The following is a 55,149-nucleotide window of genomic DNA, read 5'->3' as shown; positions in this document are numbered from 1 at the left end:
TCGCGGAGCGGCCTGCCTCGCCGATCCGGTCCACCGCGAACACCCGTGCCTCGCTGGCGAGTTCGCCGACGTTGGCCCACCAGCTCGCCGCCGTGGAGCCGCCGCCGTGGAGCAGGACCAGCGGCGGCCCCTCGGTCGGTCCGGCGGCGTTCACCCGGGTGGTGCCGTACGGCGTCCCGACGTCGATGGTGTCGACGGGCACGGGCCAGCGGTCGAGCAGGGTGTCGTACGCGGACAGGAAGGCGGAACGGTCGAACGCCATGGCAGCAGCCTCCGCGGGCAGGGTTGTCTCGCCGAACGAGTGTCTCGCTCGGCGAGATACTATGCACCTGTCCGTCCGCCCGCGAAGGCACCCCCTCGAAAGGACGCCCCGCATGACCGAGCAATTCCCGGACCGCCCCGGCCTCCGGACGGTCCATCAACTCCGCGCCCTCACCGTCGACCTGGACCTCCTCGCCGCCGCCTTCGCCCAGCGCAACAATCTTCACCCCACCGACCTGCGCGCCCTGATCGCCCTCCTCGACGCCGCCCGCACCGGCGCCCCCGCCACCCCCGGCCTGCTCGGCCGCGAACTGCGCCTGAACTCCGCGGGCACCACCGCCGTCCTGGACCGCCTCGAACGCCACGGCCATCTCCGCCGCACCCGCGACCCGCACGACCGCCGCCGCGTCCTGCTGGAGGTCACCGAGCAGGCCGTCACCCTCGGCGAGACCTTCTTCGGCCCGCTCATCGCCGACACCGTCGCCCTGGTCGACGGCCTCTCCCCCGCCGAACTCGCCGCCGTGGAAGGCTTCCTGACCTCCATGCGCACGCTGGTCGCCCGCCACACCGACTGACGGCCGGCGGCGGCGTGGGCACCCGCGGGCGCCCGCCGCTGCGCCGCCGTCAGTGGCCGGGCAGCGCGCCGGTGTTGAGGCCGAGCTTCGGCGTGGCGTTGCGGGCCAGGGTCAGCGCCTGCTCGGGCCACCAGCCGCCGGCCGGCGGGTCGACGATGCCGGACTCGGGGTCGAGGGGGCCGGCCGTGCCGCGGGTGCAGCTGCCGTCGGACTCGCCCGGGACTTTCACCCACAGGTACGCGTCGAGCAGGGGAACGCCGGTGGCGGCGGTCGGACGGGCGCCCAGGCCGCGGCCGGGCGGGTTGCACCAGACCTGCGGGTCGCCGGTGTACTTGCCGGCCGGCGGGGTCCACGGGCCCTGGCCGTTGCGGCTGCTGTCGATCACGAAGTGCGTGAGCGTGGCGTCCGCCGGGACGTGCGCCGCGTACCAGGCGTCCGCGTCGGCGGCCGGCCAGTACTGGTTGGCGCAGCTGTCGGCGCTCGCCCCGGGCGTGTGCTCCAGGTACCAGACGCACTTCGACACCTGGGTGCCGTACCGGATCAGCGACGCGTCGGTCATGTAGTTCGACACGTTCAGGAAGAAGCCCTGGGCGCGGCCCACCCCGCCGTCGATCAGCAGCCTGGCCTGGGTGCCGACGTTCTGCCAGCCGCTGTGGCCGCCGTCCAGGTAGACCAGCGTGCCGCGCTGCTGCGCCAACCGATCCACGGCCGCCCCGATCTCCGCCAGCCGGTCCTGCTGCTGGGCGGCCGTGCCGCCGCAGAACGCGGGCGACAGCGCGAGCCCGTCCGGCTCCAGCACCACCACGGTCGTGCGGTCCCCGATGCCGCGCGCGAGGGCGTCGATCCACGCCGCGTACTCGGCGCTGTTCGCCGCCCCGCCCGCCGAGTACTGCGAACAGTCCCGCCCCGGCACGTTGTACGCCACCGCGACCGGCACCTGCCGCGCCCGGGCGGCCTTCCCCTGCAGCTCCGCCATCGCGTCGGTGGTCTGCTGCGCCGTCGCCGTCCCGTTGAACCACTGCGCGACCGGCCACGACCCGAGCTCCGCCATCGCCTTCGCGCCCGCCAGGTCGTGCGCCAGCAGATCCGTCCACGCCTGCTGGACGGCCTTGCTCCCCGGGTCCACGTAGAACCGCGACTCGGCCCCCAGCACCCGCGAGCCCGACCCCGCCGCCCCGGCCTGCCCACCCCCGATCCCCAGCCCCGACGCCACCATCACACCAACCGCCAACACGGCCCGCACACAACGGGTTGAACGACGCACGGCAGCCCTCTCCCCACACAATCCGACACCCGACGAAGGCCGCCATGCACCCACCCCACCCAACCCCCCCGTCAACCCCCGGCCCCCCAAACCCCCCACCGTCGCACTCCACCCCCGAAACTTTCAGCCCTGCCCCGCCCCATTCACCTCGTACGCCCTACCTGCCGCCCCCGCGGGCGAAGCGGGCCGGGGTGGTGCCCAGGATGCGGCGGAAGTGGCGGGTGAGGTGGGGCTGGTCGTGGAAGCCGAGGGTGGTGGCGACGGTGGTCGGGGGGTGGCCGTCGAGGAGGAGGTGGCGGGCGCGGTCGATGCGGCGGGCGGTGAGGTACTGGTGCGGGGGCAGGCCGAACGCCGTGGTGAACGCGCGGACCAGGTGCGCGGGGTGGGCGTGCAGTCGCCGAGCCGCCTCGTCGAGCGTGGTGCGTTCGGTGAGCCGGGCGTCCAGCAGGTCGCGCAGCTGGTGGGCGAGCCCCTGGTCGACGGGCTCGGCGGGCAGCGCCGTTCGTGGGCGGAGCAGCTCCCGCAGCCGCGCACTGATCAGCGCCAGCCGGCTCTCCGCCTCCCACTCCTCCCCCGGCGTGCCGAGCGCCGTGTGCAGTTGCCCGACCCGGAGTCTCAGCAGCGGGTCCGCGAGGTCCGGCCCGTCCACCGCCGGTCCGATCAACTCCGCGCCCAGTTGCCCGAGTTCGAGGTAGAGAACGCGCTTGCGGAAGCCCCCTTCGCCGGCCGGCGATCCGTTGTGCGGAACGTGCGGCGGCAGCAGGCTGACGGTGTCGTGCGGGGTGCCCCGGCGGTGGCGGTCGAGGTCGTAGCGGACGGCGCCGTCGTCGACGATCAGCAGCGTCCAGGAGTCGTGGACGTGCATGGGGTAGCGGTGTTCGGTGAGGTGCGCGTGCAGCACTTCGACGACACCGGCGACGCGCGGCCGCCAGGCGGTGATCTGCTGCCTGGCCGGTGCCGTTGTCATGCAAAGAACGTACAAGACCGGGCCGCGCCCCGTCCGGCACGCTCACTCCATGGACATCCTGACCGCCCCAGCCCCAGCTCCCGCCCCTGCTACCGCCCCCGCGCCGGCCCCCGCGCCGCGCTTCGACACCAAGATCGCCGTCCTGCTGCGCGAGGATCTCGAACCCTGGCAGCGCCTGAACGTGACGGCCTTCCTGGTGAGCGGACTGGGCACCGCCGTACCGGAGTTGATCGGTGAGCCGTACGCGGACGCGGACGGAACGGCGTACCTGCCGATGTTCCGTCAGCCGGTGCTGGTGTTCGAGGGCGGCGGGGAACTGCTGTCGTCCGCCCATGCGCGGGCGCTGTCCCGTTCGTTGCCGGTGGCGGTGTTCACCGCCGACCTGTTCGGCACCGGCAACGACCGCGACAACCGGGCGGCGGTACGCGCCGTGCCGACCGCCGCACTCGACCTGGTGGGGCTGGCCCTGCACGGCCCGCGCAACGCCGTCGACAAGGTGCTCAAGGGCGCGCGCATGCACCCGTGAAGACCGGCCGCCCCGCCGAACAGCGGCGTCAGGCCCGGAGCGAGGCGAGTGTGACGACCGTGATGTCCGACGGTGCGCCGACCCGGACCGGCGGGCCCCAGGCACCGGCGCCGCGAGTGACGTAGAGCTGGGTGTCGCCGTACCGCTCCAGGCCGGCGACGGTCGGGTTGGCGAGTTCGGCGAGGTAGTTGCCGGGCCAGAGCTGTCCGCCGTGGGTGTGGCCGGAGAGTTGGAGGTCGACGCCGTGCCGGACGCTGTCGTGGACGGTCACCGGCTGGTGGGCCATCAGGACGGCGGTCCGGCCGCGGTCGCGGTCGCCCAACGCCCGTGCGTAGTCGGGGCCTTGGCCCTGCGAGGTGCCGGCGATGTCGTTGACGCCGGCGAGGTCGAACCAGGGCAGCTCGACGCGGGCGTTCTCCAGCGGGTGGACGCCGAGTTCGCGGACGAAGTCGACCCAGGGCGCGGCGCCCGAGAAGTATTCGTGGTTGCCGGTGACGAAGTACGCCCCGTCCTTGGCCCGCAGGTCCGCCAACGGGCGGGCGGCGGGGCCGAGTTCGGGGACGGTGCCGTCGACCAGGTCGCCGACCACGGCGATCAGGTCGGGCTGGGTGGCGTTGATGGTGTCGACGATGCGGCGGGTGTGCGCCCGGCCGAGTATCGGCCCGAGGTGGATGTCGCTGACCACGGCGATCCGGTAGCCGTGCGCGGCGCGCGGCAGTTTCGCCAGCGGCACCGTCACCTGCTTCACCTGCGGCCCGCGCAGCACCCCGTAGGCGCCGTTGCCGACCACGCCGACGGCGACCCCGGCGGCCGCCCCCGCCACCACCCGCGACACGAACAGCCGCCGCGACGGCGCCACGGCGACCGTCTCCGGCGGCTCCTGCTCCGCCGGGGCGTCCTCGGCCAACGCATCCTCAGCCGGGGCGCCCTCAACCGGGACGTCCTCCGCCGAAGCCACCACGGCGTCCGGAGCCGCCACCGTCTCGCGCCGTCGCGGCAGGCGCAGCAGCAGCGGGCGCAGCAGCTCGCCGACCAGCAGCGCGAGCAGCAGGTAGAGGAGGACGGGCAGCCAGAGGTAGCCGGGCCAGGCGAACCAGCGTTCCACGGCGAGGGGGAAGGCCCGGCCGCCGAGCAGGGCGAGCAGGGAGAGGACGGGCAGCAGGACGACGAGCACGGTGCCCGCCCGCCGGTACCGGCCGCCGGGCGCGGAGACGTCGCGGACCAACCTGCGCCACACGTACCAGTGCGCCACCCCGAGCAGCCCGAGCGCCGCCGCTGCCACCCCCACCACCGCGATCACCATGCGGCCAGTATCGGGGCGCGGTGATCGCGGGCTGTGACCGGGGTGCCGTTCCGTGCGACCGGGTGTGGTCGTCCGGGTGCGGGGTGTGCCGGTGCGCGTTCGGTTCCTGTGAGTCCTCCCACACCGCGGCGGGCTTCTACGATCCTCGATAGTCGATGTGGCGACGCACCCGTCGAACGGTGCTCGCCGGGCCTCGTCCGCTCGCCGGAGGGTACCGCATCGCCGCAGGTCAGCTGCCTTACGGGCATCATCGGCCCGGCGTGCCGGAGCGTCACCGGAACCGGGTCCGTCCGCGCGTCCGCCGCGACCCTCGTTACTACGCCGGGTAGTTTCCGGGGCTTTTGAGCCACTCTCCGTGATCTGCCAAGAATGTCCCCCGTCCGTCGGGCGGTCCGGCCGGTCCTGCCCGGTCACCGCCCCGCTGCCACCTCCGTCCGACTCCCCGCGCCGTGTCGCGTCGGTGCCGTGCGGGTGCGTGCCGGTCGGCGGGCCGCCGTGTCCCACCGGCCGTCCGGCCCGTACAAGAAGAGATCGCTCATGCCGCATCCCAGCACGTCCAGCCTCTCGGGGAGTCTCCGCCGTCACCGCCGCGCCGTGGTGTCGGGTGTGGCGACTCTCGCGGTCGCGGGCACGGCCGCGCTGGCCATCGCCCTGCCGCAGCACTCCGGTCCCGCCGAGGCCTCGGCCGCGTCGGCGAACGGTCAGCAGCTGGCGTCGGACGCCCTCGCGACTCCGGCCGCCGTGGAGGCAGACGCGAGCGCCGGTGCGGGCGCGCAGGCCGAGGAGGAGGCGAAGGCCAAGGCGGACGCGGAGACGAGCGCGAGTGCGAGCGCCGAGGCGAAGGCGTCGGCCGAGGAGAAGGCCCGGACCGAGGCGGCGTCCCGTTCGCAGCAGCGCGCGGCGGCGCCGACCGCCAAGCCGTCCCCGTCCGCATCCCCGTCCGTGTCCGCGTCCGCCGTCGCGAAGGCGCTCGGCGGGACGCCGCAGCAGATCGCGGCGCAGCTCGTGCCGGCCGGTCAGTTGCAGTGTTTCACCAACATCGTGGAGCGCGAGAGCGGCTGGAACGTGCACGCGACCAACCCGTCCTCGGGCGCGTACGGCCTGATGCAGGCGCTGCCGGGTTCGAAGATGGCGTCGGCGGGCGCGGACTGGCGGGACAACCCGGCGACCCAGATCAAGTGGGGCCTGCAGTACATGAACCAGACGTACGGCAGCCCGTGTGCGGCGTGGTCGTTCTGGCAGGCCCACAACTGGTACTGAGCGGGGCGGGCCCACGGCCGTTCGGGCGCCTTCGGCACGGTGTGTGTGCAGCTCCGCCACCATGCGTACATCTGACGAATAGTCAGCAAGTCGCGGCGTTCCGCACCCTATCCGGACATTTCATCGCACGGGCGTGTTCGTTTGGTGAAGATTCGGCGAACTTCCCGTGGCCACTGTCCGGAATAGCCGCTTTAGAGCGGCTTCCGACCTTTGCCTGAGGCTGTCCCCGCCCCTAGCCTCCCGCCCATGGCCCCACCACTGATCACCGTCGTTCTCCCCGCCTACGACGAGCAGGAACAACTGAAGGAGTGTCTCGACTCCCTGCTCGGGCAGTCCTTCCGCGAGTTCGAGATCATCGTGGTCCAGACGCCCTCCCCGCACTGCCCGGAGGAGCGACTGGTGGAGGCGTACGAACTGCGCGACGCCCGGGTACGGGTGCTGCGGTTGGACGCGGAGCCCGGCATCGGGCGGGCCCGGATGGCCGGCGCGACGCACGCGCGCGGCGACTACCTGCTGTTCCTGGACGCCGACCACCTGCTGCCGGCGGACGCGCTGGAGGCGATGGCCGCCCGCCTCGCCGAGACCGGCGAGGTCGATCTGCTGCTGTTCGGCCACAACCGCGAGTACCGGGGCAAGGTGTGGCAGGGCAACGCGGCCGAGCTGCTGGCCACCGTCGGGCCGGAGGTGTTCGGCCCGGACGAGCACCCGGAGCTGTTCGGCGCGCCGCCGCTGATCTGGGACCGGCTGCTGCGCACCGGCACCGCCCCGGTCTTCCCGGACGGCTTCTACGAGGAGGTCCCGGCGGTGCACCGCTCGCTGCTGGCCGCCTCCCGGATCGCGGTGCTGGACCGCGAGTGCGTCACCATCCGCCGCCGCCACACCCTGCACCCGGCGGGCAGCGAAGGGGCCTCCCACTTCGACCTGTTCGACCGCTACGAGGGCAGCTTCGAACTGCTGGACGCCCGGCCCGCCGAGGCCCCGCCCGTCCACCCGGAGCTGCGGACGCACCTGTTCACCCGGATGGTCCGCCACTACCTCTTCGTCTTCGACCTGCCGGGCTGCCTGACCCGCGCCGAGCGCCCGCAGTTCTTCCAGCGGGCCGCCGAGCACTACAAGCGTTTCCTGCCGGAGGGCTACAAGCGGCCCGACGGCCGCGAGGGCATCAAGTTCTCGCTGCTGGCGTCGAATTCGTACGCCACCTTCGAGGTCGCCAAGTTCTCCCGGCTGGCCCGCCGCTGAACTCCCCCGGCCGGCGCTTCCGCGAGCCCCTGACGGGTAAGCACTCACCGAGGGGGCCGGTCCTGTCGGGCCGTCCGCGCCGAGGGCGACGCCATCTCGCGTTCCACCCGGGCATCCTGACGAACCGTCGGGTCGGCCCGGGAGGGTAGAGTCCCTCCCCGCGCCCGGCTCCGGCCGCGCCACCTCCGTGCACTTCCTTTCGTGCACCACCGGACCGGAAGGCGAACTCCCGATGACTCTCCCTGTCTCCCCGGCGGCCGACCCCACTCCGAGTTCCGCCCCGGATTCCCTCGCGGACCCGTTCGCCGCCGACGGCGGCCCCGCGCCGGGGCAGGTCGCCCCGCTCCCGCCCCAGCAGCAGATGGCCGGCTGGGCGGTCCTGCTGCTCGGCCTGATGCTGCTCGCCGAGGCGTTCATCTGCATCGCGGCGCTGATCAGCGTCTGGACGCCGCTCACCACGCTGACCGCCGAACGCGCGCCGGCCGGCGACCCGGAGCTGTGGTCGGTGTTCGGCCTCGGCCCCTGGCACCTGACCTCCAACACCGCGATGCTGATCGCCGTCCTGGCCGCCAGCGGGCTCGGCAGCTTCGTGCACGCCGCGACCTCCTTCGCCACCTACGCGGGCAACCGCCAACTCCTGCCGAGCTGGCTGCCCTGGTACCTGCTGCGCACGGCGATCGGCGGCGCCCTCGCGCTGCTGGTCTACTTCCTGCTGCGCGGCGGCCTGTTCGCCAACGGCACGGACGGCACCGCCACCAATCCGTACGGCTTCGCCGGGATCGCCGGCCTGTGCGGACTGTTCTCCAAGCAGGCGACCGACAAGCTCCGCGAGATCTTCGACACCGTCCTCACCACCCGCGACGGGGCGGGCGACGACGAACGCGACGACAAGATCCAGCCCACGGCCCCGACGTCGCCCACCGGGCCCGAGCCGACCACCGGTTCCGGGCCGACCACAGGTTCCGGCGGCCCCCTCACGAAGCAGCAGCCCGCCGCCTCCGAGCCTGGTGCAGTCGTCGTTCCTCAGCAGCCCGGTCCGGTGGCCGAATCCGCTTGACCTGCGGTCGGTTTGACCGATCGTCCGATCATTGGCGAACCGCCACCTCCCGGCCCTTCCGTCAACCTGCGATCGTCAACTCCCGCCCACAACAACCCGTTCGGGTACAACTGACCGCCTCTCCGTTTCGACGGTTCCGAACCGGCCCATGATCAGCCCCGGACGACGCCCTCCCGGGCGTCCGGGGTTTCAGGAAGGACGGTTCGTATGACCACAGCAGACGGAGAGCCGATCGCCGCGATCACCGAGGCGACTCTCGCCGACATCGCGGCCAACGGCATCTGGCGCGGCGCGAGCCTCGACATCAACCCGGCGGTGCTCGCCGTCGCCCGGGCGCTGCTCGCGGCACTCCAGGGCGCCGCGCCGGCCGGCACGCTCCCGGAGGACCTGGCGGAGCTGGTCGCCCGCGTCCAGCGGCAGGCCGGGATCTCCTTCCCTCGCATTCCCGTGGCGGGCGAGGTCGGCCTCTCCGCGTTCGCGATCAAGCAGCAGGTCTCGGAGCCGCGCCCGGTCGTCATCGTGCCGGCCGGCTGGAACCCGTACGGCTGGCTGCCGTTCATGGCCGGCTACCTGTCGCTGGCGGCGCGCGGCTACCACGTCCTGGCCTACACCCCACGGGGGTTCGGCAAGGCGGGAGTGTTCTACTCCTCCAACGGGTTCATCGACGTCGCCGGGCCGAACGACTGGGCGGACGGCTCGAAGGTCATCACGTATGCGCAGGAGCAGTTCGCGCCGAGCAAGGTCGGCCTGATGGGCCTGTCCTACGGCTCCGGGATCAGCCAACTGGTCGCCGCGCACGACCCGGAGGAGGGCCGGGTCGCCGCCGTGGCCGCGCTCAGCACCTGGGGCAACCTCGCCACCAGCCTCTACGACCACGGCACCCGCCACGTGAAGGCCGTGGAGCTGTTGATCGGGTTCACCGGGGCCGAGAAGGGCAAGGAGTCGGAGCGGTTCGACCCGGAGACGTGGGCCGTCCTCCAGGACTTCCGGGCCGGGCGGAACATGGAGAAGGTGGTGGAGTGGGGCACCGTGCGCTCCCCGGAGGCGTACGTCGGCGCCACCAACGCGCGTGGCATCCCGACCTTCTACTCGAACACCTGGCACGAAAGCCTGTTCGCGGCCGGCGAGGCGATCGAGGCCTTCGAGAAGCTCACCGTCCCGAAGCACCTGAACATGTGGATCGGCGACCACGGCGCCCCCGAGGGCGCCGGCTTCACCGGCGTGCCCGGCGGCGTGGCCTTCCCCGGCCTGCTGACGCCGACGCGGGAGGCGTTCGACTGGCTCGACCACCACCTGCTGGGCGCAGACAACGGCGTGCCCGACTGGCCGGTCGTCAACAGCCAGGTGATGTTCACCTACAAGACCGCCCCGGTCATCGGCGGCGGCCGGCGGATCACCGAGCCCGCCCGGCGCGAACCGCTCGGCTCCTGGGCGGAGGCCACCGTCGACCACGAGACGTGGTACCTGAACGGCAACGGCCACAACGGCGACGGCACGCTGTCCGACAAGCCCTCCAACGGCTGGGCCCGAGACTTCACCGCCGGCCACGAGACCGCCGCCACCGCGATGGACGCCATCATGGACACCGGGCAGAAGGAGTGGTTCGGCAACCCCCGGAAGTACGACACCGCCGGCTTCGAGCGGGACCGCCTGCTGCTCTGGTCCACGGAGCCGCTGGCGGGCGGCCGCCGGATCCGCGGCGCCACAAAGCTTCGGCTCACGGCCCGGGCCGAGGAGGCCGACGCCCTGACGCTGGTCGCCTACCTCTTCGACGTCGCCCCCGACGGCAGCGCCAAGATCATCACCCACGAGCCGTTCACCGCCACCGACCTGCCCCCCGGCACCGACCGCACCCTCAGCTGGACGCTCCAGCCCGCCGCCTACGACCTCCCCGACGGCCACCGTCTCGCCCTGGTCGTCAACAGCCGCGACATGCTCTACGCCTTCACCGGCAAGGCGGACAGCACCACCACCGTCACCTCCCCGGTCGGGGAGGAAGCCCTCCTGGAGCTGCCACTCGGCTGAGCCACACCCCACCGCCGGCCGGCGCGGGGCGGCTCACACCGCCGTCCCGCGCACCCGCGTGTCCCGCATCGGCGCCCGGTCGATCAGCTCGACGTACACGACCTGGTCGCCCACCACGTCCAGCACGACCATCCCCTCCGCAGCCGGCAGTTCCACACGGTGCCCCGCCCCGTACGGCTGCCCCGCCCGGTGCGGGACGGTCCGAAAGCTCTGGCAGAAGTCGTCGTCGCACCCGCACACCTCCGCCACTCGCAACTCCCGCACACCAAGCGCCAGTTGTGCTTCGCCCTCGCCTTCCAGCAGCGCCACGAGTTCGTCCGCGAGCTCGGGAAAGACGTCACGGACCAGGGGATGTTCGTTCTCCATGGCCCCCAACCTAATCGCCGCCGCGACGGCTACCGCCTGCGGACCAGCAGCTGCGCCGCCTGTGACCGGTGGCCGTTCATCGTGGCCACCTCGAACCGGTGCTCGTCCACCGGGTCGAAGGCCGACAGCAGCGTGCGCAACTCGGCGATCTCGTGGTGCCGACACACCGCACCGTCGTCCGTGGCGAACACCCCGTACGGAGTGCCGAACTGCCGCGCATGGGCCGCGTAGCGGTCGCGGTTCCGCTCGTCGTCCTGCAGCAGCACGTCGCTGACGTACAGCAGCCCGCCGGGCGCGAGGACGCGGTGCAGCTCCGCGACCAACGCCGCCTGGGCATCGCCGTCGGGGACGCAGGTCAGCACGGCGAACAGCAGGACCACGTCGATGCTCCCCGACGCGTGCGGCAGGGTCGGCGGGGACTCCAGGACGGCGAGGCGCAGCTCGGGCCGCAGCTGCCGGCCCCGCTCGATCAGCGCGGGCGACGGGTCGACACCGGACACGTCACGGAAGCCGTGCCCGCCCAGCTCGGCCATGACGCGACCGTATCCACAGCCGTAGTCCAGGATCCGCGCGTCCGGGCCGACCTCCGCCAGCCGGTCGGGGTTCACCGGGTGGGTGAACGTCTTCGTTGCGCCGACGCCGTTCCAGTACGCGATCTGATCGCCGAGACCCTTCATGCGAGTGCAGCATACGGCCCGTCACCGACCGGACATGCCCTAAGCCGACCCGCCGTTCGTGGGCCCGCGTCCGGTGCTGGTCGCCCCCGGCTGGGATGATCGGTGGATGGCCTCCGATCTCGCCCGCGCCCTCGCCGATGTCGTCCGTGGTGAGGTCCGTTTCGGTGTCGCCGAGCGGGCCGTGTACGGGCAGGACGCGTCGAACTACCGGCAGGTGCCGCGCGGGGTGGTGAAGCCGGCCGACGTGGACGATGTGCGGGCCGCGGTGGCGGCGTGCCGGGAGTTCGGGGTGCCGGTGGTGGCGCGCGGGTCGGGGACGAGCATCGGCGGGCAGGCGATCGGGCCAGGCGCCGTGGTGCTGGACTTCCGGCGGCACCTCGGCCGGGTGCTGGAGGTGGACCCGGACGCCCGCACCGCGCGGGTCGAACCGGGCACCGTCCTGGACGAACTCCAGCGTGCCGCAAGGAAGTTCGGGCTGCGGTTCGGACCGGACCCGTCCACCCACAGCCGGTGCACGCTGGGCGGCATGATCGGCAACGACGCCTGCGGCTCGCACTCCCTCGCCTGGGGCCGCACCTCCGACAACCTGCACAGCCTGGAGCTGTTGCTCGCCGACGGCGCCGAACTGACCGTCACCGGCCCCCTGCCGCCCGCCGAACGCGCCGCCCTCGCGTCCGGGCACGGCCGGCTGCCGCGCCTGCACCGGGAGTTGCAGGCCCTCGCCGCCGGCAACCTGCCCCTGCTGCGCCGCGCCATGCCGACCCTGCCGCGTCGCGGCTCGGGCTACCCGCTGGACGCGCTGCTCCCGGAGCGCGGCTACGACCTGGTGCGGGCCGTCACCGGCACGGAGGGGACCTGCGCCCTGCTGCTCGGCGCCACCGTCCGCCTGGTGCCCGAACCGCCGTACCGTGCGCTGGTGGTGGCCGGGTACCCGGACGAGACGGCCGCCGCCGACGCCGTGCCCGCGCTCCTGCCGTTCGAACCACTGACCTGCGAGGGAATGGCAGCCGACCTGGTCGCCGCGCTGCTCGCGGCCGGCCCGCGCCCGCCCGTGCTCGACCGCCTCCCGGACGGCGCGTGCTGGCTGTTCCTGGAGACCGGCGGCGACACCGCCGCCGAGGCCGCCGACCGGGCCCGTGGACTCGCCGACGCGGTGCGGAGAGAGCGCATCGCGACCGTCGCGTTGGTCACCGACCCGGCCGAGCAGCGCGCGCTCTGGTCGATCCGGGAGGCCGGCGCGGGCATCGTCACCCGCCTCCCTCCGGCCTCGGACGGCACACCGGGCGGCGCGGCCTGGCCGGGCTGGGAGGACTCGGCCGTCCCGGTCGATCGACTCGGCTCCTATCTGCGGCAGTTGCGGATTCTGCTGAAGCGTCACGGACTGCGCGGCGTGCCGTTCGGCCACTTCGGCGAGGGCTGTGTGCATCTGCGGCTCGACTTCCCGGTGCGGGAACGGCCGCAGGTGATGCGGGAGTTCCTCACCGAGGCGGCGGATCTCGTGGTGGCGCACGGCGGTTCGCTCTCCGGCGAGCACGGCGACGGGCAGGCCCGCGCCGAGCTGCTGCCCCGGATGTTCCCTCCGCAGGTGATCGACCTGTTCGCCCGGTTCAAGCAGATCTGGGACCCGGAGAACCTGCTCAACCCGGGCCTGCTGGTCGACCCTCGCCCGCTGGACGCCGATCTGCGGTTCGCGGGGCGGGAATTGCCGCTCGCCCTGGCCTACCCGCAGGACTCCGGCAGCCTGCTGAACGCGGTGCACCGCTGCGTCGGCGTCGGCAAGTGCGTCGACACCGGCAGCGGTGTGATGTGCCCGAGTTACATGGTGACCGAGGAGGAGCGGCACTCGACCCGCGGCCGCGCCCGGCTGCTCGGCGAGATGCTGCGCGGCGAACTGGTCACCGGCGGTTGGCGCTCCCCGGAGGTCCGGGAGGCGCTCGACCTCTGCCTGGGCTGCAAGGGCTGCGCGAGCGACTGCCCGGTTCAGGTGGACATGGCCACCTACCGGTCCGAATTCCTGTACCACCACTACCGGTTCAGGCCCCGTCCGGCCTCCCACTACTCGCTCGGCCTGCTGCCGCTGTGGCTGCGCCTGGCACATCTCGCGCCGCGCGCCGCGAACGCCGCCCTGCGCGCCCGGTTCAGCGGCGCACTGCTCAAACGCCTCGGCGGCATCGACCCGCGGCGCGCCCTGCCCGCCCTGCCGGAGCGCCGTTTCACCTCCTGGTTCCGCGCTCACCGCGCCGCCCGCCCCGCCGACCCGGCCGCGCCCGCGGTGCTGCTGTGGCCCGACTCGATGTCCGAACTCCTCGACCCCGCACCGGCGATGGCCGCCGTCCAGGTCCTGGAGCAGCTCGGCTTCCGGGTCGAGCTGCCGAGCGGCCCGGTGTGCTGCGGGCTCACGCTGATCGCGAGCGGCCGACTCGGCGCGGCCCGGCGGGTGATCCGGCGCAGCCTGCGTCACCTGCCGCCGGGCCTGCCGGTGGTCGGTCTGGAGCCGTCCTGCACCGCCACCCTCCGCGGCGACTGGCCGAAGCTCCTCGACGGCCCTCTCGAACTCCCTTACCGGGTACGGACCTTGGCCGAGTTCCTGGACGAGCGCGAGGTCGCACTGCCCCGGCTGACCGGCGAGGCGATGACCCAGGTGCACTGCCACCAGCACGCCGTCCTGGGTACCGCCGCCGACCGGCGCCTGACCGAGCGACTCGGCCTGACGAACCGTCAACTCGATGCCGGATGCTGCGGGTTGGCCGGGGCGTTCGGCTTCGAGCGCGGCCACTACGAGGTGTCGGTGGCCGTCGCCGAGCGCGCTCTGCTGCCGGCGGTCCGCGCCGCCGCGCCCGGCACCCTGCTGCTCGCGGACGGCCTCAGCTGCCGCACACAGATCACCCAACTGGAGCCTTCGGCAAGGCCGTTGCACCTCGCCGAAGTGCTCCTGCGGGCGATCGGGCAGGCCGGTCACTCGCCGGGGTAGCGCACCCCGATCCGCTCCCGGACGGCGTCCAGCGTGCGCATCACGGCGAGGGTGCCGTCCAGCGGGACGAGCGCGGACTCGGTGACGCCGACCCGCAGGCAGCGCATCACCTCGGCGGCCTCCAACCCGTAGCCGTGGCCGACGAGGGCGGGACCGTGGAACGTCTCCGGGTCGCGGCCGTCCCGGTGGAGGGTGAACCCGGCGGGGCGGAAGAAGTCCCGGTCGATCTCGATCCGGCCCAAGTCGCCCTGGATCGAGGCACGTTGGCCGCACTGCACATCGAGCGAGCAGGACAGCAGGGCGGTCGCGCCGCTGCGGTACCCGAGCAGCATGCCGGTGTGCGCGTCCACCCCGCGTGCGGTGAGGCGGGCCTGCGCCTGGACGGTCTCCGGTTCGCCGAGCAGCAGGTGCGCGAACGCCACCGGGTACACGCCGAGATCGAGCAGCGCGCCGCCGCCGGCCGCCGGGTCCCACAGTCGGTGGCCCGGGCTTTCGGCGGGCCCGACGAACCCGAACTCGGCCTGTACGGACCGCACTTCACCGATCGCTCCGTCGGCGACCAGCTCGGTGATCCGCCGGACGGACGGGTCGAGGTAGGTCCACATCGCCTCCATCAGGAAGACCTCGCGCTTGCGGGCGAGCGCGACCAGTTCGGCGCTCTGGTCGACGTTCAGCGTGAACGGCTTCTCGCACAGCACCGCCTTCCCCGCCTCCAGCAGCAGCTTCGTCGCGCCGTGGTGCGCCGAGTGCGGCGTGGCCACGTACACCACGTCGACCTCGGGGTCGGCCGCCAGCTCCTGCCAACTCCCGTACGCCCGGGAGATGTTGTGGCGATCGGCGAACGCCCGGGCGGATTCCTCGCGCCGGGACGCCACCGCGAAGGCCTGCGCGCCGGGCACGGCGGCGAGGTCCTCGACGAAGGAGGTGGCAATGCCGCCGGTGGCGAGAATGCCCCAGCGGATCGGACGGTCGGTGATCGGCTGCACGGTGATCCTTCGCGACGGCGCGGCATGCGGGCCGGCCCAGCCTATCCACCGCTCCACCTGCGGCGACAGCCCCGTCGGCCGACCCCCCGCACCGTCCGACTCCCGTGGCCCGCAGGCCGGTTCGCCCCCGCGTCCCCTTCCGCCGGGTTTTACCGGGAGGTAGCCTTCCGCCTCGTCCCGACCGCCTCATCCACCACCCGACGGGGGAAGCCGCCATGACCGAGCGCCACGATCCGATCGCCGAGCACCGACGGACCCGTGCCGCGCTCGCCGAGACCGCCGACCGCCTGGTCCGGCTGCTGCGCGACACCCGCGGGCTCGGCAGCCCCCGCGCACTGCCCGCGTGGTCGGCGCCGGACGTCGGCGCGCACGTCGCGGCGGTGTTCCTGGTGTACTGCTCCAGCGTGTCACCCGAGGAAACCGTCGACTGGGACCGGATACTCCCGGAAGCCGAACTGCCGTTCGGCCCCCGGATGGCCGTCGTCAACGGCCGCGCCGTGACCATGATCAAAGAGCAGATCGGCGGCGACTCGGCCGATTTCATCGCCGAACGGGCCGACCGCTTCCTGCGGGTCACCGCGGACCTCGACCTGGAGGCCCCGGTCGCGACGCCCTGGTACGGCCCCGACCCGGCGCTCACCGTCGCCGCCTCCACCGGCCTGCTGCTCAGCGAGTGCCTGATGCACGGCCTGGACATCGCCCGCGCCACCGGCCGCCCGTGGCGGATCGACCCGGACCACGCCCGGCTGGTGATCGGCCAGGCCCTGACGACCATGATGCCGCTGGCCCTCGACCGCGTGGCCGCCCGCGACGCGGACCTCCTCCTCGACCTCGCCGTCCGCGGCGGCCCGCGCCTCTACCTGACCTTCCGGGACGCCACCCTGACCGTCACCCGCGACGCCCCGCCGCGCACACCCGACTGTCGGGTCTCCACCGACCCCGTCACCTTCCTGATGGTGGCCTTCCACCGCACCCCGCAGTGGCGAGCCATCGCCCTCGGCCGCCTCCGCGCCTCCGGCCGCCGCCCCTGGCTGGCCCCCCGCCTGACCCGCTACGTCCCGGCCCCCTGACCCCCGGCCCTCCGTCCCGCCCCCGCATCGCTCCCCGGCCCTCTCAGCCCTCCCGCCCGACCGCGACCAGCGCCGCGTCGTCCAACAGCCGTCCCCCGACGTACGCCAGCAGGTCGCGGCGGAGGCGGTCGAGGAACTCGCGCGGCGTGGCCGCCAGGCCGAGGTCGGCGGCGCGGGCGGGCAGCGGGTAGAAGACGGCGTCGCGGTTGCGGGCCTCGGTGACGCCGTCGGTGTAGAGCAGCAGCGTGCTGCCGGGCGGGAACGCGAACTCCTCGGTGCGGCGCTCGACCGGCGCGAGGTCGCCCATGCCCAGCGGGGGGCCTGAGCGGTGCACGGGGAGCAGCCGGGCGCCGCCGGGCGTGAGCAGCAGGGGCGGCGGGTGTCCGCAGTCGGCGAGCCGGATGACGGGGTGGTCGTCGGGCAGGTCGAGGACGAGCGCGGTGACGAAGTTCTCGCGGATGTCGTGGCCGGTCTCGGCGAGTTCGGCGAGGTGGCGTTGGTAGGAGGTCTCCACGGCGTCGGCCAGGCGTGCCGGGTCCTCGTGCCGGTGAGCGAGTTCTCGGAAGGCGCCGAGCAGGGCGGCGGCGTCGCCGACGGCGTCCAGGCCCTTGCCGCGGACGTCGCCGATCAGCAGGCGGGTCGCGTGGCCGACGCGCACGGCCGCGTACAGGTCTCCGCCGACGTTGGCTTCGTCGGCGGCGGCGAGGTAGCGGGTGGCGATCCGCAGCGGGCCCGCGCGTTCGGGCAGCGGGCGCATCAGGACGCGCTGGACGGCGTCGGAGACGGTGCGGACCTGGGTGAGTTCGCGTCCGTGGCGTTCGCGGACCCGGCAGTAGGCGACGACGGCGGCGGTGACCAGGGCGAGTGCGCCGACCTGGGCCTGATGGTTGGCGGTGAACAGGCCGCCGTGGTAGACGGCGATGAGGATCTGGCCGGCCAGCGCGAGGATGCCGACCAGCAGGGTCAGGCGGGTGCCGGCGAACGACGCGGTGATCGCGGGCGCGACCACCAGCAGCGGGCCGAGGTGGATGTTCGGGGAGATCGCCAGGTCGGTGGCGGTGATCAGCACGATCAGGCCGAGCGGCAGCAGCACCATCAGGTGTCCGGTGCGCCACTCGCTCCGCAGGTCCGCCAGCCTCCGCCGCACTCCCACCCCACCACCATGCCTCGCACGGGGGTCGCCCACGACCGGTGCACGCTCCGCTCGTACGGTATGGCGCTGCGTCACCGGCGGCCCCTACGATCCCGCCATGACGACCTCACCGAACCCCGCACCCTCCAAGGGCCTGGAGCCCGCCGAGGGCGACGTGATCCTCGCCGAACGTTTCGCGCCGTGGGTGCAGGCACTGGGGCTGTCGGTGGTGGAGGCCGGGTCGCGGCACGCGGTGCTGCGCCTGCCCTGGTCGGACCAGCTGGCCCGGGACGGCGGCGGGCTGTCGGGGCAGGCGATGATGGCGGCGGCCGACACGGCGACGGTCGTCGCGATCTCCTCGGCGCTGGGGGGCTTCGCGCCGATGACCACCGTCCAGCAGTCGATCACCTTCCAGCGCGCGGCCCGCGACACCGATCTGCTGGTCACGGCGCGGCTGACCAAGCTGGGCCGCCGGATCGCGTTCGCGGAGATCACCCTCGCCACGCCGGACGCCCCGGACGACCCGGTCGCGCACGCCACCACCGTCTACGCCTTCCCGGGCTGAACGTCACCGGCTGAACGTCACCGGCTGAACGTCACCACGTAGACGTCACCGAGTGATCAAGTACGTGCACACCCCTGTCCCCGGCGCCGTACCCGGCAGTAGCCTCTCCGGGTCCGTCTGATCGCGATCATTCGCCCTGGAGGCCCCATGCGCCCAATCCCCCGCCGCCGCACGCTCGTTGCGGCCGCGCTCGCCGCTCTGACGCTCACCGGCGCGGCGGCCGTTCCCGCGTCGGCGGCGCCGGGCGGGCAGCACGCCACCGCGTACTACCTGGCGATCGGCGACTCGCTGGCGGCCGGCTACCAGTCCACGCCGACCGGCGGCCACGTCGTGGGCCGCGGCTACGCCCAGGACCTGGCGCGGACGCTGGGCGAGCGGGCGGCGGACGACCGCCGGCCGTTCCAGTTCACCGACCTGGGCTGCCCGGGCGAGACCACCGGCACCATGGCGAACGGCGGCTGCCCGTACCCGCACTCCTTCGGCGGCTCCCAACTGGACGCCGCGGTTGCCTACTTGAAGGCGCACTGGAAGGACGAGGTGCTGGTGACGATCGACATCGGCGCCAACGACGTGCAGCGCTGCGCGGCCGGCGGCTCGCTGGACCTGCCGTGCGCGCTGAACGGCATCGAGCAGGTCCGCACCGGCCTGGACCGTATCCTCGGCGAGCTCCAGCAGGCGGCCGGACCGCACACCCGGATCGTCGGCATGAACCTGTACGACCCGTTCCTGGCGGCCTGGATGACGGGCGAGCAGGGCAAGGCGATGGCGACCGCGTCGGTGCCGCTGGCGAACGCGCTCAACTCGGTGATCGAGACGGTGGACGCCGCGCACCGCGTCCCGACGGTCGACGTGGCGGGGGCGTTCGACACCAACGCGTTCGCGCCGCTGGTGCCCCTGGGCGGCCAGCAGGTGCCGCTGAACGTGGCCCGGGTCATGCAGTGGACCAACATGGCGCGCGGCGACATCCACGCCAACGACGCCGGCTACCAGGTGATCGCGGACGCGTTCCTCGCCAAGCTGCCCAAGCAGTACATGCACTGACGGACCGTCAGAGAGACCCCGCCGCACCGGTACCCCGGTGCGGCGGGAGGCGCACGGTCAGCGCGCGGTGACGGCGGTGACGAACTCCGCCAGGCGTTCCTGCGACAGGTGGCGGGCGATGTCGGCCTCGCTGATCATGCCGACCAGCTTGTGATCGGGGTGGTTGATCACCGGCAGCCGGCGCACCCGGTGGTCCTCCATCAGGCCCAGTGCCAGGTCCGCGTCCTCGTTCTCCTCGATCACCATCGGGCGCCCGAGGGCGAGTTCGAGGCACTGGACGGTGCTGGGGTCGCGCCCTTCGGCGACACACCTGAGCACGATGTCACGGTCGGTGACGATGCCCAGCAGCTTCTGGTTCTCGCCGCAGATCGGCAGCGCGCCGACGTCGCGTTCGCGCATGATCCGGGCGGCGTCGGCGAGGGTCTGCTCACCGGTGACGCACTCCGCTCCCGGGTGCATGATCTCTTTCGCGGTGGTCATGGCCGGACCTCCCGAGCTGGTTGGGTCCACTGGTTGTGTCCATCGGCCGTCTTCCATGCTGGCCCTGCCACCGCCCCGCCCGCCACCCCTGGCCGCACCGCACTCGCCCGCACGCCCGCACTCGCCCGCTCACGCCGCGTGCCGCACGTGCGACTGCGGCGGCTGTGGCTTCGACCTCGGCTGCGGTTTGGGCTGCGGCTTCGGCTGCGGCTTCGGCTTGGGATGCGGTTTGGGCGGCTCGACGGGCACCGGACGCTTCGGAAGCGCCGTCTCGTCGACGCCCACCGCGACCTGCGGAAGCTCCAACTGATCGATGCCCGGCACCGGTTCGCCCTGCTCGCGTTCCTCGACCTCGGCCTCGGCGAGCTGCGCCGCGACCTCGGTGGCCTCGACGGCCTGCGCGGAGTTGCGCTCGGTGGAGCTCTCCAGGAAGCGCAGCAGCTCGACCGGGAACGGCAGCACCAGGGTGGAGTTCTTCTCCGCGGCGACCTCCACCACGGTCTGCAGCAGCCGCAGTTGGAGCGCGGCCGGGGTCGCGGACATCACCTTCGCGGCCTCCGACAGCCGCGCGGACGCCTGGTACTCGCCGTCTGCGGTGATGATCCGGGCCCGCCGCTCCCGGTCAGCCTCGGCCTGCCGGGCCATCGAGCGCTTCATCGACTCGGGCAGCGCCACGTCCTTGATCTCGACCCGGTCGATCTGGATGCCCCAGCCCAGCGCGGGGCTGTCGAGCATGAGCTCCAGGCCCTGGTTGATCGGCTCGCGGTTGGCCAGCAGGTCGTCCAGTTCGCTCTTGCCGATGATCGACCGCAGGGAGGTCTGCGCGACCTGCGACATCGCGAACGAGTAGTCCTGCACGTTGATGATCGCCTTCACCGGGTCGACCACCTTGAAGTACACCACCGCGTCGACCCGCACGGTCACGTTGTCCCGGGTGATGCCTTCCTGCGCGGGGACCGGCATCGTGATGATCTGCACGTTCACCTTTCGCAGCCGGTCGGCGACCGGCAGGATCCGCACCAGGCCCGGCGCCCGCACCTCGTCCAGCACCCGGCCGAACCGGAACACCACCCCGAGTTGGTACTGCTGGACCATCCGCACACTCAGCCCGGCGAGCACCGCCACCAGCACCAGCAGCACAATCACCACGTCGACCACGATCATCGCCGTCACCTCGACCCCTACGGCACGCAGACTCGTACTTCCACGCTACTCCGCGTCCTCCGGCTTCTCCCGACCCGGACGGAAAACGCTTTCCCGTCGCTGCGCGCCCCTAGGATCGGGGCCATGGAACTGCCCTCCGCCCAGGTCGAACGCGTCCACGGACTGGCCGAACTGGACGAGCTGGTCGTCGACTGCCGGGCCTGCCCGAGGCTGGTCGAGTGGCGGGAGGAGGCGGCCCGGGTGAAGCGCCGGGCCTTCCAGGACCAGGACTACTGGGCCCGCCCGATCACCGGCTTCGGGCCCGCCGACGCCCGCCTGGTGCTCGTCGGCCTCGCCCCCGCCGCGCACGGCGGCAACCGCACGGGCCGGATCTTCACCGGCGACCCGTCCGGCGACCTGCTGTACGCGTCCCTGCACCGACTCGGCCTCGCCTCCCAACCGCACTCCACCTGGCGGGGCGACGGCCTGGAGCTGTTCGGCGTGCGCATCACCGACCCGGTCCGCTGCGCCCCGCCCGAGAACAAGCCGACCACCACCGAACGCGACACCTGCCGCCCCTGGATCGTCCGCGAGTTCGAGTACCTTCGCCCCACCGTCCGTACCGTCGTCGCCCTCGGCGGCTTCGCCTGGCAGGCCGTCCTCCCCGCCCTCGCCGCCGCCGGCTGGCAGGTCCCCCGCCCCCGCCCCGCCTTCGGCCACGGCGCCCACGCCCTCCTCCCCGCCACCGACGCCGGCCCGCCCCTGCACCTCTACGGCTGCTTCCACGTCAGCCCCCGCAACACCTACACCGGCCGCCTCACCCCCACCATGCTCGACACCCTCCTCCACACCGCCGCCACCACGGCAGGCCTCGACCCCGCTGCCCCACCACCGGCCTGACGTCCCGCCCCTGATCAACTCCCTTGATCGGCGAAGTCCGGTGGCAAACAATGCGAGGAACGTTGCGAGGGACGTGACGGGCGGGACGAGGAGGCACAGTGCAGCTGGGTACGGTGGCGCTGACGGGTGCGGCGGGGAACATCGGCACCGTCGTCCGCAGGGCGCTTCGGGACGAGGCCGAGCGCGTGGTCCTGCTCGACCGGGTGCCGTTGCGGCCGGAGGCCGACAACGAGGAGGCGCACACCGTCGACCTGCGGGACGCAGCGGCCGTCGAGTCCGCGCTCGCCGGCGCCGATCAGGTGCTCCACCTGGGCGGAATTCCCGACGAGGCGCCGCTCCGGGATCTGCTCGACGTCAACGTGCTCGGCACCCACCACGTCCTGGAGGCCGCACGGCGCACCGGCATCCGCCGGGTGGTGCTGGCCGGCAGCAACCGGGTGACGGGCTTCCACCCCGCCGGGCGTCTCACCGGGCCGCAGGATCCCGTCCGGCCGGACGGCCTGTACGGCGTGAGCAAGGCGGCGATCGAGGCTCTCGGGCAGCTCTACGCCGACAAGTTCGGCCTGTCCGTCATCTGCCTGCGCATCGGCAGCTTCGAGCCCGCGCCCACCGAGCACCGCCACCTGTCGACGTGGCTCAGCCCGCGCGACTGCGTCGGCTTCGTCCGGGCCGCGCTGACCGCCCCGGAGTCCGTCCGCTTCGCCACCGCGTACGCCGTCTCCGCCAACACCCGCCGCTTCTGGGAACTCCCGGACCCGGCCGTCCTCGCCTACGCACCCGTCGACGACGCCGAGTCCCACGCCGCCACCGTCCCCGACGCCGACCGCCCCACCGACCCCACCGCCCCCCAGGCCGGCCCGTACGCCGCACCCGAGTTCACCCTCCGCCACCTCAACCCCTGACGCCCCGCCACCGCCCCCGCCCCCAACTCGCCTTTCACCGAATCCGCTTCGGCCCCCGCGCCGCCCGCCTCCACACCCCCGACAACAACTCCCTCGCAAACTCCCCCTCCCCCACCTGCCGCCCGAACAACGCCCCGTACCCGAACCCCCCGTCCGACAGCCCCCGCACCGCCTCCCGGGCGACGATCGCGTCCTGGTGGCGGCCGAGGACGTCCTGCAGCGCCTTCATCCGGCGGGTGTAGCTGCGGGCCGGGCGGCCGGCGGTCTCGCCGGCGTAGCGGGCGCGCTTCGCGGCCTTGCGGGCGGCGTGCAGGGCGCGGTCGCGGGCGGGGCCGTCGGGCGTGTGCTCGGCGGCGGCGAGGCGTCGGGCGGTGCGGTGGTGTTCGTGGCGCAGGATGCGGGTGAGTTCCGGCCCGCCGGGCCTGGTCGCACGGGCGTTGAGCGGGGGGTCGGCGGCGAGCGCGGTGAGGGCGTCGAGCAGGTCGTGGAAGCGCCGGCTGTCGAGCGTGCCGAGGACGGTCGTGCGGGCCTCGCGGGCCTCGCGGGTGCTCCAGGTGGCGAGTTCGGCGAGGACGCGTTCGCGGTCGCCGCCGTCGGGGAGTTCGCGGGCCTGGGCGAGCAGGCGTTCGCCGAGCACTTCGGCGTCGCGGGCGCGGCCGAGGTTCCGGCCGAGCAGGCGCAGTTCGTCCTCGAGTGCGGTGTGGTCGCCGGCGAGGTGGCGGCGGTGGGTGCGCAGGGCGCTGCGCAGGCGGCGGGCGGCGATGCGCATCTGGTGGACGGCGTCGGGGCGGTCGGCGCGGACGTCGGGTTCGAGGGCGACGAGTTTCGCGGTCTGGTCGCGCAGGCGTGCGGTGAGGACGTCCCCCGCGCTGCCGTCGATCCGGTGTGCCACGTTCGCCAACCCCGTCCTTCCGTGCTGCCCAGGGTAGGCCGGTGGCCGGGCGTTCCGCCGGGCGCCGCGCCGCCCGGCGTGGCGCAGCGCCCGACCGAGCCCCCCACCGTGGCGTCAGGATCGCGGAGCGGCCAGTGCGTCGAGGTGGCGGCGGAGGACGGCGCAGAGCTCGTCCGGGCCGACCAGGAGGGGGTGTTGGACCGCCTGGAGGGCGAGGCCGTCGAGCAGGGCGGAGAGCCGGCGGGTCTCCAGGTCGAGGTCCAGCCCGGGGACGAGGGCGCCGACGCGGTCGGTCTCGGTGAGGACCCGGCGGACGAGGTCGTCGAGGCCGGCCTGCATGGTGGCGAGCCGACCGCGCAGTTCGGGGCGGGTGCGGGCGGCACTGACGAAGGACAGCCAGACGCCGGCCTCCTCACGGCGCGCGGCGTCCAACGGGAGCGTCTCGGCGAGGAGTTGGACGGTCCGCTCGCGCCGGTCGCCGGTCGCGGCGGGGTCGAGCAGGGCGGCCGCGCGGGTGCTGATCCGGGCTTCGATGCGGCGCGCCAGCTCCCCCATCGCGAAGATCATCAGCTCGGAGCTGCCGTCGAAGTAGTGCCGCACCGAGCCGATCGCCAGCCCGGCCTCGTCGGCGACGTTGCGCAGCGAGGCGTGTTCGAGTCCTTCTCTGGCGGCGACGCGCAGGACGGCGTCCGCGACGGCCTGCCGGCGCTCCGCCGGGTCCACGATCTTCGGCATGTTGCCGTTATAGCACGGGCGCGCTAAATTTCTTTTTGGCACAGTCGAGCTAAAAAAGATCCATGGGGGAACAGCACGATGCACGGATGGATGATCGCGGCCCTGATCGCGGTGGTGGTCGTCGTGGTGGTGGTCCGGCGGCTGCGCGGCGAACCGCTCAACGCACGGGACCTGTTCGGGGCGCCGGTGGTGCTCACCGCGCTCGGCGGGTGGGCGCTCTGGCAGCGCCACAACCTGCGGGACGACCTCGGCCCGGGCGACTGGGCGTGGATCGTCGCGGGTCTCGCGCTCGGCCTCGCGACGGGCGCCCTGCGCGGCGCGACCGTCCGAGTCGAGGCGCGCGAGGGCGTGCTGTGGCAGCGCTACACCGCACGGACGTTCCTGGTCGCCGCACTCTCGCTGGGGCTGATGGCCGGGTTCTCGTTCCTCGCCGAACACTCCGGGCTGCCGTCCGACGCCCGCCCGATCCAACTGTCCATCGGCATCGGCTTCCTGGGTGAGGCCCTGGTGGTCGGCTGGCGCGGACTCACCTCGGGCACCCCGTTCGCCCCGGAGGGCCGCGGCCTGACCGCCCTGCTCGGCTCCGACCGCCCGCGCCGCTAGCCGTCGCCACAGCCAGCCAGCCAGCCGGCCGGCCGGCCGGCGCCAGTCGTCGCCGCCGTCGACCGTCCCGTCAACCCCGCACACCGCGAGTCACCCCGCGAACTGCCGTCCACCGGCCCATCGTTCCCGGCCCCGCCCGGCCCGGGACGCCCGGGCCCGGCGGCCGGATCGGCGGCCCGGCGGCCCGGGCCGGGCGTCGCGGTCCGCCGCCGATCCGGCCGCTGCCTACCGTGGAGGGATGCCGCCCTCGTCGCAGCCCCCGACCTACTCCGCCGCCGTCGCGCCGGGCGCCCTGCCGCTGATCGGGCACGGGCACCGGCTGCTGCGCGGGCCGGCGGAGTACCTGGCCTCGCTGCACCTGCACGGCGACCTGGTGGCGGTGCGGCTGGGGCCGACGACCGCCCAGGTGCCGTGCCACCCGGACCTGTTGAGCCAGGTGCTGGCCGACCACCGGCTGTTCGACAAGGGCGGGGTGTTCTACGACCGGGCCCGGGACGTCGCGGGCAACGGCCTGGTCACCTGCCCGTACCGCGACCATCTCCACCAGCGCCGCCTGGTCCAATCCGCGTTCCGCCGCCCGCAGTTGGAGCGCTACTCACTCGCCGTTCAGGCCGAGATCGCGTCCGCCACCGCCGACTGGCGGCCGGGCCGGGTGATCGACGCCTTCCCCGTCTTCCACGGGACCGCGCTGCGCACTCTGGGCCGGGCGCTGTACTCGACGGCGATCGACGCCGAGCAGGCGCGCGGCATCGAGCACGCCTTCGACACCGTGCTGAACGGCCTGTTCCGGCAGATGTTCCTGCCCTCGCCGGTCCGCCGCCTGCCCCTGCCGGGCAACCTGCGCTACCGCCGCGAACTGGCGTATCTGCACGACGCCACCCGACAGTTGATCGCCGCGCACCGATCTGCGGCCGGAGCCGGCGGCACCGGAGCCGCCGGCTCCGAACCCGACCTGCTGGCCGCGCTGCTCGCCGCCCGCGACGACGACGGCGCACGGCTCACCGACGCCGAGGTGCACGACCAGGTGATCACCCTGCTCGCGGCGGGCACCGAGACCGTCGCGGCCACCCTCACCTGGTCGCTGTGGCGGCTGTCCCAGCACCCGGCGGCCGCCGAGCAGGTGCGGACCGAGCTGTCCCGGGCGCTGCCGGACGGGCGCACCCCGGGCTGGGCGGACCTGCCGCAACTGGGCACCGTCGACCGGGTGGTGACGGAGACACTGCGCCTGCACCCGCCCGGCTGGCTGTTCACCCGGGTCACCACCGCGCCCACCGTGCTGGCGGGCCGTGCCCTCCCGGCCGGCAGCACGGTGGTGATGTCCCCGGCGGCGGTCTCCCGCCATCCGGCCGCGTACCTGGCGCCGGCCCAGTTCGACCCGGACCGCTGGCGACCGGAGCGCCTCACTCCGGCCGCCCGCCAGACGTTCCTGGCCTTCGGCACGGGCGCCCGCAAGTGCGTGGGCGACCTGTTCGCCCGCGCCGAGTGCGTCCTGACGCTGGCCACCCTGCTCTCCCGCCACCGCCTCGTCCCCGAACCGGACGCCGACCTGCGCCCGGTACCGCTGGCCACCGTGCTGCGCCCGCGCCGCCTGCGCCTGCGGGTCGCCCCGCACTGACGGAGCAGCAGACGGCGCAGCAGACGGCGCAGCAGACGGGGCGGCAGGACGGCGGAACCAGGAACTCCCGTGCGGAACCGACGATCCACCGACGGCCGGCAGCCGCCCGTCAGCCCGCGGAGCGCCGGATTCTTGCCGTGCCCGCCGCCAGGTCGATCCCGGTACGCGGCGGCGCGCCGTCGTGCTCGTCGTCGCGCAGCACCAGCTCGATCCGGCGCTGCTCCAGCTGCACCCGCTTGCCCGCGTACAGCAGCGCGTGCAGCTCCTCCCCGGCCTGCGCCCCGACCCCGCGTTCCGCCCCCACCGGGCCGGTCCACCGCGCCGCCGCCCGCCGCGCCGCCGAGGCCGCGAACCCCGCCAGCACCAACGCCGCCGGGAACACCAGACTGCCCATCACCGCCACCAGAGCCACCATGTCGGGTTCAACTCCCCACCGTGCCAACGCGGTTCCCCGGCAACGGACCCGCTCACTCCAGGACTTCCAGCGTGTTGTCGGCGTCGTTGACGAAGTAGACCGCGTCGTGGTCGAGGTCCAGGGCGAGGCCGAACAGCGCGCCCGCGCCGGGCGGGTTGCCCTCGGCGTTGATCTGTTTGGTGGCGACCTGCCGCCCGCCGGGGGTGGTCTCGACGATGTTGCCGTCCTGGCCGTTGACGGTCAGCAGGTCACCGCCGGGCGTGACGGCCATGCCGAGCGGGCCGTTGAGGCTGCCGCCGGAGGTGACGACCCGGCCTGTCCCGGCGCTGTGGTCGCGGGTGAGCGCGTGCGGGATGGCGGTGATCCGACTCAGCACGGTGTCGGCGACGTACAGCGTGCCGTCGCGTCCGAGCCCGACGCCGGTCGGGCCGACCACCAGCGCGGCCGGGTCGGTCCGTTCGGGGAAGTTCGAGCCGATCTCGGTGGTGGCGATCCGTCGCGGCGGCCGGTCGCCCTCGTCGCACAGGGTGATCCGCAGGACGGTGCCCCGGTCGACCTCCGCGCCGCCCGCCGCGACGGTGCCGTTGAGCACGTTGGTGACGAACAGTTCGCTGCGCCCGCCGAAGCTGACGGCGGTCATGTCCCACGGGCCGTTGATACCGTCCCCGGCGATGGTCTCGCGGACGGTGCCGTGCCGGTCGAGCACCAGCAGGCAGCCGGCTTCGGCGGTGGCGGGGGTCCCGTCGGCGGTGGGCAGGCTGCCGACCACCACCCAGCCGCCGGGCAGCACCGTCAGCGCCGTGGTGAGGCCGACGCCGCCGGGGCAGGGCCCGGGCAGGTGGGCCGGGTCGATGGTGGCGAAGGTCGTGGCGGTGCCGTCCGGGGCGATCTGCACCAGGGTGGTGCCGGTGCCCTGCAGGTTCGCCTGGTTGTTGAAGTTGCTGACCAGGACGTTGCCGCGGCGCAGGTCCCCGATGCTCCGCTCGATCGTGAACGTGCCGTACGGGTTCACGTCGCCGTTGCCCGGCACGGTGGACGCGACGGGGGCGACGGTGTGCAGCCGGTCCAGGAACGCGCGCGGTCCGGCAGCCTGTCCCGGGGGTGCGGCGGCGGTCAGGCCGACGGTCAGCGCGGCGGTCGCCAGCGCGCTCGAACATGCCCGTAGTCTCATGCACTGCCTCCTGAAGAGCGGGCCCGCCCGGCGGCCACGACCCGTGAAGAACCCCCGGCAGACATGCTGCGCACACGTCCGCGCGGGCCGCCTGCCGACTCCGCCGATTGCGCGCGCCGCTCAGGACGGGCGGCCGGCCCGCTCCAGCGTGCGGTGGGCGAACCACAGCTCGTGGACGGCGGTCGGCGGGCGCAGCAGGGCGCAGGCGAGCAGCGTCTCGATCCGGGTGAGGCGCTTGCGGACGGCCGCCGGTGAGAGTCCCAACTCCCGTGCGGTGGGGGCGATTCGTGCGTCGTTGCCGAGCCAGCTCGCGAGGGTTCGGGCGAGCGCGGGCGGGGTGTCGGGGGTGTGCAGGGGGTGGAGTCGGCGGCGCGCCCACTCGACCACCGGGGGCCGGCCCATCAGCTCGTCAACTCCCGGACACCCTCTACTACTTGACGATCCGTCAGGAATGACCGACAGGGCGATGGCGAGGGTGGCCCGGTCGGCGAGGCTGCGGGGGTCGAGGCCGAGGTGGTGGTGGAGGTGGGCGAGGCGGGCGGCCAGGGTGTTGCGGTGGATGCCGAGGTGGGCGGCGGCGTCGGCGGGGTGCTGAAGCCAGGCGGCGGCGGTGGCGAGCAGGGCGGGGCCGTCGGGGTCCTGGGGGCGGGCGGCGCGGTAGGCGTGCAGGGGTGCGAGGGTGGCGGCGGCCCATTGCGTTCCGGCCGGTCCGAGGGCGGCGGCGAGGTCGCCGGGTGGGGCGTGGGTGGCGCGGCGTTCGGGGTGTCGGCGGGCGGCGGTGAGGGCGTGCAGGGCCTGGCGGTGGGCGGTGACGGTGTCGTCGAGCGGCACGGGCAGGCTGATGCCGACGTGGCAGGTGTCGGCCACGGCGGGGTGGTGCAGCCAGGGCGGGAGCGGCCGGGTGTCGGCGGCGGGTGCGAGGACGAGGGTGCGGGTGGTTCCGGGGTCGCGGCCGGTCCAGGAGGCGCCGGTGGCGGCTGCCCAGTCGGTGGCTTCGCGGCGGGCGTCGGCGGGCCCTTCGAGGGCGTACATCCGTACGGTGTCGGGCAGTTCGCGGCGCAGGGTGCGGGCGAGCCGCCGGGCGACGGCGGTCTGGCCGTCCAGCAGCAGGTGCAGGACGGCTTCGCGGGTGCCGGTGTCGGCGAGTCGGGCGCGGTGGGCCTGGCGGCGGCCGTGTTCGGCCTCCCAGGTGAGGCCGAGGACGGAGGCGGCGTCGGCGAGCAGCACGGGCAGTTCGGGCGGGGCGGGCCGGGGGGCGACGGCGGCGAGGACGGGCGGGCGGGTGCCGGGCCGACCGGGCAGGGTGACGACCAGGCAGATCAGGGCGTCCTGGCCGACAGCGGCGGATCCGGCGGACCGGGTGAGGGCTTCGCGGACGGCGGCGCGGGCGAGGGCGCGTTCGGCGGCGGTGACGGGGGTGGGCGGCGGGCAGGCGTCGGTGCCGGAGGGGTGGAGCAGCAGGACGCCGGCGCGGGTGCGGGCGGCGAGTCGGCGCAGGACGGCGGCGGTGCCGCCGCGTCGGCCGGCGGCCTGGAGGTCGAGGACGTCGTCGGCGCGGCGCAGGCGTTGGAGGGTTCGGCCTCCGGGTGGGGGCGTCTCGCGCATGTCGCTTCCCCCCGGGTGACATCCGTGATCGATTCGTGCCCAGGCTATCCGCGCCGTGAACGGAAGATCAACACGCTCGGTGTGCAGTTCGACACCGCCCGGCCCGGCTCACTGGGCAGCTCGACACCGGGCCTGCCCCGGCGTTCGCCTAGGTTGGCCCGGCATCGCACCCCGCAGCAACAACATGGAGGATCCATGACCCGCAGGACCGGCCTCGGCCGTCTGCTCACCGCCGCCGGCGCCGTCACCGCGCTGACCGTGTCGCTGTCGCTGACCTCGACCGGCTCGGCCTCGGCGGCCAGCGACTTCCTGGGGAACCTGAAGAGCAACGCCACCAACAAGTGCCTGGGCAACGACGGCGGCAACAACGCCAACGGCACCCTGGCGATCGAGTGGGACTGCAACAGCAACAACGACCAGCTGTGGACGTTCGAGAACACGGGCGGTGGCGCCTACGAGATCGTGAACAACTGGGGCATGTGCCTGGAGGCGCCGGGCTGGACCACCGCGGCGGGCGCCCAGTTGGGCCAGTGGGGGTGCCACGGCGGCGCGAACCAGACCTGGTACATCGACAACTACATGACGGCCGACGCCTGGAAGATGCGGTTCCGGAACAAGAACTCCAACCTGTGCGTCAGCGTGCAGGGCGGCAGCTCCGCGAACCGCACCGCGATCATCCAGTGGTACTGCAACGACGCGAACGACCAGCGCTGGCACGCCTGACCGCGACGGCGGTGAGCCAGCCGAGGGCGGCGGTGAAGATCCACGGCTGCTCCAGCGGCGAGAGGCTGTAGGCGACCAGTACCGCGGTCGGCGGCAGCGCGTGGCGGCCCACCGGGCCGGTCGGCAGCGCGGCGGCGAACAGCGCGGCGCCGGCCAGACCCGTCCACCAGTCGTGCACGACGGCCTCGAAGATCGCGAAGGCGGCGGTGAACAGCGCCAGCGCCGCCCACGCCAACCGGCTTGCTGCGCCCGGTCCGGTGTCCTTCCGGTCCGTCAACTCCCCCATGGCCACTGCCCTCTCCTCTCGCCGACCCCCCTGAAGCTAAGGCTATTAGCGTTAGCCGTCAACCTCCGGAACCCTGTCGCGCATATTCGTTGTACACCGTAGAAGGATTCCTCTACGGTGTACAACGCATGCCCGACCGTGTCCGCTCTGGGGGTCCCCTTGTCACAGCCATCTCTTCCCGCACCCACCCCGCACCCACGCCGCTGGGTGATCCTGGCGGTGGTGTGCCTGGCCACCCTGGTGGTCCTGCTCGACAACACCGTGCTGAACGTCGCGATCCCGTCGCTGACCGAGGAGTTGGGCGCGGGCACGGCCGACATCCAGTGGATGATCAACGCCTATTCGCTGGTGCAGTCCGGCCTGCTGCTGACGGCCGGCAGCCTCGCCGACCGGTACGGCCGCAAGCGCGCCCTGCTGGCCGGGCTCGCGCTGTTCGGCATCGGCTCCGCCACGGCCGCCTTCGCCCAGTCCACCGGCCAACTGATCGCCGCCCGGGCCGGCATGGGCATCGGCGGCGCGCTGCTGATGACCACCACGCTCGCCGTGGTGATGCAGGTCTTCCAGGGCGAGGAGGTGCCCAAGGCGATCGGCATCTGGGGTGCCGTCAGCTCGCTCGGGTTCGCGGGCGGCCCGCTGCTCGGCGGCGTGCTGCTGGCGCACTTCTGGTGGGGCTCGATCTTCCTGATCAACCTTCCGGTGGCGCTGATCGGCCTGTTCGCGGTGGCCCGCCTGCTGCCGGAGAGCCGCGACCCGGCCGGCCGCCGGCCCGACATCCCGGGCGCGGCGCTGTCCACCGTCGGCATGGTCGGCGTGGTGTTCGCGATCATCTCCGGCCCGGTGCACGGCTGGGGCTCGGGCCGGGTGCTGCTGTCCGCGGCGATCGGCGTGGCGGCGCTGTCCGCCTTCGTGGCCTGGGAGCTGCGCACCCCGACGCCGATGCTCGACATGGCCTTCTTCCGCAACCGCCGGTTCAACGGCGCGGCGGCCGGCGGCGTCCTGGTCGCCTTCGGCATGGCGGGCTCGCTGTTCCTGCTCACCCAGTACCTGCAACTGGTGCTCGGCTACAGCCCGTTGGAGGCCGGCCTGCGGATGACCCCGCTGGCGCTGATGATCGTGCTGCTCAACCTGACGGGTGTCGGCGCCCGGCTGCTGCCGAAGCTCGGCTTCCCGGGGGCGGTCTCGCTCGGCATGGCGCTGCTGTCCGGCGGCCTCGCGCTGATCGCCGTGACGGGCTCGGCGCACGGGTACACCGGCCTGCTCGCGGGCCTGCTGCTGATGGGCGCCGGCATCGCGGTGGCCCAACCGGCGATGGCCACGGCCCTGATGGGCGCGATCCCGCCGGAGCGGGCCGGCGCGGGCGCGGGCGTGCAGGGCACCGCCACCGAGTTCGGCGGCGGCCTCGGCGTGGCCGTGCTGGGCGCGGTGCTCGGCTCGCGCTTCGCGGCGGGCCTGCCCGGCCAGGTGCCCGACTCGGCCGCCAAGTCGCTGCCGGACGCGCTGGCCGCCGCACCCGACGACGGCGTCCGCGAGGTGGTGCGGACGGCGTTCTCCGACGGGCTGACCTCCAGCCAGCTGATCGGCGCCGCCGCGATCCTGCTCGGCGGCCTGGTCTCGGCAGCACTGCTGCGCCGCTCCGATCCGCCGGCCGCTCCCGCTCCGGTGCCGGAGCCCTCACCTGCGGCTTAGCGGCACCGAGCACCCCGGGCCCGCGCACCTCGCGCGGGCCCGAACGCGTACCGTGGTCCCACTGCCCAGCCCCCGGCCCCCGTTACGCGAAGGAGCAGCGTGGCCGTCAAGCGCGCCTCACAGGTCAAGAAGAGCGTCTGGCTCACCCCGCAGCCCACCCGGGGCCGCCGCGGCACCCGCGCGGCGAGCCCCGCGGCCGGCGGCGCGGGCGGCGGCGCGGGCGGGCTGGACCGCGAGGTGATCGTCGCGGCGGCGGTGCGGCTGCTGGACGAGCAGGGCGAGGCGAAGTTCTCGATGCGCGCGCTGGCGGCCCGGCTCGACGTCACGCCGATGTCGCTGTACTGGTACGTCGCCGACAAGGAGGACCTGCTGGAGCTGGCGCTGGACGTGGTGTCGGGCGAGATGGAGCTGCCGCGACCCGAGGACGGCCTCGGCTGGCAGGACGGCCTGCGGGCGCTGGCGGTCACCTGGCGGGCGGCGATGCTGGCGCACCCGTGGGCGGTGCGGCTCTTCAACGACTACCTGAACATCGGCCCGAACTCGGTGCGGTACTCCGCCCGCGCGGTGGAGATGGCGCGCAGCTCGCCGTTGTCGGAGGCCGACGCGATGGCCGCCCTCTCGGCGATCTTCCAGTACGCGTACGGCTTCACCGCCAACGAGGTCAACTGGCAGGACAAGGCGGACGCGGCGGGCACCACCGAGGAGGGCCTGATCGAGGAGATCACCGAGGCGGTCCTGCAGGTCCCGTCGATCGCCGAGTCCGGCGCGCTGACGGAACGCCCGAAGGGGCCCGAGGCCGTACTGCGCGAACAGCACTTCCACCGCGCCCTGGACTGGATGCTGACCGGCATGACGGCCTCCGCCTCCCGGACCGGAGCCTCCCGGACCGGGTCCTCCCGCGCCGGGTCCTCCCGCGCCGGGTCCTCCCAGGCCCCGGCCTGACCGACCGCGAACCGCAACCCCGGAGTGCCGAACGGGACACGTGCACGAGAAGGACGGCGAAGGACAGCGACAGAAGGACGGCTCAGGCGGCGGACGGCTCGATCTCCCCCGCGAAGACGATGACCTGGTCGATGAGGCTCCGCCGCAGATGGACGACGTCCGTTCCCGCCAGGCGGGGGCCTCCGTCCGGCGTGGTGAAGACCCACCGGTACCGGGCCCACTCGTCGGGCATGTCCACCGCCGAGCAGCGCGCCATCGTGCCGGTCCCCGCCGGGTGGTGCCGGATGTCCAGCACGAACCGCTCGACCGCCGCGATTCCTTCGCTGCGGCCCAACGGCCCCCAGAAGACCACGTCCGAGGTCAGCGCCTGGGAGAGCAGGGCGGTCACATAGCTGTCGTCCGAGGCGTTGAACGCGGAGATGAACGTGTCGATCGCGGTGCGTGCCGTCTCTTCCTGCATGCCCCAGTAGTACCAGCCGTTGAGCGTGAGCAGTACCGGCCGTTGCCCGTGCGCCCGTCCCGGTCGCAGGCTTAGGTGAACTCCTGCTGGCAGCGCTCCAACCAGTCCAGTTCCGCCTTGAGTTGCAGCACGGCGCCCTCGATCAGCAGCCGGGAGACGTCGTGTTCGCGGGACTGGTCGGCGCTGGCGTCGAGTCCGCGCAGGGCGGCCAGGCAGTGCGAGCGCTGCACGTCGATCAGCGTGCGCCGGTCGGCGAGCCGGGTCTGCGGGGCGAGCACGAGCTTCAGGAAGAACTCCTCGCGGACCTTGGCGCCCTCGGACGGCCGGGCGAACCAGTCGGCGAGCTCGCGCCGCCCGGCGTCGGTGAGCACGAACACCCGCTTGGCGGGGCGGCCGTCCTGGGCGACGTCCTGGCCTTCGATCAGGCCGGACTTCTCCAGTCGGCCGAGCGTGATGTACACCTGCCCGTCGTTGGTGCGCGGGTAGGCCGGGCCGAAGGTGGTCTCCAGGGACCGGCGGAGCTGGTAGCCGTGCGCGGGGCCCATGGCGAGCAGTGCGAGCAGGGGTAGCCGCACGCGGGTGCCTCCTTGAACTTCGGGGGTGCGCCGGGCGGTCGGGCCCTGGTCGGCCGTGCGCCGGGGCGGCGCTCCTGGGCGCTGCCCTACCCCGATGCGCGCCCGGTTATTCGTCCGGAACCGCACCCGGATCCGCCCGAGAGGTGACACCCTGAGGCACGGGAAGTGACAACCGTCCCGGCAGTCTCCTGGACATGCACTCGGCCTCATACCTAACATGCAGGTATCCCAGAGGAACTGACGGCCAGTCAGCCGGTTCCCGCGCCTGCCAGCGCGACCTCCCTCGCGCGCTTCCGTGAAGGTGACGCATGATCACGTCCGTCGTCCCCGGCGACCCGCCGCGCCCCGCCCAGGTCCCCGGCCCGTCCGCCGCCGCTCCGACGGAGCACGAGCTCCCCGCCGAGCAGCAGGCGCCGGTCGCGCCGGACGCCCTGTGGTGGCGCGACGCGGTGATCTACCAGGTGTACGTGCGCAGCTTCCAGGACTCCAACGGCGACGGCATCGGCGACCTGCCGGGCGTGCGGGCCCGCCTGCCGTACCTCAAGCGCCTCGGCGTGGACGGCGTCTGGCTGAACCCGTTCTACCCGTCGCCGCAGCACGACCACGGCTACGACGTCGCGGACTACAAGGGCGTCGACCCGATGTTCGGCACCCTGGAGGACTTCGACCTGCTGGTCGAGGACTGCCGCAAGCTGGGCCTGCGCCTGGTGCTGGACACCGTGCCCAACCACTGCTCCACCGAACACCCGTGGTTCCAGGACGCGTTGCTCGCCGCCCCCGGCAGCCCCGAGCGGGCGCGCTTCCACTTCGCGGACGGCCGCGGCACCGACGGCGAACTGCCGCCCAACAACTGGCGGGCGATGTTCGGCGGCCCCGCGTGGAGCCGGATCACCGAACCGGACGGCACCGCCGGCCAGTGGTACCTGCACATGTTCACCCCCGAGCAGCCCGACCTGAACTGGCGCAACCCCGAGGTCCCGGCCGAGTTCGAGAAGGTCCTGCGGTTCTGGCTGGACCGCGGCGTGGACGGCTTCCGCATCGACGTCGCCGCCGGCCTCTTCAAGCACCCCGAACTCCCCGACTCCCCCGACCCGGAGGCCGACGAGCGCACCCGGGACTCGGTCAACCCGCTGGCCTGGAACCAGCCCGAGGTGCACGACATCTGGCGGACCTGGCGGGCGATCTGCGAGGAGTACACCCGACTCGACGGCCGGCAGCGGCTGCTGGTCGGCGAGGCGTCCGTGCCGACCCCGGCCGAACAGGCCAAGTACGTCCGCGCGGACGAGCTGCACCAGGCGTTCTTCTTCCACCTGCTGCACGCGCCGTGGGACAGCGAGCACTTCCACCAGGTGATCGACGCGGCGGTGCGCGACATCACCGCCACCGGTTCCACCGTCACCTGGGTGCTCAACAACCACGACCAGGTCCGCACCACCACCCGCTTCGGCAGCCCCGAACGGGCCCGCGCCGCCGCCCTGTTGATGCTGGCGCTGCCCGGCGCGGCCTACCTGTACCAGGGCGAGGAACTGGGCCTGCCGGAGGTCGACGACCTGCCGGACGACGTCATCACCGACCCGATCTTCTTCCGCACCGGCAGCCGCAAGGGCATCCGCGACGGCTGCCGCGTCCCGCTCCCGTGGTCCGGCACCGAGGCCCCGTTCGGCTTCAGCCCCGACGGCTCCGCGCCCAGCTGGCTGCCGCAGCCCCCGTCGTTCGCCCTGCACACCGCGGAGCGCGCCCTCACCGACCACGCCTCCCCGTACCACCTGTACCGGGAGGCCCTCCACCTGCGCCGCCTGCTCCCGCAGCTCGGCGAGGGCACGCTCCGCTGGCTGGAGACCCCGCCCAACGTCCTCGCCTTCACCCGCGGCGACGGCCTGCTGGTCGCCACCAACTTCGGCACCACCCCCGCCCTCGCCCCCGTCACCGGCGCCCCCCTCCTCTCCTCCGCCCCCTGCCCGCCCGACACCCTCCCCCCGGCCACCACCGCCTGGTGGATCCAGCCCCGGACGTGACGCTCCCCGCCGGGCACCCTGCCCCGAACGCACACGAGGGGGAGGACACTTGGCGGGCCACGACATCGACAGCACCGAACCGTCACCGGATCCGCACGAGCTCTTGAGTTTGGCTCCCGGAGGCCGCCGGGCGGCCGAAATCACCTGATCGGGTGTTCACATGCTGGACACGATGTCGATGAATCCAGGTCAGCACTGGGACAATGGTGTGGACCATAGGTCCCACCCCGCCGCACGGCGCGCATCAGGCGTGCCGGCGGCGATCCTCAACGGCGAGGAGGACCAAGGGCTGCCCCCGGGACGGGGGCGCCCTCGTGCACCATCCGATTCACGGAAGGTTGTGCCTTGATGCCGGCCACCCCCAACTCTGCCGCGTCCGTCGACGCCGGCTCCCGCCTGATCGAGCCGCTGTACCAGGAAGTCCTGCGGCGCAACCAGGGCGAGAACGAGTTCCACCAGGCGGTCCGCGAGGTCCTCGAAACGCTCGGCCCGGTCCTGCTGCAGCGTCCCGAGCTCGTCGACGCCCGGATCATCGAGCGGGTCTGCGAGCCCGAGCGGCAGCTGATCTTCCGCGTGCCGTGGTCCGACGACAAGGGCGACATCCACGTCAACCGCGGCTTCCGGGTGGAGTTCTCCAGCGCCCTTGGCCCGTACAAGGGCGGACTGCGTTTCCACCCGTCCGTCAACCTCGGGATCGTCAAGTTCCTCGGCTTCGAGCAGATCTTCAAGAACGCCCTGACCGGCATGCCGATCGGCGGCGGCAAGGGCGGCTCCGACTTCGACCCCAAGGGCCGTTCGGACGCCGAGATCATGCGTTTCTGTCAGTCGTTCATGACCGAACTGCACCGCCACCTCGGCGAGTACACCGACGTCCCGGCCGGTGACATCGGTGTCGGCGGCCGCGAGATCGGCTACCTGTTCGGCCAGTACAAGCGCATCACCAACCGCTACGAGTCCGGCGTCCTCACCGGCAAGGGCCTGGGCTGGGGCGGCGCGCAGGCCCGCACCGAGGCCACCGGCTACGGCTGCGTGATGTTCACCGAGGAGATGCTGCGCACCCGCGGCGAGAGCCTGGACGGGCAGCGCGTGGTGGTCTCCGGCTCCGGCAACGTGGCGATCTACGCCATCGAGAAGGCCCAGCAGCTGGGCGCGACGGTGCTGACCTGCTCCGACTCGACCGGCTACGTGGTCGACGAGAAGGGCATCGACCTGGCCCTGCTCAAGGAGATCAAGGAGTCCCGTCGCGGCCGGGTCTCCGACTACGCCGACGCGCGCGGCCCGCACGTCAAGTACGTGGCGGGCACCGGCGTCTGGAACGTCCCGTGCGACGTGGCGCTGCCCTGCGCCACCCAGAACGAGCTGCACGAGGCGGACGCGCTGGCGCTGGTCCGCGGCGGCGTGAAGGCCGTCGCCGAGGGCGCCAACATGCCGACCACCCCGGAGGCGGTGCGGGTGTTCCAGGAGGCCGGCGTGGCGTTCGCGCCCGGCAAGGCCGCCAACGCGGGCGGTGTCGCCACCTCCGCGCTGGAGATGCAGCAGAACGCCTCGCGCGACTCGTGGACCTTCGAGCACACCGAGGCCCGTCTCGGCGAGATCATGAAGCACATCCACAACTCCTGCTTCACCACCGCGGAGAAGTACGGCAGCCCCGGCAACTACGTGGTCGGCGCGAACATCGCCGGCTTCGAGCTGGTCGCCGACGCGATGCTCGCCCAGGGCCTGATCTGACGCAGCGCCACCTGTGATGGCCCGGACCGCGGCGGCGGTCCGGGCCCTTCTCATCGGCGCAGCGGCCTTCTCATCGGGGCTGCGGCCTTCTCATCGGGGCTGCGGCCTTCTCATCGGCGCAGCAGCCTGCGCAGCGCCCGCCGGAACACCACCCGGCCGCACCACGCGGTCGGCCGGTCGAACAGCGCGGGCAGCACCCCGATCCGCAGCTCCTCGCGCCACCGGACGGCGCTGCCGCCCCGGTACGGCCGCACCTCGATCTCGGCCCAGCCCGTCACCGCCGGCCCGCGTTTGACCAGCCGGCACCGCCCGACCCCGTCGGGGCCCTGCGGGGGCTCCCACCGTTCGACGTCCATCACGTCCGCGAACGCGAACCGGCCGATCCCGGTGCGCGCGACGACCGTGCGGGCGTCGCCGGTGACGACGGTGCACGGCACCGCCTCGCCGTGCCGGGGCCAGTCGGTGACGCGCCGCCAGGTCTCGCGGGGCGACAGCCCCACTGCTTCCACGATGCGGAACTCGGTCATTCCATGATCCTATCCGCGACCCCCGGCACGGAAGTACGTTGTGCCTCCGTGCCCCAGCGCCACGCAAAGTCCTCGATCACCACCTGTTACGGCATCGGCGACCCGGCCGCCACGGGCCTCACGGGCAGGCACCGGCAGTCGCAGGAGCCGCACCGAGGACGGCGTCTGCGACGCCCTCGCCCGGACCGCCGTCGGCGCCGTCCTGCTCGCCGTCGCCGGGTCGCTGCTGTACATGTTCGTCTGACCACCCCCGTCCCAACTCCACTGCGGTGGGAGTACGTTGTGGGCCGCACGGTCCTCGTACGACCGGGGGGGCGGGATCGACGTGGCGCGACGGAGACGACAGGTACAGGCCCGGCGGGCCGCCGCACGGCGCGAGCGGGAGGCCGTGCGGAAGAAGCGGCCGCGGATGTGGCGGGGCCGGGACCCGTTCGACCGCGACAACCTGCCCCTCGGCGCCTTCCTCAGCCTGCTCGGTCTGAGCTTCGGCGCCCTGATGCTCGTGCTCGGTGCGGGCAACCTGTGGGACCGGTCCGACGCCGCCGGCCTGCCGCAGCTGCGGATGACCGTCGCCTCCTGCCGGGCCGTCCCGACCCTGCTCAAGCACGACCACGGGCCGGACTTCACCTGCGAGGGCCGGGTTGCCGACGGCCCGTCCGGCGGCGCCGCCGAGCAGTGGCACCTCGACACTCCGCACGTCCTGCGGAGCGGCCAGGTGGTGAACGTCCGCTGCACGCACAACGGCTCCTGCCGGACCGGCCTCGACGACTGGGGCCTGTCCGGGGTGCTCCAACTCACCTTCGGCCTGCTGCTGTTCGCCGCCGGCGGCCACACCGGCAGCCGGGTGCTCGTCAACCGCTACGTGCCCTGGCACGACGACTTCTACCGGCGCCGGGCCACGGTGGTCACCACCCTCGTGGTCTTCTTCGCGATCGTCGCGGGCGGCACCATCGTGGCCGTCCTGCTGTAACGGTCCGCCCGGGGGCCGGGACAGGCGCTCGCGGCGGGTCGGCCGCCGGGATCGCGGCCGCGCGTCCGACACTGGCCGGATGAACGCCCCTTCGTCCCCGCCCGGTCGCCGGGCCGTCCTGCTGGGCGGGCTCGGCTGCGCCCTGACGGCCTGTTCCGCGTCCCGCCCGACCGCCCGGAACGACTCCTCGCCGTCCCCGTCGCCGGCCGGCTCGGCGTTCCCGGCCCCCGCCGCCTGGCAGCCGGGGCCGGGCGAGCTCCAACCGGACGTCAAACTCCGGGCGGTGCAGGTGGTGGAGGCGATCGGGACCTGGCCGCCGGGCGGGCAGGGCGCGGCGGCGGCCGGGCAGCGGGTGGCGGCGCTCGGGCTGCCGGCCGGGCTGACCCAGCAGGGCGGGTCGCTGCTGGCCGAGGGCCCGCAGGCGGCGGTGGAGGTGGTCTACGCCCAGTACGGCGGGCTGCTCAGCGACTCGGCGAGCGTCCTGGTGGTGTGCCGCCAGTGGCTGGCCGGGCCGGACGGTGTTCCGCAGTCGGCAGGCACCACGGTCGACGTCCGGCTGTCGCAGGCCTCGCCCCGCTGGGACGTCACCGCCCTGCACCCCGCCGACCCCGGCCGGGCGGCCGCCACCCTCCCCGACCCGGCGACCCGGGTCCTCGCCCAGCCGCGGATCGTGCTGCCGCCGGCCGCCGCCGCGGACATCCGCAGCGGGCAGGTCCACGACTCGGCGCTGAACGCGATGCTGACGCTGGCCGGACCGTACAGCTTCCAGGTCAGCGTGGTGCGCTCCGGCCATCCGCTCATGGTGTTCGGCACCGACCGGCCGAGCGACCACCCGCTGGGGAAGGCCTTCGACACCTGGCAGATCGACGGCCACCCCGTGGTGGACCCGGCCACCCCCACCGACCTGGTCGACTCCTTCATGCGCGCCGCCGCGGCCGCCGGTTCGTACAACGTGGGCGGGCCGCGCCAGCTGTCCGGCGGGGCGACGGCGAACCAGTTCTTCAGCGACCCGACGCACCACGACCACGTGCACGCCGGGTTCACTTCCTGAGCCCCTTCCGTACTTTGACGGATCGTCATCCCCCTGCTCGCGAATTGGCTTGCGCGCCGCCCGTGAGCTGCGAGAACGTATCCGCCGCCGGGCGATGTCCGGGTGTCTGCGTGTCTGCGTGTCTGCGTGGGGGTGGGGATCGTGTCGGTGGCGGTGCGCGGGGGTGGCCGGGTCGCGGTGGCGGCGGCGCTGGCTCTGGTGCTGACGGGGTGCTCGTGGGCGTCCTCGACCAGCACGCCCGGGCCGTCCCGTTCGCCCTCCGCGTCCGCGTCCTGGCCGGGCGACCCCACGCAGGAACTGGCCGGGCTCCGCGCGGCGATCGCCGCGCCGGCGCAGCCGTTCTCGGCCGTTCTGCGCACTGAGGTCGAGGACGGCGCGACCACCGCGCGCAGCACCGGCACGGTCAACGTCTCGGACGTGCAGACCAGTTCGACGGTCCGGACGTCCGACACCGGGCAGACCTACCTGACGGTGACCCGGGACACCGCCTACACCCGGACCGGCGGCGGTACGTGGCGGACGTCGCCGCGCCCGGCGGAGCCGGTGCTCGCCGACCACCGCCCGGCCGCCGAGGCGCTGCTGCGGAGCGACCCGGGGTCGTTCCGGGGCCCGGCCAGGATCGGGGGCCTGCACGGCGGCACCGGCTTCCACCTGGTCGGGCGGCTCCCGGTGGCGCAGGTCTCCGGGTTCCTCGACGCCACCGCCCGCGAGCGGCTGGCACAGCACCGGGTGCCGGACTGCGCGACCGATCTGCTGCTCGACGCCGGCGGCCGGCTGTCCCGGCTGACGCTGACCTGCGAGGCCGACGGCTACCGCCTGCGCTCCGAGACCGGCCTCGGCGAGTACGGCCCGGCCGCCGACGCCCTGCCGCCCACCGACCTCTGACGACGCGCCGGCCCCGGCAGCCTCTTGGGCAGCCGGGGCCGTCACGGGGTCCGGTACCTCGTCAGCAGGTGACGCTGCCCTTGCGCAGGGCGTGGTTGCCGGTGTTGCTGTCGTCCGACCAGTACACGGGCTTGCTGCCGTTCACGCACTCGTCGGCGCCGGCGAGCGTGAAGCCTTCGTTGTTGATGTTCGGCATGCCGGAGGGGCGGTTGTAGACGGCGGTGACGGCGAACGCGCCGCTCGCGCCGACCTGGAAGGTGCGGTGCTGGCCGGAACAGGTGTCGTCGCAGACCACCCAGAGGCGGTTGGCCTGCGGCTCCCACTGGAGTTCCATCACGCCGGCCATGCCGCTGCTGACGGTCGCGACCTTGGTGAACCCGCCGGCCTCCAGCAGCACGTAGCCGTAGACGGTGCCGGAGCCCTCGACGCCGACGAAGAACACGCCGCCGGTGTGCGCGGCGTAGCGGCTCGGGTCGTAGGCGGCGCCGGTGGCGGCGTCCTTGAAGCCCGCGCCGGTCAGGTAGCTGTCGGGCACCCAGGTGACGCCCTCCAGGCCGAGGTTGGAGCCGGTGGCGGGCAGGTCGGGAGTGAGGTTCCACTCCCGGGTGGCGGTCAGCGTGGTACCGGTGCCGGACACGTCGTAGCGCAGCACGGACAGCCGACTGGTGGACGAGGCGTCGGCGTTGCGCTCGCTGGAGACGTACACGCCGCCGGCCGAACCGGCGCCGGTCACGGTGACGCCCTCGTCGTCGGGGGTGCCGGAGCCGCCGGGGAAGCGCAGCGCCTTGCCGGAGCCCCAGCCGTTGGCGGTGTCGGGCGTCCAGCCGCCGGAGCCGTTCGGGACCAGCCGCCACAGCTTGCCGGAGTTCTGCGCGCCCCACATCACGCCGCCCTCCTGGTAGAGGCCGGACAGGTCGGCGCCGAACACGTTGGAGCCGTCGGCGGTGGCGACCGTCGAACCGCCGGGCCAGGCCACCGGCGTCGTGGAACCGCCGCCGCTGGAGCCGCAGTTGTTGGCGGCGCCGAGCGTCAGAGTGGCGGCCTGGGTCCAGCCGCCGGTGCCGTCGGCGCAGCGCGACCAGGACGGGTTGGAGTGCGAGGTCCAGCTGAACGAGTCGACCGGGGTGGTGCCGTCGGCGAGGTACAGGCGGGCGCTGTCGGCGGAGCCGAGGCCGAAGCTGCCGTGCACGTCGAACGCCTTGAAGCCGCCGGGGGCGAGGCTGGTGCCGGAGACGATCTTGTACTTGTTGCTGTCGTTGTCGTCCCTGAGGATCCACCCGGACAGGTCGATCGTCGCGGTGCCCTTGTTGTACAGCTCGATCGAGTCGTTGACCGACCCGGTCGTCACCACCTCGTTGATCCGGATGTCATCGGCCGGCGCGGCGGCGGCGAGCGGGGCGGCGGCAGCGGGCGGGGCGGCGGCAGCGGGCGGGGCGGTCAGCGCTCCCACGCCGACGGCCGGCAGAGCGACGGCGGCCAGCAGCAGGGAGAGGCGACGACGCCACCTGGGGGCGCGCGGTTCGATCACGGTTTCCGTCCCTCGGTTCGGTGTGAACACGGCGCCGACCAACCTCCCGACCCCGCCCGAACGACGCCCCACCGCCACCTGTTCCCGCCGTGAACGCCCGGCGAACCCCCGCCCACCGCCCCCGAAAGCGGGAACGGCCGCGCCCGAGGTGACGTTCTCCCGCCGGGAGGCAGTGACATGAAGACCCGTCGAAAGGACGACCCCGACCTACCGGGCCCGCCCGGGGAACCGTGGAACGAGGTCGCACCCGGCCTGTGGATGGGCGGCCACTACTGGCACGACCCGGCCGGAGAGCTCCGATTCGTGTGCGTCGGCGCCGAATTCGACCTGGTGGTCAGCCTGTACACAGCCCCCGGCCACGGGCCCGCACCGGGCGTCGAGCACCTGGTCGCCGAGGTGCCGGACGGGCCGTTGGACGCCGAGCAGTTGGCCGCCGTCCAGGCCGCCGCCGAGTACACGGCGACGGCGGTGGCAGCCGGACGCCGAGTGCTGGTGCGCTGCCACTCCGGCTACAACCGGTCCGGGCTGGTGGTGGCGCAGGCGCAGATCGGACTGGGCACGGACACCGCCGAGGCGATCCGCCGGGTACGGGCGCGGCGCTCGCCCTGGGCACTCAACAACGAACTCTTCGTCGCCTACCTGGAGACCGGCCTCGACACGGCGCGACTGCTCAGCTCGCTGACGGCGCCCTTTGGCTGACGGGGCGTCGATCGACGGGCCGGCCGTGCGGGCCGACGGCGGTTCGGGCGACGGTAGTTCGGGCGGTGGCGCTTCGGGCGACAGTGCTTCGGGCGGTGGCGCTTCAGGCGGTGGGCTGACGGTGGTTCGGGCGGCTTGGGGCAGGGTTAGCGGTGGCTTATGACCTCCTTATCCGCCGACGGCATCACGCCCCTGCGGCGGACGGTGGAGGTAGCCGGGCGGGTGGGCGGACGTAGCCGTGTGGGTACGACGGCGGTAGGCCGCGGGGCTGGTGGGAGGCCGATTCCGCTGGTGCATTTCGCCGAGCGGGTGCCCAGGGGGTTCTGACGCAACGCCAGGTCGGGGCCTCGCCAAGGGCGTTGCGGGTGGCTGAATGCCGCCAGCGGAGCACCGATCGAAAGTGGCAGACACTTGTCAATTGGTATAGGCCAATCGTAGCCTTCGGTCCGTTCGCGGTGTGCCGGGTCCACACCGCGCCGCCCCGGGTAGCTCCCTGGGTGCCGGGCGGGCGCATGTCCGCCTTTTCCCCCACCATCGACCCGGCACCTTTCCGAGGAGAACCATGTCCTGGTCCCGTCGTCTGCTCACTGCGTCCGCGGTGGGCGCGGGCGCCCTGGTCGCCACCACCTTCGCCGCCGGCACCGCCGGAGCCCACGGCGCCATGTTCGGCCCCGCCAGCCGCGTCGCCGCCTGCTACGCGGAGGGCCCCGAGACCCCCAAGTCCCAGGTCTGCAAGGACCTCGTCGCCGACAGCGGCACCCAGCCGCTGTACGACTGGAACGAGGTCAACATCGCCAGCGCCAACGGCCAGGCCCAGCAGATCATCCCCGACGGCCACCTGTGCTCCGCCAACCGCGACAAGTACCGCGCCCTGGACTGGGCGCGCACCGACTGGCCCGCCACCTCGGTGACGGCCGGCGCGAAGACCTTCAACTTCCGCGTCACCGCGCCCCACCAGGGCGTCATGAAGCTGTACATCACCAACAGCAGCTACAACCCCACCCAGCCGCTGAAGTGGTCCAACCTGGACCTGGCGAACCCGATCGCCACCTTCGCCAGCCCGCGCACCTCGGACAACGGCTACTACAACGTCAACGTCAACCTGCCGCAGCGCACCGGGCGCCAGCTCGTCTACATGGTGTGGCAGCGCACCGACAGCCCCGAGGCGTTCTTCGGCTGCTCCGACGTCGACTTCGGTTCGGGCACCGCGGCCGCCGCCGGCGCCTTCGCCGCGCAGGCCCCGAACGCGCCCACCGAGGCGCAGATCGCCGCGGGCACCGGGCACTCCTCCGTCTCCCACTACGGCCACGGCGGCGACGCCCTGACCGCCCAGGAGGCCGCCGCCGGCACCGCCACGACCGGAACCACCCTGCCGGTGGACAACTCCACCAGCAACCTGCTGCTCGGCATGGCCGGCACCGGCCTGCTGGCCGCCACCGCCTCGGGCGTGCTCCTGGCCCGCCGGATGCGCAACACCGCCGTCACCGCCTGACGGCCCATGAACGCCTGACCCGTGAGGGTCGGGCGGGTGGCGCGGCCCCATCCCCCACAGTTCGGGGGCCGCGCCCTCCGTCGTCACCCACCTCCTCCTACGTGACACCCACCGGCCCGCAGGCCCCGCCGCGGACCGCCACGCACCGCCGCAGAGCGGCCCGCGATCCGCCGCGGCCTGTCGCGGGCCCGTAGCCGCTCGCGCCGCAGCAACCCGTGCGCACCCGATCGCGCCCGCCCCTGCCGCCGCCGCTGCCGCCGCTCCTGCCTGCGCGGTCCTCCCGCGCCTTGATGAACCGTCAACTCTCTGCAAAACCGCAGGCTTCCACCTTGACGGCCCCAATTGGTCTGGACCATCTTGAGTGCGCCCCCAGCACCAGCGCACCGCCCCACTCCCCCCACACCGTCGAGGAGAACCCGCCCATGAGGCGCGTCACCCTGTCTCTCGCCGCCACCGCGGCCCTGCTCGTCGCGCCGCTGGCCGCCACCACGGCAGGCACGGCCAACGCCGCCGGAGTCTCCGGACTGGTCGCCGACTACGCCGTGACCCAGAGCTGGTCGAACGGTTTCCAGGCCACCTACACCGTCACCAACCACACCAACGCGACGGTCAACAACTGGTCGCTCGCCTTCGACCTGCCGACCGGCGAGACCGTCTCCAGTCTGTGGAACGGCACCCTCACCTCCACCACCACCTCCTCCGGCACCCACTACACGGTGACCTCGCCGACCTGGGCCGCGCCGCTCGCCCCCGGGGCCGGCGCCCCCGCCATCGGCTTCGGCGTCACCACCGGCGCCACCCAGACCGCGCCCGCCAACTGCACCATCAACAACCAGCCGTGTGCCGGCGCGCCCGCCGACAGCGCCGCGCCGTCCGTCCCTGCCAACCTGCACAGCACCGGCAGCGGACCGGGCAGCGTCACCCTCGGCTGGAACGCCTCCACCGACAACGTCGGCGTGGCCGGCTACCACCTGCGCGAGGGCAGCGCCGTCGTCGCCACCGTCACCGGCACCAGCGCGACCGTCCGCGGCCTGCTCCAGGGCAGCGGCCACACCTTCACCGTCAGTGCCTTCGACGCCGCCGGCAACGAGTCCGCCGCCTCCGCCGCCGTGACCGCCACCGCCGGCACCGGCACCACGCCCGGCACCGCAGCCCCCTACGTGGACCTCGGCGCCTACCCGACGCCCAACCTGCCCGCGCTCGCCGCCGCCAGCGGGATCAAGGAGTTCTCGCTGGCCTTCATCATCAACGGAAGCCAGCCGTGCACCGCCAGCTGGTTCGGCGCGTACGACCCCGCCACCGGCTGGGACAAGGACGACATGGACGCCGTCCGGGCCGCCGGCGGCGACGTCCGCCCGTCGTTCGGCGGTGCCAACGGCACCGAACTGGCGCAGTCCTGCACCACCGTGGCCTCGCTCGCCGCCCAGTACCAGAAGGTGGTGGACGTCTACGCGCTGGACCGGGTCGACTTCGACATCGAGGGCACCGCCGTCACCGACCACGCCTCCGTGGACCGCCGCTCCGCCGCCCTCGCCCAGGTGCAGGCCGCGCAGCGCGCCAAGGGCCGTGACCTGAAGGTCAGCCTGACCCTTCCGGTGCTGCCCAGCGGCCTCACCGCCGACGGCGTCTACATCCTGCAGTCCGCCAAGAACGCCGGCCTGGTCGTCGACCTGGTGAACGTCATGGCGATGGACTTCGGCGACTGGGCCGCCCCGAGCCCGGCCGGCAAGATGGGCGCCTACGCGATCCAGTCGGCCCAGTCCACCCAGGCGCAGATCCGCTCCGTGTGGACCAACCTGACGGATGCTCAGGCGTACGCCATGGTCGGTGTCACCCCGATGCTCGGCCAGAACGACACCAGCTCCGAGGTGTTCGGTATCTCCGACGCCCAGCAGCTGATCGCCTTCGCCCAGCAGAACCACCTCGGCGAGCTGGCCTTCTGGGAGATGACCCGGGACGCCAACGCCTGCACCGGCTCGCTGCCCAAGTGCACCAACATTCCGCAGACCCCCTACCAGTTCTCGAAGCTCTTCGCCGCCTACAACGGCTGAGTGCCGATGACCGACGGGTGACGGCCGACGGCCGTCGGCCGTCACCCGCGACCGACCCGACCGGTCGGCCGCCCGGCAGCTGATGCCCGGTGCGGCCGGCCGGCCGGTCGGTCGTCGACCGTGCGTGCGTCACACCGGCTGGCGCTCCCCGTCCTTGCGCGGACCGGGCACGGCCGCGCTCTCCTCGTCGTTCCCCTCGCCGCTCCCCTCGGGCGCGCCCTCGCCGTCCTCGGGGCGGGCGTGCTTGGGGAGCAGGAATATCGCGGCGAAGACCGCGACCAGCATGCCGACCTCGGTCCAGAGGGTGATCTGCTCGGCGCTGGCGAAGTCGGCGGTCTTCAGCCGTTCGAAGAACACCGTGCCGAGGATGGCGCTGCCGAGCGCGCCGCCCAGCTGCTGAACGGCCGTCAGCGTGCCCGAGGCCGAACCGGTCTCGTGCGCATCCACCGAGGCCAGCACCATGCCGAAGAACGGTGCCATCACCAGGCCCATGCCCAGACCGGCGACCGCCAGCGCGGGCACCGTCTGCCACGGGGTGACGGCCGCGCCCTGGCTGTGCAGCGTGTACATCAGGCCGAGCACACCGGCCACCATCACCAGCAGACCCGCGTGCATCACCTTGCGCCCGAAGCGCTGCAGTGCCTGCGAGGCGACGAACGCGATCACCATGCCGACCGAGGCGGGCACCCCGGCCAGGCCGGACTTCAGCGCAGTGAAGTGCAGGCCCAGCTGGGTGTAGAGGCTGAACGTCAGCCAGAAGCCCGTCATGGCGGTGAAGAAGATCAGGCCCAGCACCATGCCGCCGCTGAAGCCGCGCTTGGCGAACAGGCTCGGTTCGACCAGCGGGTCAGCCCCGGCGGCCTTGCGTCGCGCCTCGTACCAGCCGAACACGCCGAACACCGCCACGCCGACCGCCAGCAGCGCGAACGCCCACAGCGGCCAGTCGTTCTCACGGCCCTGAACCAGCGGGTAGATGACGGTGGCCGCGCCGACGGCCGCCAGCAGCGCGCCGACCAGGTCGAGCCGGACCGTCCGGCCGTCCGCCCGGGCCGGGAGGAAGATCCGTCCGCCTATGAAGGCGAACAGGCCCAGCGGGATGTTGATCAGGAAGATCATCCGCCAGCCGGTGCCGGCGAAGTCCGCGTCGATCAGCCAGCCGGCCAGGATCGGGCCGCCGACCGTGGACAGGCCCATCACCGGACCGAACATGCCGAAGGCCGCGCCCTGCTCCTTCGGCGAGAAGATCTCCTTCATGATGCCAAGGCCCTGCGGGAGCATCACCGCGCCGAGCAGGCCCTGGGCGACCCGGGCGGCGATCAGCTGCCAGGGCTCCTGGGCCAGGCCGCAGGCGAGCGAGCCGAGGGTGAACCCGGCCGCGCCGATCATGAACATCCGGCGGCGGCCGAAGATGTCGCCGAGCCGGCCGCCGGTGATCAGGCCGATGGCCATCGCCAGCGTGTAGGCCGCGCCGAGCCACTGGATCGTGGACTCGCCGCCGCCGATGTCCTGCCGGATCGAGGGCCCGGCGATGTTCGTCACCAGCGAGTCGAGCAGGTCCATCACCTCGGCGGCGAGGATGACGAACAGGGCGACCCAGCGCCAACGGTAGGGTCCGGCCGCGCCCGCGGAGGGCGGTGCCGAAGGGGAGAGTCCGACCGCGTCGGTCATTTGCATACTCCTGCTGAATGCCAGGGCGCGGTGGACGGGGGCCGCGCAGTGAACGGTGTTTCTTCGAACGAACACTGTTCTACGAGTCGAGCACCGTTCCCGTCAAACGGTTTTACCCTGACTTCTCCCCGAGTCCGTCCCTGACCCTTCCCCGAGGGGCTCCCCGGACCGCGCACGGCCGGCCCCACCTGCCTCGACGGGCCGCACGCGCCTCCTGCGGCCCGCCCCGGAAACGGACGCTTCGCCCACTGCTCGAACAGCGTTCGTCCGGAGTACGATGATCGACAGTGGAACGTTCAGCGAAAGCAGGTGGCCCGATGCCCGCGCAGATGCCCGCGATCCCGTGGCACAAGCCACGCAAGGCCGACCCGCGCCAGCCGCTCAGCCGCTCGCTGATCGTCGAGACGGCGATCCGGGTGCTGGACGCCGAGGGCCTGTCCGGGGTGACGATGCGGCGGGTCGCGCACGAGCTCGGTACCGGCCCCGCCTCGCTGTACGCGCACGTCTCCAACAAGGAGGAGCTGTTCGACCTGATGCTGGAGCAGGTGGTGGCGGAGATCCGGCTGCCGCTCCGGCCGGAGCCCGCGCGCTGGAAGGAGCAGATCACCGAGATCTGCTTCGAGGCGCAGCGGGTGCTGACGGCCCATCGGGACGTGTCGCTGGTGTCGCTGGGCAGTATCCCGGTGGGCGAGAGCCAGTTGCGGATCACCGAGTTCCTGCTCGACCTGCTGCTCCAGGTGGGCATGCCGCCGCAGGTGGCGGCCTGGGCGTTGGACGGGCTGGGCCAGTTGATCGACACCGATGCGTACGAGGCCTCGGTCTACCACGAAAAGATGGCCCGGGGCACCGACATCGGCGCCTACTTCGACCAGTTGCGCGGCTACCTGCACGATCTGCCGACCGACCGCTTCCCGACCCTGCAGCGCATGGCGGACACCATGGTGACGGGCGACGGCGACCAGCGGTACGCGTTCAAGATCGAGGTGTTCCTGCGCGGCCTGGAGTCCTTCCTCCCGGCGGACGCGCCCGCCCCCGCGACGCCTCCGGGCCGCCGCCCTGCCCCGACGTCCGGCGAACAGGCCTGGCACGGCGGCGGGGCCTCCGAGGCGCACGGCTGACGGGCCGTCGGAGCCGTCCGGGCGCCGCGCTCCGGGCACCGGGAACGGGCACCCGGGACCGGCCGCCGGGCGCCGGGCTTCACAGTGCGTCGTGGTGCGTCGTGGTGGGTCGGCAAGGGTTGACGGCACTCCGGCGCAGGTCTATACCAATGGGCAGTCACGTCAACCTCGGCTTGGTACCCGACCGTTGACCCGGCCGCGCGCCCCCACTTCGCGCCCCGGGCCCGCCGTCCTCGCCGCCTCCTGGAGAGGTTCTCGATGGAACGCGCACTTCCCCCACACCCCCCTGCCGTCGACGCCCCGACGCGCCACCGCCGGCCGCGCCGCGCCCTCGCCGTCGCGCTGTCCGTGTTCGGCCTGCTGGCCGGCACGGTGGCCGCCGTCACCGCGTCCGGACCGGCGAACGCCGCGACCACCGCCGGGATCGGCTCCAACTGGTACGCCTCCGCGCCGTACCTGATGCCGGAGGACAACAGCCCGCCGGACGCCGCCGCGGTGATGGACGCCACCGGCCAGAAGGCCTTCCAGCTGGCGTTCATCCTGGCCCAGGGCAGCAGTTGCAGCCCGGCCTGGGGCGGAACCTCCTCGATCGACTCCGACACCACCATGCCGGCGGTGATCCAGACCGTCCGCGCCAAGGGCGGCGACGTGTCGGTGTCGGTGGGCGGTTACGGCGGCACCAAGCTCGGCCAGACCTGCGGCACTCCCGAGGCGACCGCCGCCGCCTACCAGAAGGTGGTCACCAAGTACGGCCTCAAGGCGATCGACTTCGACCTGGAGGAGCCGGAGTACGAGAACACCGCCGCGATCCACAACGAGATCGGCGCGGCGCGGATCCTCCAGCAGAACAACCCGGGCATCTACATCTCCATCACCACCGCGGGCACCAACGCCGGCACCGGCTGGTTCGGCACCCAGATGCTCCTTGAGGCGAAGTCGCAGGGATTCACCCCCGACAATTACTCGATCATGCCGTTCGACGGCGGCTTCGCCGGGGCCGCGGCGCAGACCGACGCGCTGGTGAAGTTCAACCAGATCCTGCAGAGCACCTTCGGCTGGAACGAAGCCACCGCGTACGCCCACGAGGGCGTGTCGATGATGAACGGCCGCACCGACGCCGCCGAGTACTTCCGGCAGGCCGACTTCCAGACCGTCCTCGACTTCGCGACCGCGCACAAGCTCGCCCGCTACACCTACTGGTCGGTCAACCGGGACCGGCAGTGCCCCGGCACGGTGGACCCCGGCCTGTCCGGGTCGTGCTCCAGCGTGGCGCAGAACGACTGGGACTTCACCAAGTTCACGGTGCGGTTCGCCGGCGCGACCCCGCCCACCACCCCGTCCTCGCCCTCGCCGACCGGCAGCTCCAGCCCGTCGACCGGCGGCACCTGCAACCCGGCCTGGCAGGCGACCACCACCTACGTGGCCGGCGACAAGGCCAGCTACAGCGGCCACAATTACCACGCCAAGTGGTGGACCCTGAACGAGAATCCGTCCGCCAGCGGCCAGTGGGGCGTGTGGGCGGACGACGGCCCGTGCGCGTGAGCGCCAGCACTCCTGCGCGTCCCCGGTGACGCCGAACGGGCCGCCCGCTCCCGGAACTTCCGGGGGCGGACGGCCCGTTGACGTCCTTCGACCGACTGCCGGCGCGGCAGTGTGTCAGACGGTGGCGCGGTTGCGGTACTCCTCCGCGATGGCACGGGTGGAGGGCAGGTCGGTCAGCGGCTCGCCGACCACCCGGGAGGCCAGCTCGGTCGCCACCTTGATGACGTCCTCGCGCAGTTCGGCCTCGGCCAGCACCTTGTCGGCCGCCAGCTGCACGTGCGCCTCGGCCACCAGCTGCTCACGCTGCTGGAGACCCTCGGCGCGCAGGGCGGCGATCAGGGCCGCGCCCTCCTCGGCGGCGGTCTGCCGGATCGCGGCGGCCTCGTGCCGGGCTGCGCTCAGCTCGGCCTGGAATTCGTCGCGTATCCGTTCCGCCTCGGCCCGGGCGGCCTCGGCGCGGACCAGACCGCCGTCGGTCTTGTCGTGGCGTTCGGCAAGAGTCCGTTCGATGCGCGGCAGTACAACCTTGCCGAGCACCGCGAACAGCAGGAAGAAGACAATCAGGCCGAGGATCAGCTCGGGCACATTCGGTTCGAGAGGTCCCATACTCAGTATGCTATCCGGTCATCTGACGGTACGTCCGCCGGGGTCCCTCCATCCCCCTTGCCCCGCACGGCACTTCGGCCTCGCTCAGGAGCCCGTGACCCCGTCGACGTGCTCGCGCAGCAGGTCCGCGTGGCCGTTGCGTCGGGTGTACTCGGCGATGACGTGCAGGAACGTCACCCGCAGCGACTGCTCCTCGCCGTACGCGACCAGCGTGGCGTCCAGCGCGGCACCGGCCACCGCGAGGTCGGCAAGGCGCTGTTCCTCCAGCAGCTGCCGGTACTCCTACTCGGCGCGCGCCGGGTCCAGCAGGTCGAAGTCGGCGTCCTTGCGGCCCTCGACGAAGTGCAGCGGAGGGACGTCCTCGCCGCCTCGGACGATGCGGGTTCGGACGATGCGGGTTCGGACGGACCGGTCGCGTCGGGTTGGTACCATCGCGGTGAGCCGTGACTGGCGCGCTGGGATGGAACTCACCATCGGGGAGCGGCTCCGCACGGAACCCGCGGGTTCCGTTGTGCTGTAGCCGAGCGCCTGGGCCGTCCGAATCGTCGCCGTTCCGTACGAGGAGACCGCCTTGGCCGAGTCCCTGCTTCCGCACACCTTCGGCAGCCCTGCCGCCGACACCGCCTTCCGCAGCGCCCTGGACGTGGTGCGCGCCGTCGAACCGCGGGTCGCCGCGGCGATCGGCGCGGAGATCGAGGACCAGCGCGCCTCGCTGAAGCTGATCGCCAGTGAGAACTACGCCTCGCCCGCCGTGCTGCTGGCGATGGGCAACTGGCTGAGCGACAAGTACGCGGAGGGCACCCCCGGCCGCCGTTTCTACGCGGGCTGCCGGAACGTCGACACGGTGGAGCTGCTGGCCGCCGAGCACGCCCGGGAGCTGTTCGGCGCCGAGCACGCGTACGTGCAGCCGCACTCCGGGATCGACGCCAACCTGACGGCGTTCTGGGCGGTGCTCTCGCAGCGGGTGGAGAGCCCGGCGCTGCAACGGGCGGGCGTGCGCAACGTCAACGACCTGAGCGAGCAGGACTGGGCGGAGCTCCGCCACGAGCTGGGCAACCAGCGGATGCTCGGCATGTCGCTGGACACCGGCGGGCACCTGACGCACGGCTTCCGCCCGAACATCTCCGGCAAGATGTTCGACCAGCGCAGCTACGGGACGGACCCCGTGACCGGGCTGGTCGACTACGACGAGGTCCGGCGGATCGCCCTCGACTTCAAGCCGCTGATCCTGGTCGCCGGGTACTCGGCGTACCCGCGGCTGGTGAACTTCCGCAAGATGCGGGAGATCGCGGACGAGGTCGGCGCGACCCTGATGGTCGACATGGCGCACTTCGCCGGGCTGGTCGCGGGCAAGGTGCTGACCGGCGACTTCGACCCGGTCGCGCACGCGCAGATCGTCACCACCACCACGCACAAGTCCCTGCGCGGCCCGCGCGGCGGCATGGCGCTGTGCACCTCCGAGCTGGCCGAGCACGTCGACCGGGGCTGCCCGCTGGTGCTCGGCGGCCCGCTGTCGCACGTGATGGCCGCGAAGGCCGTCGCGTTCGCGGAGGCCCGCCGTCCCGAGTTCCGGGTGTACGCCCAGCAGGTGGTGGACAACGCGCATGCGCTGGCCGAGGGCCTGTTGAAGCGCGGTGCCCGACTGGTGACCGGCGGCACCGACAATCACCTGGTGCTGGCGGACGTCTCCTCCTACGGTCTGACCGGCCGGCAGGCCGAGGCAGCGCTGCTGGACTCGGGGATCGTCACCAATCGCAACTCCGTGCCGCAGGACCGGAACGGCGCCTGGTACACCTCGGGCGTCCGACTCGGCACCCCCGCCCTCACCACCCGCGGCCTGGGCACGGCGGAGCTGGACGAGGTCGCCGACCTGATCCACACCGTGCTGTCCTCGACCTCCGCCGCCGGCACGTCCAAGGCGCAGTACGTGCTCGACACGGCCGTCCGCGACGCGGTCGCCAAGCGCGCCGTCGACCTGCTCGCCGAGTACCCGCTCTACCCCGGCATCACCCTCGCCTGACCGCCCCTCGCCGGGCGGCCCGGGCCGCGGCCTCCCCTGCCGCGCCCCGGGCTGCCCGGCCCGCCCGGCCGTCGGCGAGCCCGGGCTGCCTAGGATGGCCGGCATGATCGCAGACGAATCGACGGCGACGGACGGGGACGGCCCCACCGTCCCCGGGGTGCGCAACTTCCGGGACGCAGGCGGGCTCGGGGCCCTCCCCCGCGGAGTGCTGTACCGCTCCGGCGCCCTGGACGGACTGACGCCCGACGGCGCGCAGAAGCTGTGGAACCTCGGCGTGCGCACCGTCATCGACCTGCGCAGCGCTCCGGAGACCGCCGCCCGCCCGGACGCACTCGGCGACAGCGGCATCCGGCACCTGCACGTCCCGGTCTTCCCCGAGCAGCGCTGGCCCGAGGAGCAGGCCGAGCTGTACCCGCTGATGGCCGAACACGCCGGACGCCCCGCCGTCGCGGCGGTCCGCGCCCTGCTCACCGCCGAACGCCGGGCTGTCCTCATCCACTGCGCGTCCGGCAAGGACCGCACCGGCCTGGTGGTCGCCCTGGTGCAGTCGCTGCTGGGAGCCGCCGAGCCGGAGATCCTCGCCGACTTCCTCCACTCCAACACCGCACTGGGCCTCACCAGGCCCGGCCCCGACGTCCCCGGCCACGCCACCCGCCCGGTCACGGCCGTCCTCCTGCGACGCGCCCTGGTCTCCGTCCGCTCCCACCACGGCACCCTGGACGACCACCTGCGTGCCCACGGTGCCCGGGCCTCCGAACTCGCCTCCCTGCGCGCCGAGTTCCACTCCCCGGACCGCCGGTAGCGGCCGGGCGGCGCTGCGGTGCCGACCTG

Annotated in this window: 53 protein-coding genes and 1 riboswitch (1 of these 54 cut by a window edge); of the genes, 29 read left to right on the top strand and 24 right to left on the bottom strand. The window is 73.2% G+C overall.

Going from position 1 to position 55,149, the window contains the following annotated elements; all coding sequences use genetic code 11:
• Positions 1-262, bottom strand: partial view of an alpha/beta fold hydrolase gene (locus tag ACFV4P_RS23175; protein ID WP_380473906.1) — the start only. Its footprint begins 587 nt before the window's first position; the window shows 262 of its 849 coding nt (coding positions 1-262); its start codon is at positions 260-262; the stop codon falls past the left edge of the window.
• Between the two features lie 112 nt (positions 263-374).
• Between ACFV4P_RS23175 and ACFV4P_RS23170 the strand changes: the two genes are divergently transcribed.
• On the top strand, positions 375-836 hold the full coding sequence (locus ACFV4P_RS23170; RefSeq protein ID WP_380473903.1) for a MarR family winged helix-turn-helix transcriptional regulator: 462 nt from the start codon (positions 375-377) through the stop codon (positions 834-836).
• 49 nt (positions 837-885) lie between these two features.
• Here ACFV4P_RS23170 and ACFV4P_RS23165 read toward each other — a convergent pair whose 3' ends face one another.
• Together ACFV4P_RS23165 and ACFV4P_RS23160 are read right to left on the bottom strand one after the other, a co-directional pair.
• Positions 886-2,052, bottom strand: coding sequence for a glycoside hydrolase family 6 protein (locus ACFV4P_RS23165; RefSeq protein ID WP_380474082.1), 1,167 nt, complete (start codon positions 2,050-2,052; stop codon positions 886-888).
• Positions 2,053-2,257: 205 nt separating this feature from the next.
• Positions 2,258-3,067 carry an AraC family transcriptional regulator gene (locus ACFV4P_RS23160; RefSeq protein ID WP_380473900.1) on the bottom strand — a complete coding sequence of 270 codons (810 nt, stop codon included), beginning with the start codon at positions 3,065-3,067 and terminating at the stop codon, positions 2,258-2,260.
• 49 nt (positions 3,068-3,116) lie between these two features.
• On the opposite strand from ACFV4P_RS23160, the gene ACFV4P_RS23155 reads away from it, so the two are divergent.
• Positions 3,117-3,593 carry a DUF2000 family protein gene (locus ACFV4P_RS23155; protein WP_380473897.1) on the top strand — a complete coding sequence of 159 codons (477 nt, stop codon included), beginning with the start codon at positions 3,117-3,119 and terminating at the stop codon, positions 3,591-3,593.
• A 28-nt stretch (positions 3,594-3,621) separates the two neighbouring features.
• Here the strand turns inward: ACFV4P_RS23155 and ACFV4P_RS23150 are convergent, their stop codons facing one another.
• Entirely contained in the window at positions 3,622-4,896 is a 1,275-nt protein-coding gene (locus tag ACFV4P_RS23150; protein WP_380473894.1) for a metallophosphoesterase, read from the bottom strand.
• Positions 4,897-5,502: 606 nt separating this feature from the next.
• On the opposite strand from ACFV4P_RS23150, the gene ACFV4P_RS23145 reads away from it, so the two are divergent.
• The 4 genes from ACFV4P_RS23145 to ACFV4P_RS23130 all read left to right on the top strand — a co-directional run bounded on the left by ACFV4P_RS23145 (position 5,503) and on the right by ACFV4P_RS23130 (position 10,477).
• Positions 5,503-6,156, top strand: coding sequence for a transglycosylase SLT domain-containing protein (locus ACFV4P_RS23145; RefSeq protein ID WP_380473891.1), 654 nt, complete (start codon positions 5,503-5,505; stop codon positions 6,154-6,156).
• A 246-nt stretch (positions 6,157-6,402) separates the two neighbouring features.
• Entirely contained in the window at positions 6,403-7,395 is a 993-nt protein-coding gene (locus ACFV4P_RS23140) for a glycosyltransferase family 2 protein (RefSeq protein WP_380473888.1), read from the top strand.
• 232 nt (positions 7,396-7,627) lie between these two features.
• The gene (locus ACFV4P_RS23135) at positions 7,628-8,452 is read left to right on the top strand and encodes a hypothetical protein (protein ID WP_380473885.1); all 825 of its coding nucleotides are present in this window, start codon (positions 7,628-7,630) and stop codon (positions 8,450-8,452) included.
• Positions 8,453-8,659: 207 nt separating this feature from the next.
• The gene (locus tag ACFV4P_RS23130) at positions 8,660-10,477 is read left to right on the top strand and encodes a CocE/NonD family hydrolase (protein ID WP_380473883.1); all 1,818 of its coding nucleotides are present in this window, start codon (positions 8,660-8,662) and stop codon (positions 10,475-10,477) included.
• 33 nt (positions 10,478-10,510) lie between these two features.
• On the opposite strand, the gene ACFV4P_RS23125 is transcribed toward ACFV4P_RS23130, so the two are convergent.
• Together ACFV4P_RS23125 and ACFV4P_RS23120 are read right to left on the bottom strand one after the other, a co-directional pair.
• On the bottom strand, positions 10,511-10,843 hold the full coding sequence (locus ACFV4P_RS23125) for a hypothetical protein (RefSeq protein WP_380473881.1): 333 nt from the start codon (positions 10,841-10,843) through the stop codon (positions 10,511-10,513).
• A gap of 29 nt (positions 10,844-10,872) precedes the next feature.
• Complete coding sequence (locus tag ACFV4P_RS23120; protein WP_380473879.1) at positions 10,873-11,520, bottom strand: class I SAM-dependent methyltransferase; 648 nt, start codon at positions 11,518-11,520, stop codon at positions 10,873-10,875.
• Between the two features lie 106 nt (positions 11,521-11,626).
• On the opposite strand from ACFV4P_RS23120, the gene ACFV4P_RS23115 reads away from it, so the two are divergent.
• Positions 11,627-14,491, top strand: coding sequence for an FAD-binding and (Fe-S)-binding domain-containing protein (locus ACFV4P_RS23115; RefSeq protein WP_380473877.1), 2,865 nt, complete (start codon positions 11,627-11,629; stop codon positions 14,489-14,491).
• Here the strand turns inward: ACFV4P_RS23115 and ACFV4P_RS23110 are convergent.
• A complete protein-coding gene (locus tag ACFV4P_RS23110; protein WP_380473875.1) occupies positions 14,476-15,477 on the bottom strand; it encodes a Gfo/Idh/MocA family protein in 1,002 nt (333 codons plus the stop codon). The genes ACFV4P_RS23115 and ACFV4P_RS23110 overlap by 16 nt on opposite strands.
• A gap of 215 nt (positions 15,478-15,692) precedes the next feature.
• On the opposite strand from ACFV4P_RS23110, the gene ACFV4P_RS23105 reads away from it, so the two are divergent.
• On the top strand, positions 15,693-16,547 hold the full coding sequence (locus ACFV4P_RS23105; protein ID WP_380473873.1) for a hypothetical protein: 855 nt from the start codon (positions 15,693-15,695) through the stop codon (positions 16,545-16,547).
• 43 nt (positions 16,548-16,590) lie between these two features.
• Here the strand turns inward: ACFV4P_RS23105 and ACFV4P_RS23100 are convergent, their stop codons facing one another.
• Positions 16,591-17,700 (bottom strand): PP2C family protein-serine/threonine phosphatase, encoded by a 1,110-nt coding sequence (locus ACFV4P_RS23100; protein WP_380473871.1) that lies wholly within the window; start codon positions 17,698-17,700, stop codon positions 16,591-16,593.
• A gap of 97 nt (positions 17,701-17,797) precedes the next feature.
• On the opposite strand from ACFV4P_RS23100, the gene ACFV4P_RS23095 reads away from it, so the two are divergent.
• Positions 17,798-18,244 carry a PaaI family thioesterase gene (locus ACFV4P_RS23095; RefSeq protein WP_380473869.1) on the top strand — a complete coding sequence of 149 codons (447 nt, stop codon included), beginning with the start codon at positions 17,798-17,800 and terminating at the stop codon, positions 18,242-18,244.
• A gap of 147 nt (positions 18,245-18,391) precedes the next feature.
• Positions 18,392-19,285: an SGNH/GDSL hydrolase family protein gene (locus ACFV4P_RS23090; RefSeq protein WP_380473867.1), complete on the top strand. Its 894-nt coding sequence runs from the start codon at positions 18,392-18,394 to the stop codon at positions 19,283-19,285.
• 57 nt (positions 19,286-19,342) lie between these two features.
• Here the strand turns inward: ACFV4P_RS23090 and ACFV4P_RS23085 are convergent, their stop codons facing one another.
• The gene (locus tag ACFV4P_RS23085) at positions 19,343-19,765 is read right to left on the bottom strand and encodes a CBS domain-containing protein (RefSeq protein ID WP_073810754.1); all 423 of its coding nucleotides are present in this window, start codon (positions 19,763-19,765) and stop codon (positions 19,343-19,345) included.
• Between the two features lie 129 nt (positions 19,766-19,894).
• A complete protein-coding gene (locus tag ACFV4P_RS23080; RefSeq protein WP_380473865.1) occupies positions 19,895-20,929 on the bottom strand; it encodes a slipin family protein in 1,035 nt (344 codons plus the stop codon).
• A gap of 123 nt (positions 20,930-21,052) precedes the next feature.
• Here ACFV4P_RS23080 and ACFV4P_RS23075 point away from each other — a divergent pair, with 123 nt between their 5' ends.
• Complete coding sequence (locus ACFV4P_RS23075) at positions 21,053-21,808, top strand: uracil-DNA glycosylase (RefSeq protein ID WP_380473863.1); 756 nt, start codon at positions 21,053-21,055, stop codon at positions 21,806-21,808.
• A gap of 98 nt (positions 21,809-21,906) precedes the next feature.
• Positions 21,907-22,710 carry an NAD-dependent epimerase/dehydratase family protein gene (locus ACFV4P_RS23070; RefSeq protein ID WP_380473861.1) on the top strand — a complete coding sequence of 268 codons (804 nt, stop codon included), beginning with the start codon at positions 21,907-21,909 and terminating at the stop codon, positions 22,708-22,710.
• 34 nt (positions 22,711-22,744) lie between these two features.
• Here ACFV4P_RS23070 and ACFV4P_RS23065 read toward each other — a convergent pair whose 3' ends face one another.
• Together ACFV4P_RS23065 and ACFV4P_RS23060 are read right to left on the bottom strand one after the other, a co-directional pair.
• Complete coding sequence (locus tag ACFV4P_RS23065; protein ID WP_380474079.1) at positions 22,745-23,602, bottom strand: CHAD domain-containing protein; 858 nt, start codon at positions 23,600-23,602, stop codon at positions 22,745-22,747.
• Positions 23,603-23,716: 114 nt separating this feature from the next.
• The gene (locus tag ACFV4P_RS23060; protein ID WP_380473859.1) at positions 23,717-24,337 is read right to left on the bottom strand and encodes a TetR/AcrR family transcriptional regulator; all 621 of its coding nucleotides are present in this window, start codon (positions 24,335-24,337) and stop codon (positions 23,717-23,719) included.
• Positions 24,338-24,415: 78 nt separating this feature from the next.
• On the opposite strand from ACFV4P_RS23060, the gene ACFV4P_RS23055 reads away from it, so the two are divergent.
• Together ACFV4P_RS23055 and ACFV4P_RS23050 are read left to right on the top strand one after the other, a co-directional pair.
• Entirely contained in the window at positions 24,416-24,940 is a 525-nt protein-coding gene (locus ACFV4P_RS23055) for a DUF1453 domain-containing protein (RefSeq protein WP_380473857.1), read from the top strand.
• 238 nt (positions 24,941-25,178) lie between these two features.
• The gene (locus ACFV4P_RS23050) at positions 25,179-26,555 is read left to right on the top strand and encodes a cytochrome P450 (protein WP_380473855.1); all 1,377 of its coding nucleotides are present in this window, start codon (positions 25,179-25,181) and stop codon (positions 26,553-26,555) included.
• Between the two features lie 109 nt (positions 26,556-26,664).
• On the opposite strand, the gene ACFV4P_RS23045 is transcribed toward ACFV4P_RS23050, so the two are convergent.
• The 3 genes from ACFV4P_RS23045 to ACFV4P_RS23035 form a co-directional block, all read right to left on the bottom strand.
• Positions 26,665-26,970, bottom strand: coding sequence for a DUF6191 domain-containing protein (locus tag ACFV4P_RS23045; RefSeq protein WP_380473853.1), 306 nt, complete (start codon positions 26,968-26,970; stop codon positions 26,665-26,667).
• A 52-nt stretch (positions 26,971-27,022) separates the two neighbouring features.
• Complete coding sequence (locus ACFV4P_RS23040) at positions 27,023-28,141, bottom strand: hypothetical protein (RefSeq protein WP_380473851.1); 1,119 nt, start codon at positions 28,139-28,141, stop codon at positions 27,023-27,025.
• A gap of 120 nt (positions 28,142-28,261) precedes the next feature.
• Complete coding sequence (locus ACFV4P_RS23035) at positions 28,262-29,746, bottom strand: helix-turn-helix domain-containing protein (protein WP_380473850.1); 1,485 nt, start codon at positions 29,744-29,746, stop codon at positions 28,262-28,264.
• 195 nt (positions 29,747-29,941) lie between these two features.
• Between ACFV4P_RS23035 and ACFV4P_RS23030 the strand changes: the two genes are divergently transcribed.
• Positions 29,942-30,469: an RICIN domain-containing protein gene (locus ACFV4P_RS23030; protein ID WP_380473848.1), complete on the top strand. Its 528-nt coding sequence runs from the start codon at positions 29,942-29,944 to the stop codon at positions 30,467-30,469.
• On the opposite strand, the gene ACFV4P_RS23025 is transcribed toward ACFV4P_RS23030, so the two are convergent.
• On the bottom strand, positions 30,420-30,755 hold the full coding sequence (locus tag ACFV4P_RS23025; RefSeq protein ID WP_380473846.1) for a hypothetical protein: 336 nt from the start codon (positions 30,753-30,755) through the stop codon (positions 30,420-30,422). The genes ACFV4P_RS23030 and ACFV4P_RS23025 overlap by 50 nt on opposite strands.
• Before the next feature lie 147 nt (positions 30,756-30,902).
• On the opposite strand from ACFV4P_RS23025, the gene ACFV4P_RS23020 reads away from it, so the two are divergent.
• Positions 30,903-32,441, top strand: a complete 1,539-nt coding sequence (locus tag ACFV4P_RS23020) for an MFS transporter (protein ID WP_380474076.1) — start codon at positions 30,903-30,905, stop codon at positions 32,439-32,441.
• A gap of 99 nt (positions 32,442-32,540) precedes the next feature.
• Complete coding sequence (locus ACFV4P_RS23015) at positions 32,541-33,383, top strand: TetR/AcrR family transcriptional regulator (RefSeq protein WP_380473844.1); 843 nt, start codon at positions 32,541-32,543, stop codon at positions 33,381-33,383.
• An 82-nt stretch (positions 33,384-33,465) separates the two neighbouring features.
• On the opposite strand, the gene ACFV4P_RS23010 is transcribed toward ACFV4P_RS23015, so the two are convergent.
• Together ACFV4P_RS23010 and ACFV4P_RS23005 are read right to left on the bottom strand one after the other, a co-directional pair.
• Positions 33,466-33,843: a hypothetical protein gene (locus ACFV4P_RS23010; protein ID WP_073810737.1), complete on the bottom strand. Its 378-nt coding sequence runs from the start codon at positions 33,841-33,843 to the stop codon at positions 33,466-33,468.
• Between the two features lie 71 nt (positions 33,844-33,914).
• Positions 33,915-34,418, bottom strand: a complete 504-nt coding sequence (locus tag ACFV4P_RS23005) for a helix-turn-helix transcriptional regulator (RefSeq protein ID WP_380473842.1) — start codon at positions 34,416-34,418, stop codon at positions 33,915-33,917.
• Positions 34,419-34,726: 308 nt separating this feature from the next.
• Here ACFV4P_RS23005 and ACFV4P_RS23000 point away from each other — a divergent pair, with 308 nt between their 5' ends.
• A complete protein-coding gene (locus tag ACFV4P_RS23000; protein ID WP_380473840.1) occupies positions 34,727-36,433 on the top strand; it encodes a glycoside hydrolase family 13 protein in 1,707 nt (568 codons plus the stop codon).
• A gap of 348 nt (positions 36,434-36,781) precedes the next feature.
• Positions 36,782-38,161 (top strand): NADP-specific glutamate dehydrogenase, encoded by a 1,380-nt coding sequence (gene gdhA / locus ACFV4P_RS22995; protein WP_380473838.1) that lies wholly within the window; start codon positions 36,782-36,784, stop codon positions 38,159-38,161.
• 110 nt (positions 38,162-38,271) lie between these two features.
• Here the strand turns inward: gdhA and ACFV4P_RS22990 are convergent, their stop codons facing one another.
• Positions 38,272-38,688, bottom strand: a complete 417-nt coding sequence (locus tag ACFV4P_RS22990; RefSeq protein WP_380473836.1) for an SRPBCC family protein — start codon at positions 38,686-38,688, stop codon at positions 38,272-38,274.
• 409 nt (positions 38,689-39,097) lie between these two features.
• Between ACFV4P_RS22990 and ACFV4P_RS22985 the strand changes: the two genes are divergently transcribed.
• The 3 genes from ACFV4P_RS22985 to ACFV4P_RS22975 all read left to right on the top strand — a co-directional run bounded on the left by ACFV4P_RS22985 (position 39,098) and on the right by ACFV4P_RS22975 (position 41,594).
• Entirely contained in the window at positions 39,098-39,658 is a 561-nt protein-coding gene (locus tag ACFV4P_RS22985) for a hypothetical protein (RefSeq protein ID WP_380473834.1), read from the top strand.
• A 79-nt stretch (positions 39,659-39,737) separates the two neighbouring features.
• Complete coding sequence (locus ACFV4P_RS22980) at positions 39,738-40,709, top strand: hypothetical protein (protein WP_380473832.1); 972 nt, start codon at positions 39,738-39,740, stop codon at positions 40,707-40,709.
• Between the two features lie 141 nt (positions 40,710-40,850).
• Complete coding sequence (locus tag ACFV4P_RS22975; RefSeq protein ID WP_380473830.1) at positions 40,851-41,594, top strand: hypothetical protein; 744 nt, start codon at positions 40,851-40,853, stop codon at positions 41,592-41,594.
• A gap of 61 nt (positions 41,595-41,655) precedes the next feature.
• Here ACFV4P_RS22975 and ACFV4P_RS22970 read toward each other — a convergent pair whose 3' ends face one another.
• The gene (locus tag ACFV4P_RS22970) at positions 41,656-43,122 is read right to left on the bottom strand and encodes a lamin tail domain-containing protein (protein WP_380473828.1); all 1,467 of its coding nucleotides are present in this window, start codon (positions 43,120-43,122) and stop codon (positions 41,656-41,658) included.
• Between the two features lie 177 nt (positions 43,123-43,299).
• On the opposite strand from ACFV4P_RS22970, the gene ACFV4P_RS22965 reads away from it, so the two are divergent.
• The 3 genes from ACFV4P_RS22965 (at position 43,300) to ACFV4P_RS22955 (ending at position 47,364) form a co-directional block, all read left to right on the top strand.
• A complete protein-coding gene (locus ACFV4P_RS22965) occupies positions 43,300-43,821 on the top strand; it encodes a protein phosphatase (RefSeq protein ID WP_380473826.1) in 522 nt (173 codons plus the stop codon).
• Between the two features lie 562 nt (positions 43,822-44,383).
• A complete protein-coding gene (locus ACFV4P_RS22960) occupies positions 44,384-45,313 on the top strand; it encodes a lytic polysaccharide monooxygenase (RefSeq protein ID WP_380473824.1) in 930 nt (309 codons plus the stop codon).
• 422 nt (positions 45,314-45,735) lie between these two features.
• Positions 45,736-47,364 carry a cellulose binding domain-containing protein gene (locus ACFV4P_RS22955; protein ID WP_380473822.1) on the top strand — a complete coding sequence of 543 codons (1,629 nt, stop codon included), beginning with the start codon at positions 45,736-45,738 and terminating at the stop codon, positions 47,362-47,364.
• Between the two features lie 129 nt (positions 47,365-47,493).
• Here ACFV4P_RS22955 and ACFV4P_RS22950 read toward each other — a convergent pair whose 3' ends face one another.
• Positions 47,494-49,032: an MFS transporter gene (locus ACFV4P_RS22950; RefSeq protein WP_380473820.1), complete on the bottom strand. Its 1,539-nt coding sequence runs from the start codon at positions 49,030-49,032 to the stop codon at positions 47,494-47,496.
• Positions 49,033-49,349: 317 nt separating this feature from the next.
• Between ACFV4P_RS22950 and ACFV4P_RS22945 the strand changes: the two genes are divergently transcribed.
• Positions 49,350-50,150 carry a TetR/AcrR family transcriptional regulator C-terminal domain-containing protein gene (locus ACFV4P_RS22945; protein WP_380473819.1) on the top strand — a complete coding sequence of 267 codons (801 nt, stop codon included), beginning with the start codon at positions 49,350-49,352 and terminating at the stop codon, positions 50,148-50,150.
• A gap of 258 nt (positions 50,151-50,408) precedes the next feature.
• Positions 50,409-51,692 (top strand): carbohydrate-binding protein, encoded by a 1,284-nt coding sequence (locus ACFV4P_RS22940; RefSeq protein ID WP_380473817.1) that lies wholly within the window; start codon positions 50,409-50,411, stop codon positions 51,690-51,692.
• Positions 51,693-51,806: 114 nt separating this feature from the next.
• On the opposite strand, the gene ACFV4P_RS22935 is transcribed toward ACFV4P_RS22940, so the two are convergent.
• From ACFV4P_RS22935 to ACFV4P_RS22925, 3 genes are all read right to left on the bottom strand, one after another.
• On the bottom strand, positions 51,807-52,298 hold the full coding sequence (locus tag ACFV4P_RS22935) for a hypothetical protein (RefSeq protein ID WP_380473815.1): 492 nt from the start codon (positions 52,296-52,298) through the stop codon (positions 51,807-51,809).
• 84 nt (positions 52,299-52,382) lie between these two features.
• A complete protein-coding gene (locus tag ACFV4P_RS22930; RefSeq protein WP_380474073.1) occupies positions 52,383-52,565 on the bottom strand; it encodes a DUF664 domain-containing protein in 183 nt (60 codons plus the stop codon).
• Between the two features lie 15 nt (positions 52,566-52,580).
• The gene (locus ACFV4P_RS22925; RefSeq protein WP_380473813.1) at positions 52,581-52,730 is read right to left on the bottom strand and encodes a hypothetical protein; all 150 of its coding nucleotides are present in this window, start codon (positions 52,728-52,730) and stop codon (positions 52,581-52,583) included.
• 1 nt (position 52,731) lies between these two features.
• A riboswitch (ZMP/ZTP riboswitch) is annotated at positions 52,732-52,839 on the top strand.
• Positions 52,840-52,869: 30 nt separating this feature from the next.
• Between ACFV4P_RS22925 and ACFV4P_RS22920 the strand changes: the two genes are divergently transcribed.
• Both ACFV4P_RS22920 and ACFV4P_RS22915 read left to right on the top strand, forming a co-directional pair.
• Entirely contained in the window at positions 52,870-54,318 is a 1,449-nt protein-coding gene (locus ACFV4P_RS22920; protein WP_380473811.1) for a glycine hydroxymethyltransferase, read from the top strand.
• Positions 54,319-54,421: 103 nt separating this feature from the next.
• Positions 54,422-55,120: a tyrosine-protein phosphatase gene (locus tag ACFV4P_RS22915; protein ID WP_380473809.1), complete on the top strand. Its 699-nt coding sequence runs from the start codon at positions 54,422-54,424 to the stop codon at positions 55,118-55,120.
• Positions 55,121-55,149: the final 29 nt, after the last annotated feature.

It is taken from the genome of Kitasatospora sp. NPDC059795, assembly GCF_042732175.1.
GTDB lineage: Bacteria > Actinomycetota > Actinomycetes > Streptomycetales > Streptomycetaceae > Kitasatospora.
Note: the sequence above shows the minus strand (reverse complement) of the source record. Positions and strands in the feature narration are given on the sequence as shown.

Coding starts and splice junctions, on each gene's coding strand:
- ACFV4P_RS23170 (WP_380473903.1), top strand. CDS start 375: ATGACCGAGCAATTCCCGGACCGCCCCGGCCTCCGGACGGTCCATCAA.
- ACFV4P_RS23165 (WP_380474082.1), bottom strand. CDS start 2,052: ATGGTGGCGTCGGGGCTGGGGATCGGGGGTGGGCAGGCCGGGGCGGCG.
- ACFV4P_RS23160 (WP_380473900.1), bottom strand. CDS start 3,067: ATGACAACGGCACCGGCCAGGCAGCAGATCACCGCCTGGCGGCCGCGC.
- ACFV4P_RS23155 (WP_380473897.1), top strand. CDS start 3,117: ATGGACATCCTGACCGCCCCAGCCCCAGCTCCCGCCCCTGCTACCGCC.
- ACFV4P_RS23150 (WP_380473894.1), bottom strand. CDS start 4,896: ATGGTGATCGCGGTGGTGGGGGTGGCAGCGGCGGCGCTCGGGCTGCTC.
- ACFV4P_RS23140 (WP_380473888.1), top strand. CDS start 6,403: ATGGCCCCACCACTGATCACCGTCGTTCTCCCCGCCTACGACGAGCAG.
- ACFV4P_RS23135 (WP_380473885.1), top strand. CDS start 7,628: ATGACTCTCCCTGTCTCCCCGGCGGCCGACCCCACTCCGAGTTCCGCC.
- ACFV4P_RS23130 (WP_380473883.1), top strand. CDS start 8,660: ATGACCACAGCAGACGGAGAGCCGATCGCCGCGATCACCGAGGCGACT.
- ACFV4P_RS23125 (WP_380473881.1), bottom strand. CDS start 10,843: ATGGAGAACGAACATCCCCTGGTCCGTGACGTCTTTCCCGAGCTCGCG.
- ACFV4P_RS23120 (WP_380473879.1), bottom strand. CDS start 11,520: ATGAAGGGTCTCGGCGATCAGATCGCGTACTGGAACGGCGTCGGCGCA.
- ACFV4P_RS23115 (WP_380473877.1), top strand. CDS start 11,627: ATGGCCTCCGATCTCGCCCGCGCCCTCGCCGATGTCGTCCGTGGTGAG.
- ACFV4P_RS23105 (WP_380473873.1), top strand. CDS start 15,693: ATGACCGAGCGCCACGATCCGATCGCCGAGCACCGACGGACCCGTGCC.
- ACFV4P_RS23095 (WP_380473869.1), top strand. CDS start 17,798: ATGACGACCTCACCGAACCCCGCACCCTCCAAGGGCCTGGAGCCCGCC.
- ACFV4P_RS23090 (WP_380473867.1), top strand. CDS start 18,392: ATGCGCCCAATCCCCCGCCGCCGCACGCTCGTTGCGGCCGCGCTCGCC.
- ACFV4P_RS23085 (WP_073810754.1), bottom strand. CDS start 19,765: ATGACCACCGCGAAAGAGATCATGCACCCGGGAGCGGAGTGCGTCACC.
- ACFV4P_RS23080 (WP_380473865.1), bottom strand. CDS start 20,929: ATGATCGTGGTCGACGTGGTGATTGTGCTGCTGGTGCTGGTGGCGGTG.
- ACFV4P_RS23075 (WP_380473863.1), top strand. CDS start 21,053: ATGGAACTGCCCTCCGCCCAGGTCGAACGCGTCCACGGACTGGCCGAA.
- ACFV4P_RS23060 (WP_380473859.1), bottom strand. CDS start 24,337: ATGCCGAAGATCGTGGACCCGGCGGAGCGCCGGCAGGCCGTCGCGGAC.
- ACFV4P_RS23055 (WP_380473857.1), top strand. CDS start 24,416: ATGCACGGATGGATGATCGCGGCCCTGATCGCGGTGGTGGTCGTCGTG.
- ACFV4P_RS23050 (WP_380473855.1), top strand. CDS start 25,179: ATGCCGCCCTCGTCGCAGCCCCCGACCTACTCCGCCGCCGTCGCGCCG.
- ACFV4P_RS23045 (WP_380473853.1), bottom strand. CDS start 26,970: ATGGTGGCTCTGGTGGCGGTGATGGGCAGTCTGGTGTTCCCGGCGGCG.
- ACFV4P_RS23040 (WP_380473851.1), bottom strand. CDS start 28,141: ATGAGACTACGGGCATGTTCGAGCGCGCTGGCGACCGCCGCGCTGACC.
- ACFV4P_RS23035 (WP_380473850.1), bottom strand. CDS start 29,746: ATGCGCGAGACGCCCCCACCCGGAGGCCGAACCCTCCAACGCCTGCGC.
- ACFV4P_RS23030 (WP_380473848.1), top strand. CDS start 29,942: ATGACCCGCAGGACCGGCCTCGGCCGTCTGCTCACCGCCGCCGGCGCC.
- ACFV4P_RS23025 (WP_380473846.1), bottom strand. CDS start 30,755: ATGGGGGAGTTGACGGACCGGAAGGACACCGGACCGGGCGCAGCAAGC.
- ACFV4P_RS23010 (WP_073810737.1), bottom strand. CDS start 33,843: ATGCAGGAAGAGACGGCACGCACCGCGATCGACACGTTCATCTCCGCG.
- ACFV4P_RS23000 (WP_380473840.1), top strand. CDS start 34,727: ATGATCACGTCCGTCGTCCCCGGCGACCCGCCGCGCCCCGCCCAGGTC.
- gdhA (WP_380473838.1), top strand. CDS start 36,782: ATGCCGGCCACCCCCAACTCTGCCGCGTCCGTCGACGCCGGCTCCCGC.
- ACFV4P_RS22990 (WP_380473836.1), bottom strand. CDS start 38,688: ATGACCGAGTTCCGCATCGTGGAAGCAGTGGGGCTGTCGCCCCGCGAG.
- ACFV4P_RS22985 (WP_380473834.1), top strand. CDS start 39,098: ATGTGGCGGGGCCGGGACCCGTTCGACCGCGACAACCTGCCCCTCGGC.
- ACFV4P_RS22980 (WP_380473832.1), top strand. CDS start 39,738: ATGAACGCCCCTTCGTCCCCGCCCGGTCGCCGGGCCGTCCTGCTGGGC.
- ACFV4P_RS22965 (WP_380473826.1), top strand. CDS start 43,300: ATGAAGACCCGTCGAAAGGACGACCCCGACCTACCGGGCCCGCCCGGG.
- ACFV4P_RS22960 (WP_380473824.1), top strand. CDS start 44,384: ATGTCCTGGTCCCGTCGTCTGCTCACTGCGTCCGCGGTGGGCGCGGGC.
- ACFV4P_RS22955 (WP_380473822.1), top strand. CDS start 45,736: ATGAGGCGCGTCACCCTGTCTCTCGCCGCCACCGCGGCCCTGCTCGTC.
- ACFV4P_RS22950 (WP_380473820.1), bottom strand. CDS start 49,032: ATGACCGACGCGGTCGGACTCTCCCCTTCGGCACCGCCCTCCGCGGGC.
- ACFV4P_RS22945 (WP_380473819.1), top strand. CDS start 49,350: ATGCCCGCGCAGATGCCCGCGATCCCGTGGCACAAGCCACGCAAGGCC.
- ACFV4P_RS22940 (WP_380473817.1), top strand. CDS start 50,409: ATGGAACGCGCACTTCCCCCACACCCCCCTGCCGTCGACGCCCCGACG.
- ACFV4P_RS22935 (WP_380473815.1), bottom strand. CDS start 52,298: ATGGGACCTCTCGAACCGAATGTGCCCGAGCTGATCCTCGGCCTGATT.
- ACFV4P_RS22925 (WP_380473813.1), bottom strand. CDS start 52,730: ATGGTACCAACCCGACGCGACCGGTCCGTCCGAACCCGCATCGTCCGA.
- ACFV4P_RS22915 (WP_380473809.1), top strand. CDS start 54,422: ATGATCGCAGACGAATCGACGGCGACGGACGGGGACGGCCCCACCGTC.